At 47.3% G+C, this 57671-nt stretch carries 60 protein-coding genes (2 of these 60 cut by a window edge); 32 read left to right on the forward strand and 28 right to left on the reverse strand.

The annotated features are described in order from the left end of the window. The 8 genes from Y697_RS04235 to Y697_RS04270 all read left to right on the forward strand — a co-directional run. On the forward strand, window positions 1-1024 hold the 3' end of the coding sequence (locus Y697_RS04235) for an HD domain-containing phosphohydrolase (protein WP_121550444.1). The gene continues 1355 nt to the left of window position 1, outside the view; the window shows 1024 of its 2379 coding nt (coding positions 1356-2379); its start codon lies off the left edge, out of view; the stop codon is at window positions 1022-1024. A 60-nt stretch (window positions 1025-1084) separates the two neighbouring features. Next, the gene (locus tag Y697_RS04240; protein ID WP_183083705.1) at window positions 1085-2029 is read left to right on the forward strand and encodes a decaprenyl-phosphate phosphoribosyltransferase; all 945 of its coding nucleotides are present in this window, start codon (window positions 1085-1087) and stop codon (window positions 2027-2029) included. 13 nt (window positions 2030-2042) lie between these two features. Continuing rightward, window positions 2043-2414, forward strand: coding sequence for a multidrug efflux SMR transporter (locus Y697_RS04245; RefSeq protein WP_014730651.1), 372 nt, complete (start codon window positions 2043-2045; stop codon window positions 2412-2414). Window positions 2415-2427: 13 nt separating this feature from the next. Then, window positions 2428-3510: a DUF362 domain-containing protein gene (locus Y697_RS04250; protein WP_121550446.1), complete on the forward strand. Its 1083-nt coding sequence runs from the start codon at window positions 2428-2430 to the stop codon at window positions 3508-3510. Between the two features lie 42 nt (window positions 3511-3552). Continuing rightward, on the forward strand, window positions 3553-4866 hold the full coding sequence (locus tag Y697_RS04255; protein ID WP_121550447.1) for a hypothetical protein: 1314 nt from the start codon (window positions 3553-3555) through the stop codon (window positions 4864-4866). Continuing rightward, window positions 4863-5063 (forward strand): hypothetical protein, encoded by a 201-nt coding sequence (locus Y697_RS14570; RefSeq protein ID WP_121550448.1) that lies wholly within the window; start codon window positions 4863-4865, stop codon window positions 5061-5063. The genes Y697_RS04255 and Y697_RS14570 overlap by 4 nt, the downstream gene beginning before the upstream one ends. Then, on the forward strand, window positions 5021-6310 hold the full coding sequence (locus Y697_RS04265; RefSeq protein ID WP_121550449.1) for a hypothetical protein: 1290 nt from the start codon (window positions 5021-5023) through the stop codon (window positions 6308-6310). Before Y697_RS14570 ends, Y697_RS04265 begins: the two co-directional genes overlap by 43 nt. A gap of 155 nt (window positions 6311-6465) precedes the next feature. Beyond that, window positions 6466-7854 carry a hypothetical protein gene (locus Y697_RS04270; protein WP_121550450.1) on the forward strand — a complete coding sequence of 463 codons (1389 nt, stop codon included), beginning with the start codon at window positions 6466-6468 and terminating at the stop codon, window positions 7852-7854. An 18-nt stretch (window positions 7855-7872) separates the two neighbouring features. On the opposite strand, the gene surE is transcribed toward Y697_RS04270, so the two are convergent. The 15 genes from surE to Y697_RS04345 all read right to left on the reverse strand — a co-directional run bounded on the left by surE (window position 7873) and on the right by Y697_RS04345 (window position 24622). Beyond that, entirely contained in the window at window positions 7873-8691 is an 819-nt protein-coding gene (surE, locus tag Y697_RS04275; RefSeq protein WP_121550451.1) for a 5'/3'-nucleotidase SurE, read from the reverse strand. A gap of 67 nt (window positions 8692-8758) precedes the next feature. Next, window positions 8759-10792: an ABC transporter permease subunit gene (locus Y697_RS04280; RefSeq protein ID WP_121550452.1), complete on the reverse strand. Its 2034-nt coding sequence runs from the start codon at window positions 10790-10792 to the stop codon at window positions 8759-8761. 1 nt (window position 10793) lies between these two features. Beyond that, on the reverse strand, window positions 10794-11897 hold the full coding sequence (locus tag Y697_RS04285; RefSeq protein WP_121550453.1) for an extracellular solute-binding protein: 1104 nt from the start codon (window positions 11895-11897) through the stop codon (window positions 10794-10796). Window position 11898: 1 nt separating this feature from the next. Then, window positions 11899-14211, reverse strand: a complete 2313-nt coding sequence (locus Y697_RS04290; protein ID WP_121550454.1) for a xanthine dehydrogenase family protein molybdopterin-binding subunit — start codon at window positions 14209-14211, stop codon at window positions 11899-11901. Further along, window positions 14204-14677: a (2Fe-2S)-binding protein gene (locus Y697_RS04295; RefSeq protein ID WP_121550455.1), complete on the reverse strand. Its 474-nt coding sequence runs from the start codon at window positions 14675-14677 to the stop codon at window positions 14204-14206. The genes Y697_RS04290 and Y697_RS04295 overlap by 8 nt, the downstream gene beginning before the upstream one ends. Next, window positions 14674-15510: a xanthine dehydrogenase family protein subunit M gene (locus Y697_RS04300; RefSeq protein WP_121550456.1), complete on the reverse strand. Its 837-nt coding sequence runs from the start codon at window positions 15508-15510 to the stop codon at window positions 14674-14676. Before Y697_RS04300 ends, Y697_RS04295 begins: the two co-directional genes overlap by 4 nt. Then, window positions 15500-16336: a xanthine dehydrogenase family protein subunit M gene (locus Y697_RS04305; protein ID WP_121550457.1), complete on the reverse strand. Its 837-nt coding sequence runs from the start codon at window positions 16334-16336 to the stop codon at window positions 15500-15502. The genes Y697_RS04300 and Y697_RS04305 overlap by 11 nt, the downstream gene beginning before the upstream one ends. Before the next feature lie 32 nt (window positions 16337-16368). After that, complete coding sequence (locus Y697_RS04310; protein WP_121550458.1) at window positions 16369-16959, reverse strand: NTP transferase domain-containing protein; 591 nt, start codon at window positions 16957-16959, stop codon at window positions 16369-16371. Then, window positions 16952-17425, reverse strand: a complete 474-nt coding sequence (locus tag Y697_RS04315) for a (2Fe-2S)-binding protein (protein WP_121550459.1) — start codon at window positions 17423-17425, stop codon at window positions 16952-16954. The genes Y697_RS04310 and Y697_RS04315 overlap by 8 nt, the downstream gene beginning before the upstream one ends. Next, window positions 17422-18654 (reverse strand): threonine synthase, encoded by a 1233-nt coding sequence (thrC, locus tag Y697_RS04320; protein WP_121550460.1) that lies wholly within the window; start codon window positions 18652-18654, stop codon window positions 17422-17424. Before thrC ends, Y697_RS04315 begins: the two co-directional genes overlap by 4 nt. Continuing rightward, window positions 18651-19730: a 4Fe-4S binding protein gene (locus Y697_RS04325; RefSeq protein WP_121550461.1), complete on the reverse strand. Its 1080-nt coding sequence runs from the start codon at window positions 19728-19730 to the stop codon at window positions 18651-18653. The genes thrC and Y697_RS04325 overlap by 4 nt, the downstream gene beginning before the upstream one ends. Before the next feature lie 12 nt (window positions 19731-19742). Continuing rightward, window positions 19743-21041: an amidohydrolase family protein gene (locus Y697_RS04330; protein WP_121550462.1), complete on the reverse strand. Its 1299-nt coding sequence runs from the start codon at window positions 21039-21041 to the stop codon at window positions 19743-19745. Then, window positions 21032-22414 (reverse strand): dihydroorotase family protein, encoded by a 1383-nt coding sequence (locus Y697_RS04335; protein WP_121550463.1) that lies wholly within the window; start codon window positions 22412-22414, stop codon window positions 21032-21034. The genes Y697_RS04330 and Y697_RS04335 overlap by 10 nt, the downstream gene beginning before the upstream one ends. Continuing rightward, window positions 22411-23400, reverse strand: a complete 990-nt coding sequence (locus tag Y697_RS04340; protein WP_121550464.1) for an ornithine carbamoyltransferase — start codon at window positions 23398-23400, stop codon at window positions 22411-22413. Before Y697_RS04340 ends, Y697_RS04335 begins: the two co-directional genes overlap by 4 nt. A 16-nt stretch (window positions 23401-23416) precedes the next feature. Beyond that, window positions 23417-24622, reverse strand: coding sequence for a YgeY family selenium metabolism-linked hydrolase (locus tag Y697_RS04345; protein WP_183083706.1), 1206 nt, complete (start codon window positions 24620-24622; stop codon window positions 23417-23419). A 214-nt stretch (window positions 24623-24836) separates the two neighbouring features. Here Y697_RS04345 and Y697_RS04350 point away from each other — a divergent pair, with 214 nt between their 5' ends. Beyond that, window positions 24837-25760, forward strand: coding sequence for an ABC transporter ATP-binding protein (locus Y697_RS04350; RefSeq protein WP_121550466.1), 924 nt, complete (start codon window positions 24837-24839; stop codon window positions 25758-25760). Between the two features lie 127 nt (window positions 25761-25887). On the opposite strand, the gene Y697_RS04355 is transcribed toward Y697_RS04350, so the two are convergent. Further along, complete coding sequence (locus tag Y697_RS04355; protein ID WP_121550467.1) at window positions 25888-26814, reverse strand: glycerophosphodiester phosphodiesterase family protein; 927 nt, start codon at window positions 26812-26814, stop codon at window positions 25888-25890. Window positions 26815-26886: 72 nt separating this feature from the next. Between Y697_RS04355 and Y697_RS04360 the strand changes: the two genes are divergently transcribed. The 4 genes from Y697_RS04360 to Y697_RS04375 all read left to right on the forward strand — a co-directional run bounded on the left by Y697_RS04360 (window position 26887) and on the right by Y697_RS04375 (window position 31390). Further along, window positions 26887-28017: an MFS transporter gene (locus Y697_RS04360; protein WP_121550468.1), complete on the forward strand. Its 1131-nt coding sequence runs from the start codon at window positions 26887-26889 to the stop codon at window positions 28015-28017. A gap of 282 nt (window positions 28018-28299) precedes the next feature. Next, window positions 28300-29595, forward strand: a complete 1296-nt coding sequence (locus Y697_RS04365) for an ABC transporter substrate-binding protein (RefSeq protein WP_121550590.1) — start codon at window positions 28300-28302, stop codon at window positions 29593-29595. 141 nt (window positions 29596-29736) lie between these two features. Next, window positions 29737-30543 (forward strand): carbohydrate ABC transporter permease, encoded by an 807-nt coding sequence (locus Y697_RS04370; RefSeq protein WP_259462306.1) that lies wholly within the window; start codon window positions 29737-29739, stop codon window positions 30541-30543. Window positions 30544-30559: 16 nt separating this feature from the next. Beyond that, window positions 30560-31390, forward strand: coding sequence for a carbohydrate ABC transporter permease (locus tag Y697_RS04375; RefSeq protein WP_014730674.1), 831 nt, complete (start codon window positions 30560-30562; stop codon window positions 31388-31390). 18 nt (window positions 31391-31408) lie between these two features. On the opposite strand, the gene Y697_RS04380 is transcribed toward Y697_RS04375, so the two are convergent. Both Y697_RS04380 and Y697_RS04385 read right to left on the reverse strand, forming a co-directional pair. Next, entirely contained in the window at window positions 31409-31810 is a 402-nt protein-coding gene (locus tag Y697_RS04380) for an FMN-binding protein (protein WP_014730675.1), read from the reverse strand. Between the two features lie 57 nt (window positions 31811-31867). Next, on the reverse strand, window positions 31868-32341 hold the full coding sequence (locus tag Y697_RS04385; RefSeq protein ID WP_121550469.1) for a flavodoxin domain-containing protein: 474 nt from the start codon (window positions 32339-32341) through the stop codon (window positions 31868-31870). 232 nt (window positions 32342-32573) lie between these two features. On the opposite strand from Y697_RS04385, the gene rpsF reads away from it, so the two are divergent. The 10 genes from rpsF (at window position 32574) to trxB (ending at window position 38786) form a co-directional block, all read left to right on the forward strand. After that, window positions 32574-33047, forward strand: a complete 474-nt coding sequence (gene rpsF / locus Y697_RS04390) for a 30S ribosomal protein S6 (RefSeq protein WP_121550470.1) — start codon at window positions 32574-32576, stop codon at window positions 33045-33047. Between the two features lie 3 nt (window positions 33048-33050). Then, entirely contained in the window at window positions 33051-33512 is a 462-nt protein-coding gene (locus tag Y697_RS04395; protein WP_014730678.1) for a single-stranded DNA-binding protein, read from the forward strand. 15 nt (window positions 33513-33527) lie between these two features. After that, the gene (gene rpsR, locus Y697_RS04400) at window positions 33528-33761 is read left to right on the forward strand and encodes a 30S ribosomal protein S18 (RefSeq protein ID WP_014730679.1); all 234 of its coding nucleotides are present in this window, start codon (window positions 33528-33530) and stop codon (window positions 33759-33761) included. 50 nt (window positions 33762-33811) lie between these two features. Further along, window positions 33812-34267: a 50S ribosomal protein L9 gene (rplI, locus tag Y697_RS04405; protein WP_014730680.1), complete on the forward strand. Its 456-nt coding sequence runs from the start codon at window positions 33812-33814 to the stop codon at window positions 34265-34267. A 1-nt stretch (window position 34268) separates the two neighbouring features. After that, the gene (locus Y697_RS04410) at window positions 34269-35120 is read left to right on the forward strand and encodes an MBL fold metallo-hydrolase (protein ID WP_014730681.1); all 852 of its coding nucleotides are present in this window, start codon (window positions 34269-34271) and stop codon (window positions 35118-35120) included. Between the two features lie 33 nt (window positions 35121-35153). After that, a complete protein-coding gene (locus tag Y697_RS04415) occupies window positions 35154-35597 on the forward strand; it encodes an NfeD family protein (RefSeq protein ID WP_121550471.1) in 444 nt (147 codons plus the stop codon). Window positions 35598-35618: 21 nt separating this feature from the next. After that, complete coding sequence (locus tag Y697_RS04420; protein WP_014730683.1) at window positions 35619-36551, forward strand: SPFH domain-containing protein; 933 nt, start codon at window positions 35619-35621, stop codon at window positions 36549-36551. 59 nt (window positions 36552-36610) lie between these two features. Then, entirely contained in the window at window positions 36611-37108 is a 498-nt protein-coding gene (locus tag Y697_RS04425; RefSeq protein ID WP_259462307.1) for a hypothetical protein, read from the forward strand. Between the two features lie 62 nt (window positions 37109-37170). Beyond that, on the forward strand, window positions 37171-37815 hold the full coding sequence (pdo, locus tag Y697_RS04430; protein ID WP_121550473.1) for a protein disulfide oxidoreductase: 645 nt from the start codon (window positions 37171-37173) through the stop codon (window positions 37813-37815). 11 nt (window positions 37816-37826) lie between these two features. After that, complete coding sequence (trxB, locus tag Y697_RS04435) at window positions 37827-38786, forward strand: thioredoxin-disulfide reductase (RefSeq protein ID WP_121550474.1); 960 nt, start codon at window positions 37827-37829, stop codon at window positions 38784-38786. A 52-nt stretch (window positions 38787-38838) separates the two neighbouring features. On the opposite strand, the gene Y697_RS04440 is transcribed toward trxB, so the two are convergent. The 6 genes from Y697_RS04440 to Y697_RS04465 all read right to left on the reverse strand — a co-directional run bounded on the left by Y697_RS04440 (window position 38839) and on the right by Y697_RS04465 (window position 44320). Continuing rightward, window positions 38839-39783: an LD-carboxypeptidase gene (locus Y697_RS04440; protein WP_121550475.1), complete on the reverse strand. Its 945-nt coding sequence runs from the start codon at window positions 39781-39783 to the stop codon at window positions 38839-38841. A 106-nt stretch (window positions 39784-39889) separates the two neighbouring features. Further along, entirely contained in the window at window positions 39890-40081 is a 192-nt protein-coding gene (locus tag Y697_RS14575) for a hypothetical protein (RefSeq protein WP_183083707.1), read from the reverse strand. 1116 nt (window positions 40082-41197) lie between these two features. After that, window positions 41198-41944, reverse strand: a complete 747-nt coding sequence (locus Y697_RS04450; protein WP_121550477.1) for an amino acid ABC transporter ATP-binding protein — start codon at window positions 41942-41944, stop codon at window positions 41198-41200. Then, window positions 41941-42675, reverse strand: coding sequence for an amino acid ABC transporter permease (locus tag Y697_RS04455; RefSeq protein WP_121550478.1), 735 nt, complete (start codon window positions 42673-42675; stop codon window positions 41941-41943). Before Y697_RS04455 ends, Y697_RS04450 begins: the two co-directional genes overlap by 4 nt. An 11-nt stretch (window positions 42676-42686) precedes the next feature. Next, entirely contained in the window at window positions 42687-43454 is a 768-nt protein-coding gene (locus Y697_RS04460) for a transporter substrate-binding domain-containing protein (protein WP_014730690.1), read from the reverse strand. 260 nt (window positions 43455-43714) lie between these two features. Beyond that, entirely contained in the window at window positions 43715-44320 is a 606-nt protein-coding gene (locus Y697_RS04465) for a deoxynucleoside kinase (protein WP_121550479.1), read from the reverse strand. A 111-nt stretch (window positions 44321-44431) separates the two neighbouring features. Between Y697_RS04465 and Y697_RS04470 the strand changes: the two genes are divergently transcribed. The 5 genes from Y697_RS04470 (at window position 44432) to Y697_RS04490 (ending at window position 49035) form a co-directional block, all read left to right on the forward strand. Next, window positions 44432-45997, forward strand: coding sequence for a 4Fe-4S binding protein (locus Y697_RS04470; protein WP_121550480.1), 1566 nt, complete (start codon window positions 44432-44434; stop codon window positions 45995-45997). Window positions 45998-46087: 90 nt separating this feature from the next. Continuing rightward, window positions 46088-46546, forward strand: coding sequence for a hypothetical protein (locus Y697_RS04475; protein WP_121550481.1), 459 nt, complete (start codon window positions 46088-46090; stop codon window positions 46544-46546). Between the two features lie 41 nt (window positions 46547-46587). Then, entirely contained in the window at window positions 46588-47022 is a 435-nt protein-coding gene (locus Y697_RS04480) for a hypothetical protein (RefSeq protein WP_259462308.1), read from the forward strand. Between the two features lie 129 nt (window positions 47023-47151). After that, entirely contained in the window at window positions 47152-47520 is a 369-nt protein-coding gene (locus Y697_RS04485; RefSeq protein WP_121550483.1) for a hypothetical protein, read from the forward strand. 273 nt (window positions 47521-47793) lie between these two features. Beyond that, window positions 47794-49035, forward strand: a complete 1242-nt coding sequence (locus tag Y697_RS04490) for a glycerate kinase (RefSeq protein WP_121550484.1) — start codon at window positions 47794-47796, stop codon at window positions 49033-49035. A gap of 76 nt (window positions 49036-49111) precedes the next feature. Here Y697_RS04490 and Y697_RS04495 read toward each other — a convergent pair whose 3' ends face one another. The 4 genes from Y697_RS04495 to Y697_RS04510 all read right to left on the reverse strand — a co-directional run bounded on the left by Y697_RS04495 (window position 49112) and on the right by Y697_RS04510 (window position 52741). Then, window positions 49112-49945: a carbohydrate ABC transporter permease gene (locus Y697_RS04495; RefSeq protein ID WP_121550485.1), complete on the reverse strand. Its 834-nt coding sequence runs from the start codon at window positions 49943-49945 to the stop codon at window positions 49112-49114. Further along, window positions 49942-50826, reverse strand: a complete 885-nt coding sequence (locus tag Y697_RS04500; RefSeq protein ID WP_121550486.1) for a carbohydrate ABC transporter permease — start codon at window positions 50824-50826, stop codon at window positions 49942-49944. Before Y697_RS04500 ends, Y697_RS04495 begins: the two co-directional genes overlap by 4 nt. A 58-nt stretch (window positions 50827-50884) precedes the next feature. Further along, a complete protein-coding gene (locus tag Y697_RS04505; RefSeq protein ID WP_121550487.1) occupies window positions 50885-52048 on the reverse strand; it encodes an ABC transporter substrate-binding protein in 1164 nt (387 codons plus the stop codon). Window positions 52049-52537: 489 nt separating this feature from the next. Next, complete coding sequence (locus Y697_RS04510) at window positions 52538-52741, reverse strand: hypothetical protein (protein ID WP_121550488.1); 204 nt, start codon at window positions 52739-52741, stop codon at window positions 52538-52540. A 150-nt stretch (window positions 52742-52891) separates the two neighbouring features. On the opposite strand from Y697_RS04510, the gene Y697_RS04515 reads away from it, so the two are divergent. The 4 genes from Y697_RS04515 to Y697_RS04535 form a co-directional block, all read left to right on the forward strand. Next, entirely contained in the window at window positions 52892-54460 is a 1569-nt protein-coding gene (locus Y697_RS04515; protein ID WP_121550489.1) for a hypothetical protein, read from the forward strand. A 19-nt stretch (window positions 54461-54479) separates the two neighbouring features. Beyond that, on the forward strand, window positions 54480-55157 hold the full coding sequence (locus tag Y697_RS04520; RefSeq protein ID WP_121550490.1) for a DUF6062 family protein: 678 nt from the start codon (window positions 54480-54482) through the stop codon (window positions 55155-55157). An 820-nt stretch (window positions 55158-55977) separates the two neighbouring features. Next, entirely contained in the window at window positions 55978-57165 is a 1188-nt protein-coding gene (locus tag Y697_RS04530; protein WP_121550492.1) for a DUF438 domain-containing protein, read from the forward strand. A gap of 92 nt (window positions 57166-57257) precedes the next feature. Further along, window positions 57258-57671, forward strand: the 5' portion of a protein-coding gene (locus Y697_RS04535) for an aldo/keto reductase (protein ID WP_121550493.1). Its footprint extends 714 nt past the window's final position; only the first 414 of its 1128 coding nucleotides appear in the window; the start codon lies at window positions 57258-57260; the stop codon falls past the right edge of the window.

The following is a 57671-nucleotide window of genomic DNA, read 5'->3' on the forward strand; positions in this document are numbered from 1 at the left end:
TGCAGGGTTCGTAGGGGCTATCTTTCATTCGCACGCATTTCACAGTGCCGTTCCGATTCTCCCCAGTGACGGAGATCCAACCGTTATACTTGGGCTTTACCAGATTGGCTCGGGCGGGAACCCGGTACTTCTGTTTTCTTCGGCGCAGGAATCGGATTCTCATGTTTATGAGTCAGCGGAGACTTCCATATGGCACTATCCGGAAAATCGGCATATCATTGCCGTCCCGGTAATGTTGTTCGGGCGGCTCTTTGTGATTCTCGCCCATCCGGGGCCGGACTTTGGCATCGTTTATCCCATAAACAACTGGATCTTCATTCTCGCGATCGGACTGACCGTAACTCTGTCGCTTGCGATTCTGATTGGGTCACTGGGTAACCGAAGCTTCCATCTTGAAAGAGAAGTCGGAAAACGTACCGAAGAGCTAAGAGAGAGTCTGGAGATTGTTTCAAAGACGATGGAGGCATCGGTGAATGTACTCGCTTCGGCCGTAGATCTCAGGGATCCTTATACCTCCGGTCATCAAAGGAGAGTGGCAGAGCTTTCAGTTGCAATAGGAAGAAAGCTGGGATTCGAAGAGAACAGTCTTACGGGACTTAGACTTTCGGCGATGATTCATGATGTGGGAAAGATACAGGTGCCCGCGGAGATACTCAATACACCAAGAAGGCTGACCAATCTTGAGTTCGATTTGATCAAGCTCCACCCGACTGCGGGGCGAGAGCTTTTCAAAGATATCGAATTTCCCTGGCCAGTGGCCGACGCAATCTATCAGCATCACGAGAGACTTGACGGAAGCGGATACCCGGAAGGCATCTCCGGAGATCAAATAATACTGGAGGCCAGAATAATCGCAGTTGCCGATGTGGTTGAAGCGATCTCCTCCCACAGACCTTACAGACCTTCGTTTGGTCTTCAGTCGGCCCTCGATGAAATTCGAAGCGGTAAAGGGAAGCTCTTTGATCCCGAAGTTGTGGATGCATGTCTGGAGGTATTCGATGAGGGCTTCTCCTTCTCAGATTGATTCTTAACAAGAGCGGCGTTTTCGGTATCGTATCCCGTTATGTTAATATATGAGGGCTTGATGTTGTCTGCAGAGGATTCAACTGGAAAAGGAATCGCGGATTTCTTGTGGGAGATGTTGATGATCAATTTTGCTATGGTTTTGAGGCTCATAAGAATACGTCACTGGCTGAAGAATCTCTTTGTCTTCGCTCCGCTGATTTTTTCGTCTAACCTTACTGACTTAACCTCTCTTCTGAGAGCTTTTCTGATCTTCATAGCCTTCTGTCTCATTTCGAGCAGTGTCTATGTTTTTAACGACATTAGAGACCGCGAGAGCGATAGTCATCACTCAAGAAAGAAGAATCGACCTGTGGCTTCCGGTGAGATCAAGTTGAGAGATGCCTGGATACTCGCTGGCGTTCTGGCGACACTTGCCGTCCTGGTCGCTCTCTTCCTTCCATATCTGGCACTGGTTTTTCTGTTGCTGTATGTTGTCGAGAATCTCTTCTACACATTGAAAGGCAAGGACGTGGTCTTGATAGACGCCTTCTGCATTTCTGCCGGTTTTGTGATAAGAGTAATGGCCGGGGCGTATGCGATTGAGACAAGCCCGACGGGCTGGATAGTCGTTACGACGTTTTTCCTCTCTCTCTTCCTGGGTTTCGGAAAGAGGAGAAATGAACTGCTTACCCTGAAGGAAGAGAGCAACAACCATCGGAAAGTACTGACATTGTATGATGATAAGTATCTTGACTATCTCATGATCGCAACCGCATCTATCTCGATAATCTCATACACGCTTTACTGTCTCGATCCGCAGGTGATAGAGAAATTCAGCACTGATAAGCTGGTTTACACTGTGCCCTTTGTAACTTATGGAGTCTTCAGGTATCTTCTTCTCCTTTTCAGAAACGGCGAAGGCGATCCAACAGAAGTTGTGACCAGAGACAGAGGAATAGCGCTAACCGTCTTATTGTGGATTGTGTCTGTGATGCTTTTGATTTACTTTCCAATCTGGATGTGAAGAGGGAACAGTTGTGAATATAACCGAAGGTATAGTACTTCTAGTAGCAATAGTATTCAATGCCGGGGCAAACATCCTGCTGAAACACGGAATGCAGAACGCGCCTGACATCAACAGTGTCGGACTCAAAGGGATGCTAGTCAATTCAATCACAAACATCAGCGTTTGGCTGGGGCTTCTCTCATTCGGGGTAGCCTTTATCTTCTACAGCGTAGTTCTTACGAGGATGAAACTGGGAGTGGCATATCCCATAATGACGAGTGCCGGATTTGCAATAGTGACCGTGGTCGCAGTATTCCTCTTTGATGAAAGGCTCAGCGTGATGAAGATAGTGGGCATAGCCGTAATCGCCCTCGGCATATGGCTGGTAGCGATGGCCAAATAATGGAGGCACTAAAATGAAAAAAACGAAAGTCGCAGTTATAAAGACGAGTCCGGAAAGAGTTCTCGATGACTATATAAGGCTTGCAAAACTTGCCGGAATGAAAGAGGCCATGGACGGAAGCGCCACGACAATCTTGAAAGACAACATATCATGGCACCTTCCGATGCCCGGCGCAAACAGCACGCCCTGGCAGCTGGAAGGTGCCGTACTGGCTCTGAAAGAAGAAGGCTTCGGCGAAATAGTTGCTGTGGAGAACAAAACCGTGGTCACGAGACCAAAGTACGGAGAAAAGCAGAACAAGTATGATATCATCTACGAAAAGTACGGTATCACGATCCTTTACAACTTCGAACCGGAAAATATGTCATGGGTAGAATATACGCCCAAGAGCAAACTGAGAATACTTCCGAAGATATACCCTGAAGGACTGAGACTGCCCGACTACTTCTTCGGGAAAAATATCGTTCAGCTTCCGACGATGAAGTGCCACATCTATACGACGACCACAGGTGCGATGAAAAACGCATTCGGCGGTCTTCTCAATGTGAAGAGGCATTACACTCATTCATGGATACACGAAACTCTGGTTGACTTGCTGAAGATACAGAAGGAGATACACTCGGGTCTGTTCGCTTTCATGGACGGCACGACAGCAGGGAATGGGCCGGGACCGAGGACAGTGATTCCCGTGAAAACAGACTACATACTTGCCAGCGAAGATCAGGTCGCAATAGATGCCGTCGCAGCGAAAATGATGGGCTTCAATCCGATGGATCTGAAATACATAAGGCTAGCCGATGAAGAGGAGCTCGGAAATGGAAGGCCCGAGAACATAGAACTTGTCGGAGATGACATTTCCGGTGTCGACTTGAAATTCCATGTTGGAGACAACTTTGCGAGCAGAGTCGGAGATCTTCTCTGGTTCAGTCCCTTGAAGGTCTTTCAGAAACTCTTCTTCCACACTCCGCTTGTAAAAATCTTCGTGGCCGCTTCAGACACCTATCATGATAAATACTGGTGGAAGAAGCACGGCGTTCAGATTTTCGAGGAGTGGAAGAAAGAGAGCCCCTGGGGCCGTTTGTGGGAGAGCTATTGATAGAGAATTCACACGGGAATGAAAACTTGGGTGGGGGGAATCATGGCCGATCATCACTTGAAATTTGCGCTGAGTGCTAGGACAAGACGCGCCGCAGTGGTCTTTCTGTTTGTCTTTGTTCTGTCATACGTCTTCACCTCTGTCAGTGTCTGGACGACAGACAGCAGATTCATAACGGTGTCTAGATTCATTAGAGTTTACGGTCACGAGAATTTGATCAGAGGCACGGGATATGCCCCGGAGCAATATCGCTTCGGTGGATTCTACCTTGTTGAAAACTTCTTCAAGTACATTCCTTTGAAATGGTATGACGTATATAATACCACTCTCTCCGATCTGCTCATTAGCGAAGAGACCTGGACAGAAGAGATGCAGAAAACCGTTGACAAATTCTTCCCCCAGGACGACAGGGAAGAGATGATTGGTGAAGTTCAGAGGGTTATTGATAATACTTTAGAATCATTCTTCCCGGGCAACGCCCTTGTTCAGAATCTGCTGCGGGGTATGATTGACGGTCTGCAATGGCAGGGCTACTTGACGAATATCGAAGAGACCCTGCTTACTCTTGGAGAGATGATACCGGAAAATATCAGGAATCATCTGCTCGAGGACAGCGAAGAGACAAGACTCGTGAACGGATACTTCACATCGAGATTCTTCCTCTTCATGATTCTTCTGACGATTATCTACTTTCTGTGCAGAGAGTTCCTGAACACTGTGCAGTCGCTGTTTGGAGTTGTTCTCTTCGCCGCTCTAGTTCCATTCGCCCTTCAAGATTTCCTGCAGGCCGAGACAGTCCTTTCATTAGTGCTGTTTTCTTCAATGCTCTTGCTAACGAAGAGGGACGGAAGCAGACTTGTTTTATTGCTCGTGACGATTCTCTGCTGCACGGCAAGAACGGATCACGCTCTGTTTGGCGCGTTGATTTACGGTCTGATGCACGGAATCGAATCACTTAGGAGAAGGCAATGGTTTGGGGCGCTATTCTCTGCGCTGCTCTTGGTAATTCCTGTGGCCGCGACGGCTTTAATCAGTGTTTTTCTCTTTCCCGAAGCCGAGTACTATGTCGATCTCATTCAGTTAGAGTTCAATATTACTCATATATGGAGCTGGATCTTCCCCTCGATTCTTCTTCTGTTGCCGATTGTCTTTTTCTCCCAAATCAAGCATGTCGAATTCTACAGAAAGACTTGGCCGTGGATTCCTTTCTTCGTAGCGGCAAACTTTATCGTTGGAAAGACGGCCGAAGTGAGATTGTTCCTTCCCCTAGTCATTTACTCCATTCCTCTTGTCATAAGAGGCATGAACAGGTCTCTTGAAGGAGAGGAGGCTTTGACGGACAGTGGGGAGGTTTGAGGAACGAGTCGGTTTTCGGCCTAATATGTTTCACAAGCTTTGCAGCAGGCAACGAAGATGAAAGATCAAGACTCTATGATTTGAGAGATCCAATGGTATTATCTCTACAATCAGTAGCGAATGGCAGTCATCTGAAGAAATCCGGAGGTGAACCGTGGAAGAAAAGTACAGTATTGGGCGAGGGGTTCTTCTCCTAATCATTTTTGCTTTGCTTTCCTACATATTCACATCGATGACTGTGTGGACAACTGATGGAAAGTATCTCTTCGTATCAAGATATCTAAGAATCAATCAGCATAATCGTGTAATATCCGGAGAGAACTTCGCGCCCGATCAATACAGATTTGGCAGTTACTACCTTGTGGAGAATCTTTTCAAATTCCTTCCCATCGAGTGGCTCGATGAAAACAGCGAAGAGCTTTCGAGGATGTTGTTGTCAAGGGACTACTGGACAGAAGAGAAGAAGGGCATGATAGACTCATACTTCCCGGTGGCCGAAAGAGAGAAACTTGTTTCGGACGGTGAGAAGGTTATCGAAGAGCTTGTCGATTCCGTAACCGGCAAGAACATTCTTCTGAACAACGCGCTCAAGGCGTTTGCGAGCAGTCTAAACTGGCAGGTGTACTTGACGGACCCTGCAACGACCGCTCTCCTTATAGGCGAAAGGTTGCCCGAAGACATCAAAAGGGCCGTGGAACTATCGAGTGATGAGAACCGGATTCTGAACGGCCATATCACGGCAAGATTCTTCTTCAACATTCTGACGCTCATACTCCTGTACGGCTTTTGCAGAGTCTTCTCGTCGCCTTCCGAATCACTGCTGTCGACCGTGGCCTTTCAGGCCATAATGCCCCTTACGACCATGTATTTCGGTTGGGAGACTTTTCATGGTGCGGCTCTTTTTATCGGTGGGCTGCTGTTGATAGCCAAAAGGGGCAGATTCTATCTCCTTTGCCTGTTGATGGCACTTGGATCGCTTTTCAGACCGGACCATATGATATTTCTCTCTCTCATCTATCTACTGTTCAATTTGGAGAGCGGCCTGTCCTGGCAGAAAAGAGCGTTCATTCTGTCAAAGAGTCTAATTGCCGGCGCAATACCAGCGGTGCTGACTTTCGTCGTCAGTCGTTTTATATTCCCGGATGCGGAGTACTCGGTGGACTTGATTCAGTTAAGATACAATATGACCTATATCTGGTCATGGATTTACCCGATGATCTTTGCTTCGATTCCGCTGCTGTTTCTTAGAGAAGTGAAGCGCTGTGGCTTTTTCAGGAAGACATGGTTCTGGGTCATTCCGTTCATTGCCATGAATTTTCTCATCGCAAGGACTGCTGAAGTCAGATTGTTCACCCCGGTCATCGCTTTCTTGGCGCCGCTCATAGGGATCGGGCTGCAAAGGTTTTTTCCCGGCAGATCCATGGAGAACACGGCGATTGAATAATCTAGGGACTCCCTGTCGAGTCCGATTATCGCGGCGTATTCTATACGACTCATTTTAGGCGGAACTGCAAGTTTTGTTTCAATCGCCTTTCGATAGAGGAATTCGGGCCCACTTATGGGATAATCTCGTATAATCGATGGAGGAGGCTGCTCTATATGAAACGACTTCTACTGCTGTTCGTGATTGTTATTTCAGTTGCTTTGTGCGCAAAGACCGGGCTTTTTTTGAGCATTTATCCGGTTCTCTCCCTGAACAACTACACAGTTCACGATAGAGATTATCAACCTGGCTTCGATGACTTGCGCACTTACTTTTCTTATCCGGCATTTGCATCGGCCGGCGTGGAATTTTCCGGAAGCAGTTATCGGGCATTGTTCAGGCTCGACTTCAGGCAGGACATTACCTCTTTTCTTCGAGGCAGGAGCTGGTCGAACTTTCCGATAAGGCACAACGCTTATACTCTCTACATAGATACAGATCTTCCCAGGGTCGGTTTTGCCGAGTTTGAAAATGATTTCTTGAGGATTTCTGCCGGTAAGCGAAGACTTCACTTCGGTCCCGCTACATACAATTTCGTGCTATCGGAGACCGTGCCCTATTTTGAACATCTGTGGCTCGATCTTGGCGCGGAGGTTTTATCCGGTAAGTACTTCTACAGCTTTTTCGTCATATCTTCTGACCGATCAATCTTCGATAGCCCGAGAACTCTCATCGGCCACAGCATCGGTTATGAGGGCAGTTCCACAAGAGTTGGTTTCGTCGAGACGAATCTCATCAGCAATACGTTTCCCGACCTGAGAGACATGAGTCCCTTCATGGTCTTTCACAACAACTACGCAAAGAACTCCAACGTCAACGCCGGCCTGTTCGTCGAATCGAGGATAGGAATTCTGGAGCTGTACGGCATGCTTTATGCCGATGATATTTTGATCCCCGGTGATAGAACGGAAAACCCAACTTCGTTGGGATGGTATCTTGGAGGGGAAGCCGCTTTAATTGATGGAAATAGTTACGTGGGACCAGTATTGTGGGACGAACAGTTCGGTCTCGGGGAGAAGACTCTTTTCAAAGAATCGGGGGGTTTGAAGCTGAAGTACGAGCACTATCACAGCACCCCGTATCTCTATAATAGAGAGTTTGAGGAAGGAAAGTACATAAACCCGATCCGCTTCAACGCAGACGACATAGAGGGGGGGGCGTACCTTGTAATAAACGGCTTCTACGGGTTTCCGTACGGTCCCGATATCTCACTTGACCTTCTAGCCCTTTCTTATGAAACACGTAGGATTTTCACGGAATTGCGTATTGAATACATAAGGCAGGGTTCCTACAGGATAGAAGATTTCTACGGTGAACCGTTTGAATTTGACTGGTACAGACTCGCACAACCGATCACCGGAAAAGCGAGGCTCTCTCTGAACTTCCATTACAGCCCTGATGAAAAGCAGGAGGTCACCCTCTCTGCTTCTATGGCATTGGGCGGAAAATCGGAATTCAGTCTAAAAATAGGTTACGGGAGACTCTTCAACTTCCTGGAGTTCTGAGCCTCTTGCTTGTAAAGTCTATTTTTCGAACGAAGCCATCGAGAATTTCTCATTGCCTTTGTTTAACCAATGCGCTTCAAATATCTTCAGATCTTCTTCCAAAGATAACCTGAAACTCTCTTCGCATGATCCGAAGAAGTCGATCGGGCTCACAGAAATGAAGCCTTTGTTCACGTTCACGTAGTCGAGATCCTCCTCATGGGAATCGTGAAGGATCTCTTTCTGCATCCAGAACTCCTCTTCACCCCATTCGTTGACTTTCTTGTCGAACCAGCGCCTTTTTATGAGACCGCCCGGTCTCGTGCAACTGATTCCCCGGATCTTGTCTCTTGGTATCGCAGGCACGTTAACGTTAAGAACGGTATGTCTCGGGAGCTTGTTCCAGTTGTACTCCCTGACAAAGTTCTCAGAAAAGTCTACCGCTGCGATGAAGTCTGCATTCTCCTCACTTACTATAGAGATCGCCATCGCCGGGATACCCTGAGTTCTCGCTTCGAGCGCTGCAGAAAGCGTACCGGAATATCTTATGTCCACACCAAGATTCTGGCCGTGATTGATTCCGCTTACAACGAGGTCGAAGCTGTTGATACCCTTGATTGTAGTCGCTGCAATAACACAGTCGGCCGGTGTCCCGCTAGTACAGAACGAGGAAACATTCTCTATAGTATTTGTTTCCCGTATCCTCACTGGAGTCAACCAGGTTATCGAGTGACTTACCCCGCTTCGATTGCTCTCGGGCGCAAATATCGTTACTTCGTGAGACCTTGAGAGTCTCTTTGCTAGAGATCTTATTCCAGTCGCCTGGATTCCATCATCGTTAGTCAAAAGTATTTTCAAAAGAATTCACCACCATTCATATTGTAACGTAGATTTCGAATTCTTTCCCGGTCTCGGTTATGAAGATTCAATCGTACTCTATTCCCTGATCCCGGAGATTCGAGCTGTAGATAAGTTTTAATGAGCTTCTGAAGAATAGCAACAGCGGTAATATCCCGATTATTGAGGCGGCTCCAAAGAGATTCCAGGAGGTGTAGAAGCTTCTGACTTCTCCCACATAGCCGTAGATTTTCAGCGAGAAAGGCATAAGCTCCTGGCTGTTCAGCAGAATCAAAGGCATACTGAATGAGTTAAACGACGAAACGAGAACGTATGTAAGCAGGCCGCCAATTACGGGTAATGAAAGAGGAATCACAATTCTCAAGAAATAGCCTATTTCCGACAATCCTTCAATCAGAGAGACTTCCCGAAGCTCCTTTGGAATCGAGGAAAAAAACGAACCGAGAAGCAGTATTGTGAGAGGGAGCGACTGGATACAAACGACCATTCCTACACCAAAGAGACTGTCCGTAATTCCCAGTCTTTCGAAGACGAAATACATTGGAAGCAATGTATGCATTCCAGTGTACAGGCTTCCGAAAAGTATCACCGCGGCTATTCCGTTAACAAAGGGAGTTCTCTTTGTTGCGAGGAGGTATGAAAAGGGAATTCCCGCCAGAAGCACCATGACAAAAGCCCAGAAAGAGACTCCGATCGTATTGAAGATATTTGACAGAAGTCCGTCCGAGAGGACTCTCGAATAGTTCGAGAGGGTCGGCATGGTTAAAGAAGGCAGTATACTGGAGTCGGAAGCAAAAGAGAGAAAGAGGATATACAGTACCACAACGGCTGTGGGAAGCAGACAGACCGTTACTAGAACTCTCTTCAGCCATTCGGGCACCGAAAAATCAAATTGCGGGAGTCTGTATCTCAAAGAGAAAAGGATCAACGGCACGCTCAGCAGCGACGCAGGGATGATTCCGCTTATACCGCTCTGTGCCACACTGAAGATACTCAACATAACTTCGTACATCAGGAGAATGCCTACAAGTCTCCGGAAGCTCTTCTTGAAGCGGGGTATTATCAGAGGGAGAATCGCGTAGCCTGTAACTATGGGAATTATGTACCAGTTCCAGCCGGTCAGAAGCCCGAGAAAGACATGGGCGGCGCTGCTAAGAAAGAGAACCTGCCTGTGCCTCCTGGGAACCTCGCTTCTCGAGAAGAGAGCGCCAAGGATCCAGATGATCGCAAAGATGCCCACGAACACTGCGTAGGCAGAGAGAAGTCCGTAATCCTTTGCAGTGTTGAACTTTCTGAACAGCACTATTCCCAGAAAGGTTGTTGAACCGGTAAGAGTCTGCGGTGTGAACCCTTCGGGTAGCAGAGGACCGTTTCCCGTCATAAGGAAGACCGAAGTGAATTCCTTCATCGATCTCGCCAGCTGGAACAGGAAATAGGGAATCAGCAGATACCGTATCTCTCCAAAGAGTATGTTTGAAGTAGCTACGTCTCCCGTTCCATCGATCTTCATTACATCGTCCAGTTCTCTGGAGACTCTTCCAAGCATGCCCAGAATGACCATTGTCGAAAGCGGTATCGAAAGCCACACGCTCACCAGAAGGGAGGAAGCGAATGCATGGAAGGCATTCAGTGTCACGTCTATCTCCGTTCCCAAAAGAGTGTTCAATAAAGAATATCCACCGTATCCCTGGACGAAGGCCCTCCACCCGGAAACGGTTATGAAGGAAGGTATGAACCAGCCGACCCCCAGCAGAAGAAGAGCCGCCTTACTACGTCTTGTCTCCTTTCTCAGTCTGAGAGCGATGAAGAAGGATATCGAGATCTCCAGTGTCGTCTTGAGAGTTGACCACAAAGCCGTCAGTCTTAAGGAAAGCTTGAAGCCTGAATCTCGAATCACTGCTTCGTAGTTCTTCAGACCGACCAAAACCGGAGCCGTTTGGAAGACTCCATATTCTGTGAAGGAGACATAGAGAGCCCACGCTATCGGCGCAACGGTAGCAATTGACAGAATAAAAGCTACCGGAAGCGCCATGGGCCACTTTCTTCTCAAGATGAAGGGAAGCAGGCCCAGGGCAAAGAAAATCGGTATTACAACCGACATATCACCAAACAGATTCAATATACGACTGCGCGCCTTTTAGGGCTTGATCGACTGTCATAGCGCCACTATATATAGCCTGCAAAGCTGGTTCCAGGGCTTCAAACAAAAGGGATTGGTACCCGGGACGATTGGGCATAAATCTTCCTTCGTCTATGATCTCTTCCAGTTCGGGAAGCCAGTCGGAACGGAATAGGGGATATTTGTCGCACTGAACGAAAAACTCCCTGCTGTGCTCGTTGAGGAAGTTTATGAAACTGAGACACTGGTCGCGGGTTTCTCCGTTGAAAAGAGCAAAGCCCTTCGAGTCTATTACACCTTTGATCTCTACGCCCTCGAGATCGGGAAAAGGCACCATTGCGAATTTCGGCCCCTTCTCTCTGAATTTCTCGGCCATATAGCTTCCCTGGAGCATTATCCCGATTTTTCCCTGTCTGAAGAGACCATTCATTGCAGCTCTCTCTAGCCTCGAGATAGTCCCTTCGTCAAAGTATTTCATAACCTTCGATACAGCTTCTATGCTTCCTTGAGATCCCACAAGAAGATTTTCCGTCTCTTCCTCGGATTGCAGGGCCGAAACGTATGGAAACATTACGTAAGGGGATGTGAAATCGAATGCTATCGGGTAATCGACAACGCCGGCGAGCCTTTCTTCTATCAGTTCGAATTGAGAAAAGTCAAGTCCTTCTTCGAGATTCAATCCAGCTTGCTCAAACGCGTCGATATTGACAAAGGCAACCTGACTGTCCGCATAGTAGGGAACTGCTCCGACAACACCGTTCCAGATATATGGACTGAGATATCTTTCCGGGTAGTCTTTAAGCGCATCTTCCGAAATAGGGAGGCTCTTGTCTGAAGAGGCTACATCCCCTATATATGTATCTTTTATCAAAGCGGCATCGGGCAGATCACCTGTCTTCAGACTGATATTCAGCTTTTCCTCGATCTTGGGGAAGTAAACGATCTCTACAGGTATGCCTGTCTGGTTATAGAAATCGTCCGCAGCCTGTCTGTAGAAGGCCTCGCCTTCCCAGCTCACCCAGAAAGTTATGCTTAAGGCTGCCGAACAGAGCAATACAGCAAGTGCAGATGCAAGTAACTTCTTCATTTCATACCTCCATACTCAGTATCTCGAAAAGAACCCGTTCACTCTTGAAAGGAGCGTGTCGCAGGCGGATGCCGGTAGCGTCGAAAATCGCGTTGGCTATTGCAGGAATCGGCGTGTCTATTCCGATTTCGCCAATGCTCTTCGCCCCAAAGGGGCCCGTCGGTTCGTAACTGTCTACGAGTCCGCAGGTAAGCTTTCCGTAATCCATCCTCGAAGGAACTTTATAGGTGAAGAAATCATTTGTCAGCATTCTTCCGTTCTTTGCGTATATTATGTCTTCGTATAATGCCCACCCAATACCCTGCATCGAGGCTCCTTCGAGCTGACCCATCGCCTGAATTGGATTCAACGCAAGACCGCAATCGGCGTAGGAAACGTAATTGATCAGGGTGATCTTGCCGGTGTCTGTGTCGACTTCAACCTCTGCGAAACTTGCCGCGAATGGCGGGGGAGACTCTTCGCCGACATAGGATGCCGACTCGGAAATCTGCTGCTGGTTGAACGTGTACATGTGCATAGTACAGAGTTCCGATAGCGATACGGAAGAACCGTCTTTTCCTCTGATCACTCCGGATTCGAGCGTAAGTTCCGATCGATCCCTTTCCAGATACTCGGCCGCAAGATCAAGTACCTTTTCCTTTACCTTCTCTGCGGCGAGCCTGACGGCGTTTCCAGAGACATATGTGGTGCTGGAGGCGTATGCACCGACGTCAAAAGGAGTAAGGTCCGTATCCGAGGAATATACGACGATCTTATCGAGAGGAACGGTTAACACCTCGGCGGCTATCTGACCGAGAATAGTGTCGCTTCCAGTGCCGAGGTCCGTAGCTCCCACGAGAAGATTGAATGAACCGTCTTCATTCATTTTGATGGTCGCCGCCCCCATATCGATCTTCGGGATTCCCGAGCCCTGCATTGCAAGCGCACATCCCACGCCACGAACCTTCGTTCCGTTTTTCGTCTTCTTTCCCCGTTTGCTATCCCAGTCGATTGCCTTTTTTCCGAGATCGATGCACTCCTGAAGCTTACAGCTCCTCATGATCTGCGGAACCCCTTCTCTTCCTTCTCCCATGATTTCGAATATTGGAGAGGTCTCGCCCTCTCTTATGGAGTTCATCTCTTTGAGCTTCAGCGGATCCATTTTCATCTCGTGGGCCAGTTCGTCGATCGCGCAATCAAGCGGGAAAAGTCCCTGGGGCGCTCCATACCCTCTATATGCCCCCGCGGGAGGAAGGTTTGTGTAGACTATGTCGCCTCCGAAATGAACGGCGTCCACCTTGTTGTAAAGAGGCAGTGTCTTTGAACCGGCGACCATGAACGTAGTGAGACAGTGTTCTCCATATGCACCCGTGTTCGATATGCCTTGCAGCGATATGGCTCTGATTTTTCCATCTTTCGTTGCGCCGACGGCGACATCGAAACTCATTTCGTGGCGAATATTGGTTCCCATTGAGACTTCTTCCCTGCCGCAAACGATTCTTGCGGGCATTCCTGTCTTGATAGTTACGAGAGCCGCATAAGGTTCAACGATAATAGACTGCTTGCCTCCAAAACCTCCGCCGATTCTCGGTTTTATCACACGAATATCCGCAATTGGCTTTTTCAATATGCGGGAAAGGATTCTCCTGCAATGGAACGGCACCTGAGTTGAAGAAACGACGATAAGTCTTCCAACAGAGTCAAAATAAGTCAGAGCGTTGTGTGGCTCCAGCGCGGCATGAAGCTGTGTATCTACGTGATAGGTCTTCCTCAAGACAAAATCGCAGCTTTCCAGAGTCTTCTCCACATCGCCAATATCCATCACAAAGTGAGCGGCTATGTTTCTTGATTTATCGAAGACGCCTGAGCAATCTTCTTCGTCATGAATTACTGGAGCTCCCTCATTCGACGCCTCTCTCATATCGAAGACCGGATCGAGAATTTCATATTCGACCTTGATGTTCTTCACGGCCTCTCTTGCGGCCTTTTCGCTTTTTGCAGCCACAACAGCCACCACGTCTCCAACGTACCTTACCTTGCTATCCAGAAGATAAGTATCGTAGGGAGAAGGCTCCGGATATCCCTGACCGGCCCTTGTGAAAGGTATTCTATCGATATCTTTGAATGTGAAGACGCCGACTACATCGTGAATCGCCTCGGCCTGTCCGGTATCAATGCTCTTGATTTGAGCGTGGGCATGTGGCGAGCGCAAAAGCTTCACCACAAGAGCGTCAGGCGCATCGTAGTCGGGAGTGTACACCGGTTTTCCCCTAACGAGTGCCAGGCCGTCGACTTTCTTTTCTGGCCTTCCTACCGTTTTGAAGTGTTCACTCATCGGTTTCACCTCTCCTTACTTCGGCCGCCTTCTTTATCGCTCTATTCTGAGGCTCATATCCCGTGCATCTGCATAAGTTACCGTTCAAAGCGAGCCGGATATCTTCATCGGTCGGATCGGGATTTTCTCTCAGCAGAGCTTCACCGGTCATAACAACCCCGGGAATACAGTATCCGCACTGGGCGGCACCCTCCTCGAGAATCGCTTCTTGAATTGGATGGAGCTTATCGCCATCTGCCATCCCTTCTACCGTCTCTATGTTTTGCCCGTCTATCGAAGCGGCGAAAGTAGAACAAGATAGTATCGGTTTTCCGTTCAGCAGAACCGTGCAGGTGCCGCAGCTCGCTGAACCGCAGCTCCTTCTCACGCTCTTGTAGCCGATTCTTCTGAGAACTTCGAGAAGATATTCCCCGGGCTCGATGTCGAGTTCATGAAGCCTTCCGTTAACGGTTAATGCTATTCTCATCGAATCATCCCCTTCAGCTTTTCGGCTGCTCTCTGAGCAAGGACCGACGCGAGGTGCTTTCTGTATTCGAAGGAAGCGGTCATATTCGATCCTCCGACAAAACTCTCGTAAAGCAGGCTCCTTACGATCGAAGGCATGACATCATTTATCTCCAAATCAGCCATGGCGCTCTCGACGCTTTCAAACCTCGCCGGATACTGCGGCCTCGATCCGCATACAACTCGGGCGGCCTTTATTCTTCCCTGTTCCGGCCTGATTGAAAGACCGACATTGACGGTCGCAATGTCGAAAGTAGTTTTAGAGAATTTTTCAAAGGCCGAGTACCAGCCGTCTCTCTTCAGCATTATGTGTGTTATCAAAGGTTTTTCGCCTGCAGGGAGGGAAAAGTAATCGGATATCAGCATTCTCTGATAACCGTCTACTCCGTAGACCATAAGGCTGGAGCCCGTGACCAGGAGGCAGGTGCTTACGTCGGACCATCCTAGTTTCGGCGCTATAGAGCCTCCGATAGTCGCCATATTCCTAATTTGCCATGAACCGACGAGAGAGAAGGCCTCATAGAAGAACTCTCCGAACTCCTTTCTTATCAGCTGGTCCTTCCTGAAGGACTCAACGGTTGTCGTCGCGCCAACGACAATTTCGTCTTCGGTCACAGAGACCGTGTCAAGTCTGAGCGATTTCAGATCGATGACTTTTTCGATGCGCGATGACTCCATCAAAGCCACGATAGTTCCTCCGGAAAGGAATATTGAATGTTCTTTGTCGCTCTGCATAAGTTCGTATGCCTCTTCAACTGTCTGCGGTCTGAAGTACTCACTTACGTTAGTCAGCATCATATCCCCTCTTTCTCCAGACTTTTAAGGTTCTCGAAATGAGATTCTTTATCACGGTACTTCTATACCACGAGCTTGCACGAACATCATCGATCGGTGTGACGGATTTCATTGCGAGCTCGATGAACCTGGCTTCGTCAAAGGACTCTCCAGATCTTGAATAGTACTCGCAGGCTTCGACTGGAACGACAACCACGGGAGCGACCGATCCGAAGGCCATCCTGATCTCCGATTCTGAGATTAGAGATCCTACGGAAGCCACTGCAATGGCCATTGCGTTCCTCTGGCCAACTTTGTGGAACTGAGGAAAGAAATCTCCAGTCTTTTCGAACGTTATGGACTTGACGAATTCCCCACTCGCAAGAGAGGTCGATCCAGGTCCCTTTATGAAGTCGGCGATTCTTTCGACTCTCTCTCCTGTCGGCCCACCTATAGACAGCCTTGCATTGGAAAGCAACATAGGGACTATCGAATCGCCCGCGGGAGAAGCGTTGACGACATTTCCAACCAGTGTGGCCCGGTTTCTGATCTGTGGACTTCCAATCTCTCTTAAAGCCATCTCCAGTATTTTGCTGTGCTTGATAATTGCATCGCTGTTCAGAAGTTTGGACATTGTGACCTTACAGCCTACTCTAAGCGAATCGCCCAGGTCTTCTATGGTATCAAACCCCTCGAGATGCCTCAGGCTTATCACCTTGTCTGGGAGTACTCTCTTCAATCGTATCTTCACCAGCAGGTCGGTGCCGCCGGCAAGAATACAGCTTCTCTCAGAAAGGAGTGTTTGGAGCTCCTCCTCACTGGTCGGCATAAAAACCCTAAACGACATCTCACTTCACCTCCAAAATCCTCTCTCGCTATTTAAAAAGAATAATCGTGGTCAGAATGAACTATCTTGCCCGGGACATCGATGTCAAAGACATTGTGTCTTCCGCCTTCAATTTCGCGAATCGATGCCAAGTTTCTTTTCACCAGTTGAAAGGCGCCCTTGTCACCGGAAATTCTGGAGAGTTCGGGGAACAGCTTCTTCGATATGAATGTCGGAAAGCCTTTTTTACCCCGAAAAACGAAGGAGACCATTTCATCATCTGGCCTTACGGAATCGAGAAGAGATTTTACGTCTTCTCCTGTAATCAAAGGCATATCTGCGAGCGACAAGACGATTCCTTCACAGCTTTTGGGGCACTCTTCCATCCCCCTGACTATGCTTGTCGATATACCGTCTGAATAGTTCTCGTTGACAACCGTTCTGAACGTACCGGTCCTGAATTTTCTGATTTCGAAATCCGGCTTCAGTACCAGAATCTTCTTTAGAGCAACGACGCTTTCAAGATTATCGAGCGACCATTGAAGAAGAGGTTTCCCCCTGAAATCCGTAAGAAGCTTCTCGCCGCGAAAACGACTGGATTCTCCGGCCGCGAGAAGTATCAGTGCAACCGATTCACTATTCATTTGCTTTCCTTAGGTTCTCAGCTGCCGTTCGTATTGCCTGTAGTATCTTGTAGTAGCCGGTACATCTGCAGAGGTTGCCCTCTATCGCTTCCATTATCTCTTCATCGCTTGGATTGACCTTCCGGTCGAGGAGCGCCTTCGTTGACATAATCATTCCCGGCGTGCAGAATCCGCACTGAACTGCTCCTTCGTCAATGAAGGCCTTCTGAATGGGGTCAAGCTCTCCATTTCTAGAGAGCCCTTCGATCGTTGTGATCTCTGAGCCGTCTATTTCAGGAAGAAGGACGAGACAGGAATTGACCGCTTTGCCGTCGATTATTACGGTGCAGGCTCCGCACTCTCCTTCGCCACAACCTTCCTTTGTCCCGGTGAGTCCCAGTTCGCCACGTAAGAAATCCAGCAACCTGATATCTTCCTTAACATCCATTGTTAAAGTCTCATCGTTAAGTGTGAAGGTGATCTTCATCTAAGTGCCTCCTCAATAACATCTTTCTCCGGCGGGAGGGTCTTTACTTCGGGAAGAACAGTCGATACATTCTTGAGATCCTTCAAGCCATTGCCCGTAACGACGACCAGAATCCTGCTACTTTCGTCGACAATCCCGATTTCTCTCGCCTTTCTGAACCCGGCAAATGCTGTCGCTCCGGCCGGCTCAGCGAATACGCCTGTCTCCCTTGCAAGTTCAATTATACCCCGAAGAATTCGGCTGTCTGAAACAGATAAAAAGAGACCTTCATGTGCTTTGGTGTAGCGACAGGCCTTAACGACATCTCTCGGTTTTCCAACGCAGATACTGTCGGCAACCGTCGATGCCTCGAAATCGATCGGGTCGAAGGGGAAACCCCTTTCATAGGTTCTCATAATCGCGGCGGAGCCCTCTGCCTGCACTCCTACCATGGTCGGCATTTTGTTTATGATCCCTAGTTTGATGAGATCATCAAATCCCTTGTAGAAACTTGAAAGCACAGTTCCGTCTCCTGCCGAAACAAAAACGAAATCCGGGAGATTATCCCGCATCTCAAAGGCAAGTTCAAGCGCGCAAGTCTTTTTCCCTTCGAGAAGATATGGATTTATTGCGCTGTTTCTACAATACCAGCCCATTGACATTCCAATCTCCATCGAGAGATCGAATACCCTGTCGTAACTCGCATCAATTGCCAGAATCTTCGAGCCATAAACCTGGAGCTGAGTAATCTTTGCTGTCGGGGCCGTTGCAGGCACAAATATCACGCTCTTCATACCTGCCACGGCAGAAAGCCCGGACAGAGAACTCGCCGCGTTTCCGGTTGAGGCACAGAAGATCGTGTTGAATCCCTTCGCTTTGGCCTTTGCCACTGCGATTGCGCTAGCTCTGTCTTTAAAGGAGGCCGTCGGGTTTCTTCCGTCGTCCTTCACAAATACCTCTGCCACCCCATACTTTCTTGCAAGAGAATCGCTTCTATACAGCGGCGTGTTTCCAACCAGAAGCTCCGGAGGATCGACCTCTTCTTCAAAGGGCAGCAGAAAGTCGAAAGCCCAGATTCCCTTTCTGTGAAGCGGTAATGAACTGCATCTATATTGCTTTCTCACCTGCTCGAAATCATAAACGACTTCCAGTGTTCCCCTTCTCTCACCGCAATCGGGGCAGAAGTAATCTACTTCATCTTCTGTAAATTCCTTGCCGCAACTGATGCACTTTAGAAAGTATTTTCTCAAGTCAGGACACCGCCGATCGCGCCAACTGGGCAACGTGATTCGCACAGCCCGCAACCGAAGCACTCAGCCGTGTCCACTTCCACCTTTTCATCCAGACTCAGCGCAAAGTAAGGGCAAACCGCAACACACAATCCGCATCTCGTACATTTATCGTGATCGATTACCGGATTCCTCACCTCAAAGGACTCTTTCTGTCTTTCGGCAGAGTCGATCGCATCTTTCACACTCTCAAATCCTCTCTTTTCGAGAGCCGACGGAAGAGAGTCTACTATCCTTTTGAAAAGTTCTTTACCGTTTATCAGGGCTCCAGAAAGCATCTGCACCGCCGACGCGCCGCAAGAGAGAAAGTCAATAACATCATCTGCGCTTGAAACGCCACCGACTCCAATTATCGGCAGAGAACAGCCCTCGCGAATTCTCCTTACGGATGAGAGGGAAAGCTTCTTGATCACTGGACCGCTTATCCAGCCGAAGCCATCCCCGCTCCCCATCAAAGAACGATTGGCCTTCCGATCGAAGGGATAGACTGGACCGAGTGAGTTTATGGCAACGATCCCGTCGCCACCGGATTCCTGGACCGCTCCGGCCATCTCGGCGGGATCTGGAACCGAAGGGTCGAACTTCAGGAAGACCGGCTTGTCAGTTCCTTCTTTGACTGCCGAGATCAATTCCTTCATGAGAGAGGGATCATCTGCAACGTAATGAGTCGACAACTCAAAACCATCTGCAAATTCAGAGAATAATGGAACGAGCTTTCTCAGATCTTCAGGGGAGTAGCCGAGACTAATTATCAGTGGAAGACCGGAATACTTCTTATACTCGGGGAGGAACTCCTCAAGCCATCTGTCGGGAGAGAACTCGCTCCATAGTTCCGTGTTCACTACGAAATCTCTTTCTGCGATTATGCAGGGTCTCGGGACCTTCGCGGCTATGGTGGATATGGTTTTCGTTACCATTGCCCCGACCCCCATCGTCTCGATGGCGCGCATCTTTCTGTGATCTCCTGTGAGCGGACCGGAAGCAGGCATCAACGGATTCTTCAGATAAATTCCGGCCACTTCTGTCGAAAGATTCATCCAAGCACCTCCTTAGAACCTCTTCTCAAAAGCTTTGAATAGTCTTCGCGCCTCTTTGTATATAACATCTTCATCGATTCTTGCTGGTCTTCCCTCCGCGAGTATTCTCTCTCCGGCGACGAATGCGTCGCTTACCGAAATGTTGTCGCAGATTCCAAAGAAGAAGTGATCCATAAAGTTTTCTGCTGTGATCTCCGTTGGGCTGCGGTAGTTCAGGATTATGAAGTCCGCAGAGCTTCCTTCCCTGATCGTCCCGAGATTCACACCGAATGCGCTCGTTGCGAGATCGTAATTAGAGCCAAAAAGCGAACGAGTGAGATCGCCCGAATAGCTCGCTGCCGGATCACGATGAACATAGTGGGGGCAGAGAATCATGAATCTAGCGTCATGGCAGAGATTGAAGCCATAACCGTCGTTTCCCATAAGCAAGTTAGTGCCCTCATCGTTGAACTTCTTCCATTCCGGGAAGCCAACACCGTTGTTGATATTCGATTGACAGTTGACCACAATATAGCCTTTCGTGTCCTTTATGAGAGCTCTTTCAGATGCTGTCGTGTGAATGCAATGCGCATACAGCGAGTTCTGAATCATGAGCCCAGCTCTGTGAAACCGCTCCAGTATTCTTTGATCGTAAAGGCTAAATGTATGTTCCTGATCCTCGGGGCCCTCGGCGACATGAACGTGTATCGGAAGCCTTCCGGCTATCTCCTTCGAGGCCAAAGAGAGAGTTTCCTTCGAGAGAGTGAAAGAAGCGTGAAAGCCGAAGATCCCTTTCTTATAGGCTGTGTTCACTTTGGCGAAATCCAGGTTCTCGCGAATTCCCCTGTCCCGTCGTTCGAGTCCGTCTCGATCTGAGACTTCATAGGCTCCGCAATATCTGAGGCCTACAGTATTTACTGAAGAAGCTATCTTGTCAAGAGAACCCTCAATTGCATTCGGAGAGGAATTGTGGTCAAAGAGCGTCGTGACTCCTCCCTTCAGAGACTCTATAGCGGCGACATACGCAGAAAGTTCCAGGTCTTCATGAGTCAACGCTCTGTCCAGTCGCCACCACAAGTCCTCCAGCAGCTTGGTGAACGACGAGGGATTGAAGGGTGACACTCTCAGGCCCCTCGAGAAAGTCGAGTAGATATGAGTATGCGCATTTACCAGTGACGGCATAAGCAGTCTGCCCTCGAAATAGAGATTCTCTCCGTCATACTTGCAATCGCCGGCAGAGACTTTCACGATCTCTCCATTTTCAACTCTCACGTACCCTCTTTCGATGAACTCTCCGTCATTTGTAAAGATCGAAACACCGTTTATCTGCATGAACCTTCCCCCCAGCGTACTCGTCCACGTTGGATAAAGCATCCTGAAGCCTTTGGAAGCAGCACATCGCCATCCCTGAAGGCGATCTTTCCTCTGTGGATTACCGTTTCAACGGAGCCCTTGAGCCTCATTCCCTCATACAGCGAATGGTCTGACCTGGTGAAAGGCGATTTCGACGCGGTAATCTCCGCATCTCTGTCAACCACTGCAATATTGGCCACGCTACCGGGAGCCAGGAGCCCTCTTTTTGGAAAGAGACCGAATATCCTGGCGGGATTAGCTGAAAGAAGGGCAGAGACTTTCACAAGATTCCCACTGAGCAGGGTATTTAAAGTGGCAAATGAAAGCCCCAGCGATCCCGAGCCGTTCGGCATCTTCGAATATTCGGCTCGATTCTCAGATTTTTCCTGGCTTAGGAAGGGACAGTGGTCCGTTCCGATTGAGGATATCTCGCCCCTTTGCACAGCAGAAACTAATAATAGACGCTCATTCTCGCTCCTGGGCGGGGGGCAGTAAGTGTTGAGGTACCCTTCTTCTCCTTGAAGCGGTTCTTTGTTCAGAAGAAGATATTGTGGACAGGTCTCGAGTTTTGTGAAATCTCTCCAGTCGCCACCCATTGAAGAGAGAGTTCTTGTGGTCTCTCCGCTCGAAACATGAACCACATAAAGCTGACCATTTCTCTCGAGCGAAATCAGTGCGAGCTTGGCGACTTCGGACAGCTCACTAATGGTGGGCCTGAGAGACGAGAGCTCTCTGAAGGTCGAACTTTTGTAATCCGAAGCGATTTCGTTGATTATCTCATCGTTTTCCGAATGGGCCAGCAGCACGAATCCCAGTTTTCTTGAAAGCGAAAGCAATCTGTAAATCATCCCGTCGCCCGTTCTGCGATTGGAGGAACTATAAGTTGTGAAGATCTTTATTGATGGCATTCTGGCCTCTATCGCCGCCTCTGCGATCTCTTTGGCAGAGAATTCGGGACTCCCGGCAAGCGTGACGTGAAAAGCATAATCTACTCTGCTGTCTGCAGCCGTCTGCATCCGACTCTTCTTCGCTTTCTCAAAGTCTGAAAGAGTGGAGACGGGATCGAGAAAATCTATCAGAGTGGTCACTCCTCCGCTTAGAGCAAGAGCCGATCCCGAATCGAAATCATCGACGGAAGTGTATCTTCCCAGATTGAGACTGAGATGCACATGGGGATCGATAAACCCTGGAAGCAAAAACAACCCCGAACAGTCCAGGGTCTCCCTTGCAGGGAACTTTTCTCTAATTGAAGATATTACTGCGACTTCCTCGCCCGTCACGTAGACATTTGCAGGAAAAAGCCTGTCACCTGTACAGACAGTTCCATTTTCAAGGGCGAGGTCGTAACTCACGGTCTTCCACCCATTGTGAGAGCCATGACCGCCTTGGAGGTGTGAAGTCTGTTTTCGGCCTCGTCTATTACGATCGATTGCGGACCGTCGATCACTTCATCCACGACTTCGCGTCCTCGATCTGCTGGAAGTGCGTGCATGTAGACAGCTCTCTTGTTTGCAACCTTCATTCTCTCGGGGGTGCAAATCCAGTCTTTGTTCTTCCTGACCTCCGTCATGATCTCCTGGGGATCTTCCGATACATAAAATCCTCCCCATGACTTCGGAATAACAATATCTGCATCTTTGAATGCCTCATCCATATCGTGGAGTATATCGAACCTGGCCCCGCTCTCTTCTGCGTTAAGCCTTGCCTGATCAACTATGTCGGGCATCAAATCGAAGCCTTTCGGATATGCTAACTTCACGTCCATACCGTATCTAGTGAAGAGAAGAATCTGGGACTGCGGAACGGAAAGTGGCTTAAGATGGCTCTCGGCGTAGGCCCAGGTTATTGCGACTTTAAGTCCGCTCAAGTTTGTCCCGAATCTCTCTCGAATTGTCATCATATCTGCCATAACCTGCATAGGATGATAGACGTCATCCTGGAGATTGAGAATTGGAACATCTGCATGTTCGGCAAGAGATCTCAGGTAAGGATTCCCCGCCTTGAACTTGCAGTGCCTGACGGCAATGGCGTGGCCGTATCTCGATAAAATCATGGCCGTATCACGCGGAACCTCTCCATGAGCCGTTTGCATCGTTGAAGGATCTAAATAGTGAGCATGACCGCCAAGCTGGGTTATTCCCGCTTCCATCGAATTTCGCGTTCTGGTGGACTGATCGAAGAACATCAAGAATACCGTCTGATATGGAAGCAAAGGTGTGGGATCATTCGTTGCGAATCTTCTCTTCAGATCAGAAGATAGATCGAGCATAAGGTCAATTTCCGTTCTTCTGAAATCCTGTGTAGTAATGAAGTCTTTGCCTCTCAAAATACTACTCATCTTGTTACCTCCTAATCTATTGTGAAAGCCTTAACGGAAGAAGGGCATACATAGCCGCCGCCCTTACCAGATGATCGACAGGGCATTGATCGTCGGGACTGTGTGCGAAGATCTCATTTGCAGGGCCAAATCCAATTGTTGGGATCGAGAAAACACCGGCGGTTGCGATTCCGTTGGTTGAGAATGTCCATTTGTCAACGAAAGGCTCCTCTCCGAAAACTTCTCTGTAGGTGTTTACCGTCTTCCGCACTATTTCGCTGTCCTCTTCCATTACCCATGTCGGGAAATACTTCTCGACTGGATAAATGGTTCCCGTATAGGAAGGTCTTTCATAGAAGAGTTCGACAATTTCAGCCTCTTCTCCGGCCATTTGAACGGCCTCTTGCAGCTCTCTGATAACCGTCTCTTTTGTCTCCCCGGCTGTCAGCCTCCTGTCGATCTGAATAGTGCACTCGTCGGCAACGGCGTTCTGCGAAGGGGATTTGAAGAATATCTGTGTCACGACTATCGTTCCCTTGCCCAGGAAGGGATCGTCCGTGAGCCTTTCATTCAGTCTCTCGATTTCTGAAATGATTCGGCTCATCTTGTATATTGCGTTAATTCCTCGCTCGGGAGCGCTCGCGTGACAGGAGAGTCCCGAGGTTCTCACTTGAAGTTCCATTCTTCCTCTGTGTCCCCTGTAGATGTTTAAGTTCGTCGGTTCTGTAATGACGACATAATCCGGTATTATACCGTCTTCCTTGATTATGTATCTCCAGCACAGACCGTCGCAATCCTCTTCCATTACCGTCCCTGTAACGTAAAGGGTGAAGTCTCCCAGAAGACCCTCTTCTTTCATTATCCTGGCTCCATAGACCATTGCTGCCATTCCGGCCTTCTGATCTGAAGCTCCCCTTCCGTAGATTACTCCGTCAGAGACCACTCCGCCGAAGGGATCTACTTTCCAGAGTTTCTCGTTTCCAACTTCGACGGTATCTATGTGGGCGTCCATTGCAATCACATTCTTGCCGGATCCTATTCTGCCAAGAATATTCCCCAGTCCATCTATCCTGACTTCATCGAATCCAACTTTCTCCATCTCTTTTTGAATTCTCTGGACCACTTCTCTTTCGCCGGCGGAGAAGCTCTTGATACTAACAAGATCTCTAAGAAATTCGGTAAGTTCCTCGCGGTATGATTCAGCCTTGGTAAGAAGATCTCTCGACACTTTTGTCACTCCCATGCATTAGTATTTTCTTCATTATAACTTCTTGCATATTGTAAAGAAAAGCAACATAAGAACCGGCTAACGCTCTAGTAATAGTATAGCTCGACTGACGGTGGTTCTCAAACAGATCATTTCGATGGAATTGGGCAGACTCTTGAGAGGGGAGTTCATGGGTGGCGAACTTTGCCACATACAATAGATATAATTATCATTAGAGGGAGGTGATTAGATGAAAACTCTCGAAGTGAGAGATCTCAGTAGCAGAATCGGAAATTTCGATCTCGGCCCTATCGACCTCTCTGTGGAAAAAGGAGAGATTGTTGGTCTAATAGGACCTTCCGGCTGCGGCAAAACGCTATTGTTAAGGACTATTGCCGGACTCCAAGAGCCGCTCTCTGGAAGTGTAACAATTAATGAGGAAGATGTGACCTTTCTGGAACCGCATCTAAGGGGACTCGCATTTGTGTTTCAGGATAACGCCTTGTTTCCTCATATGGATACTCACGATAACATTGCATTTCCTCTCTCGGTGATGAAGGACAGGGAGGCCGATGCCAAGGTCAGTAAAAGGGCAGGAGAGCTTGATGGCCTGTCTGACTACCTTGACCGCTGGCCTAAGGAACTTCCGGCAGGAATGAAGAAGCTCACAGCATTTGCGAGAGAAACGGTGAAGAAATTCAATTTAATAATGCTGGATGAACCATTCGAGAGACTCGACAAGAAGATCAGAATAGAGATGAGATCGATGATCAAGAGAATGCTGATGGCGCTTGGGGAGTCCGTTCTCATAGTGCTGAACGACCCGGAAGATGCAATGGCCATAGCAGATAGAGTCTTTATTATGGATAGCGGAGTCGTATTGAGACAAGGTTCTCCGACTGAGATCTATGATGAACCGAATTCTCTCTTTGTCATGGAGCTCTTCTCTACTATGGGAATAAACAGAGTTGGTGGGAGAGCATTCAGACCTCAGGACGTCGAACTTGACGACCAGGGCGAGGAGTTCAATCCAGAGCATTGCGGACCCTACGATTCGAAGCGAATCATCTGCAACGGGAAGTTAGGAGGAGAAGACGTCACGTTAATGCTGCCAATTGAGTGCAGGGACATGGACTCGATCTTCATTAGAATCACCAGGTTTTTCGATCTGTAATCTACCGTCGCGTCTTTGCCTTTGTTAAGTGAGGTTTGAGCTAATTATCGGCAAAATGATGTATAATTAGTAATGGTGATGTGTAAAACGTTTTTATGAGAGGCCTTTCTCAACGAGAAAGGCTTTTCTATCGGTTCGAAACCAGCTCAATAAGCCTATCAGGATAGTCGGTAATGATTCCGTCAACGCCGAGATCTATCAATCTTTCCATCTCCTGGAGATCATTGACGGTCCACGGAATAATCTTCAAACCGGATTGATGAGCGCTCTCCACCCAGCCGTCGGTCATCAACGAGTAACTGGGTGAAATTACGCTGCAACCTATACTGGCCAGCATTCTTCCGATGTCGAATCCAAAGTTCCTCAATCTAAGCCCTGCAGTCCAGATTGACTTGTCCAGATTGGTTTTCGACACAAGAGCGGCAGTTTGAACTGAGGGTTCAAGTTCCTTCGAAATCTTGAGTGCCTCCCAGTTGAAGGACTGTATTGTCGCTAGCTCCTCAAAGCCTTCTCCCAAAAGTATTTCCAGGACTTTGTGAACATGTTCTTTCAGGTCGATTGTGTCTGAAGGCCTATCGGGAAAATGTTTGATCTCAATGTTTACCCTAACGGATTCTCCGTGTGAATCGTTATATTCATCGACCAGGGAAAGCACTTCTTTCAGTGATGGAACGCGCTGGCCGTCCAGCTGGGTCTGCTCGGGCCAGTCTTCCGGTTCGCTAAGCCTTCCAATGTCGAACTCTCTAAGCTCTTCGTAAGTGAGGTCCTTTATGAGTATTTTTTCTCGTATGAATTGCCCGTCTTTTCTTGTCCGCTGTGGATTGAGATAGGCTTCATGATTGATCACGACGACACCGTCCTTGGTGACTACCGTGTCAAGCTCTATGGTGTCAACACCCAGTTCTAGAGCGTGCGTGAAGGCGGCGATAGTATTCTCGGGCATGAGACCCCTGCAGCCGCGGTGCCCCTGCACATCAAACTCTGCCGTCGCTGAAAGTGCCGTTGAAATAGAAAGAAGAACGATAATTGCCGTGAATTTCAAGATAACTCTCATAATCACACTCCATTCAGTCTTTTTGAATTGCAGGTTGTATAATTTCCACTAGTTGCGCGGAGGTAGATAGCGTTGAATCTGAGTATTCTCTTCTTTGAAGCTCTAATTTATGCGAGCCTGGCGACTAAGAATCTGCTTAGTCAGTATTTCGATATCTCGGGTTTTTCCTCGACAGAAATCGGGATACTGATGGCGGTCCTACCGGTCGTCTCGCTAGTTTCCAGTCCTCTGTGGTTCAAAATCAGCTCTGGACTGGGTCAGAACAAAATCTATTATATCGTATCTCTCTCTTCAGCCGTATGCATCTGGCCGATCTTTGCAGCCAGTGATTTCCTGACGTCCCTGCTCTTCATGATCCTCTTCTCTCTTTTCTTTTCGGCAGTCGTTCCACTCGGTGATTCGATAATAATGACGAGTATCAAGAAGACCGGAGGCCGTTTTGATCGCGTGAGGCTTTTCGGCACGATAGGGTTTGCAGCTACATCTCTGTTGCTGAGCACTGTCGTCGGAATCAGTTTCTTCTGGTTATTTGCGGCCACATCCGTGGTTCTGGCCTTCTCACCGATATTTCTCAAGAAAAAGTCGGACGCATCGAGAACAGAAGCCACTGAAAGCTCTGCCGGTGCAGGTTCCCTTCTTCAGTTTTCTATGATGACTATCGGAATGTTCTTTGGTATTACGTTGAACTCCTTCCATAATTCCTTCATTGCGGTCTTCACAAGGCAGAACGGGATGGACCCTTCGGTCGTTGGAATTGTCTTCGCAATTACCGCTCTTTCTGAGATTCCCTTCCTGCTGGTCGCCGACAGGATAATCGAAAGAATTGGCAGTATGAAGATCCTGCTATTCGGTATGGCGGTAATTGGAGTCAGGATGATCCTCGTCTCCTTCGCGACGAACGTTTACGCGCTCTATTTGGTGGAGTCGTTGCACGGTTTAACGTATATTCTAATGTATTACTCGCTTTTTCACTTCATCCATTACGGGCTTTCTGGCAGGCAGCAAATTTTCGCTCAAAGTGTCTTCTGGATTGTAAGGTCGGGACTGACCTTCATCGTAGGATCAATAGGAGGGGGAATAATTATCGACGCATTCTCAGTCTTCTTTGCCTTCAGGTTCTTTGGATATGTCGGGCTCTTATCAGCAATCATTATGACGATCGTTTACTTATCGTTTCGAAGATCACGATCTAATTCTGGATGAAGCTTCTGGGTCCGGGTATTTTGGACTTTCTCTCAGAACAGCGATTCATTGCTTCTAATGACAGATGGAAGCAATCTCAAGATTGAATAACGGGTCAGTCTTTCGAAGGAATTCGTGAGTGATCCTATCTTTTCAAAGAACGAGAAAGAAGCGATATCCTGGGTCTGGCGAGCGATATCCGATTCTGTTGGCTTCTCAGGGAGCTTCTTGAGCGGGAGCACTCGGTGTTATAATTACTGCGGTATTCTGCCGTTTTCAATTTCTGAAAAGGGAGGGTTCTGTATGAAAAAGCTTCTTGTACTGGTTCTTCTGTGTTTGTCTGTCTTTGCTTTTGGAAAGACCACTATCAATTTCTGGCACGCTATGAGCGGTAGCAGGTTGGGTGCAGTCGATGCGATTATCGAAGGTTTCAATGCCGAAAATCCCGGCATTGAGGTAATTGCTCAGTTCACTGGCTCGTATGCCGAGACTCTTACCAAGGCTATAGCTTCATATCGAGCGGGAGATCAGCCTCACATCGTTCAGGTTTACGAGGTCGGTCTTCAGACCATGTTGGACAGTAACGCTATCAAACCGGTCTTTGAGCTTTCCGGTCCCGATTTTGATTGGGGAGACGTGATTGGCCCTATCCTCGATTATTACACAGTAGGCGACCAGCTCTATTCAATGCCTTTCAACTCTTCAAGCGCAATTCTCTATTACAACAAGGATATCTTCAGAGCAGCCGGACTCGATCCCAACAAGCCCCCTTCGACTTTTGATGAACTCTACGAAATGGGAAGAACAATCGTAGAATCGGGAGCCGCACAGGGCGGAATTTCCTTTGGTTGGCCGGCTTGGGTCTTTGAGCAGACACATTCGGTTCATGGCCAGTTCTACGCGAACAATGAAAACGGCAGAGTCGGCAAGGCAACGGAGGTTTATTTCAACGATGCTTTTGGTGTCAAGGTCCTTGCGGAATGGATAAAGTGGGCTCAGGCGAAAGTCTTCATGTACGGTGGCAGGGAGTACGATGCCAACCAGGCCTTCCTGACCAAGCAGGTTGCCATGTTGATTCAGTCGACATCGTCGGTAAGTTCTATCGAGTCGAAGGCCGATTTCGAAATGGGAACAACCTTCCTGCCGGTTATGCCAGGCTATCCAAAGGGAAACTCTGTCATTGGCGGAGCGACCCTGTGGGTAATGAAGGACCATACAGACGAAGAGTATGAGGCGATCTGGAAATTCTTCCAGTACCTTATGAAGACTGAAGTTACTGCCGAGTGGCATAAGTCGACGGGCTACTTCCCAGCAACCAATAGCGCAGTCAAGAAACTCATGGATGAAGGTTGGTTTGCCGAAAATCCAAATCACCTTACGGCCTTCCTGCAGATTCTTTCGGGAACGAGAATTCCCGAAGCACAGGGAGTAAGGCTAGGGAATTTCGTTGCAATAAGGGATATTGTCGACGGTGCTATCGAAAACGCAATTCAGTACACGGGAAGTGATTACGAGGGAGAGGCAAAGAGAATCCTCGATGACGCGGCAGAAAAAACGAACACTACTCTTGAAGAATACACATTGATCTACGGCAAGTAATTTTCTTCTGGATCCCCTGACAGAGATGTCAGGGGATCTTTAGTATTTTTCGGACGGTGATAAAGCATGCATAGTCGTTTTCCAAACAGGTTCTTACCCTACTTGCTACTTCTACCTTCGGTGGTCGTGGTCATCATCTTTTTGATTGTTCCAACTATTCAGTCGCTGTATTTGAGTTTCTTCAGGGTATCTCCTTTTGGTGACAGGCTGATATTCGTGGGCTGGTATAATTTCTCCAAGCTCTTCAAATCTTCAGATTACATTGACAGCCTCGTAATCACGCTTGTTTTTGCGGTTTTCGTCGTACTGATCGGTCTGACTCTGGGAATGTTGCTTTCAGTACTTCTCAATCAAAAGCTGAAGGGGCTGCAAGTATATCGAACTCTTTTCATCTGGACTTATGCGATTTCACCGGCCGTTGCGGGTACGATCTGGGCACTGATGTTCAGCCCTTCGAGCGGGCCGATCACGTTTTTGCTGAAGGCGATCTTCGGAGCAAACGTTAACTGGATGATGGATGGGAAAGTTGCCCTCGTTGCGGTAATCATTGCAGCTTCGTGGAAAATGCTCGGTTACAATATTATCTTTTTCCTGTCAGGACTCCAAACAATTCCTCAAGAATTGATGGAGGCTTCTGCAATAGATGGCGCATCGAGCCTTCGCAGATTCTTCAAGATCACTATTCCGTTGTTGTCGCCGACCACTTTCTTTCTGCTGATTATGAACACGCTGTACGCCTTTTTTCAGGTCTTCGGACTGATCGACATAATGACGAAGGGCGGCCCTGGCGACGCAACGCAAGTGCTGGTTTACAAGTTGTACAGAGACGGATTTATAAACCTCGATACCGGTTTCGCATCAGCGCAGTCAATAGTACTCTTCATTTTTGTTGCCATCTTGACGGTTGTGCAGTTCAGGTTTGCCGAGCAAAAGGTCTTCTATGGATGACGGTGGGGTGAGCTAGATGAAGCAGAGGAAATCATCGATCTTTCTGAGCTATCTCTTTCTGACAATAGCGCTCGTAGTAATAATGTTTCCGATTTACTACGCCTTCACCATGAGCACATTCGACGAAAAGGAAGCCTACTCATTCCCTCCCAAGTTCATTCCAAGCATCCACGCTGTCGATAACTTTGCAACGGCCTGGAAGACCGTGAATATGGGAAGATTGATCTTCAACAGCGCATTCATTTCAATTACCGTGGCACTTGCAAAGATATTTCTTTCGATGCTCGCTGCCTTTGCTTTCACCTATTTCGGCAATTTCAAAGGAAAGTACTTCTTTTTTGCAGTTATACTGATAACCCACATGCTGCCGCTTCCGATCAGAATCGTGCCGACTTATGAACTGATGAGAACATTCGGCTGGGTCAACACTTATCGAGCGCTTACAATTCCCTTTTTTGCCAGCGCAACAGGCACGCTTCTCTTCCGGCAACTGTTCATGACCGTTCCCTCTTCTCTTTCAGATGCGGCGAGGATCGACGGGGCGGGACCGATGAGGTTCTTGTTCAATGTTCTCATACCTCTTTCGAAGACTAATGTCGGAGCACTATTTCTGATTGAATTCACATATATGTGGAACGAGTACCTGTGGCCGATGATTGTTACCAACAGCAACAACATGAGGGTTGTTCAGATAGGAATAAAAATGCTTCTGGCCAGTGAGGCTCAGGCAGCGGAGTGGAACATTATTATGGCGGGAGCAATAATCGCTATGGTCCCTCCGTTGATTATGCTGTTATTGTTCCAGAAAACCTTTATGGAAGGATTCAGCCTGAAAGAAGAGAAGTAGATCTACACCGACCTTCTCCTATCTGTTCAGGGCATTTTCGATCGCCTTTAGAATTACCTTACTGCTGTAGGTCGCCCCGGAGATTACATCCACCTCGACAGACTGGTTTTCGATAACCGATGCTGTGATCGCTTCCGCGGGCTTTCCTCTGCCGTTATTGTGCTTGACGATCTCAATTGATTTGATTTCATGCCCAGATACTGCTACTCTTACAGTTGCACTCACTATTCCGGCCCCGAAGCTGCCCTCGTAATACCCGTCATCCAGCTCAGAGAGATTGAGCGGTGCAAATTCGAGTGTGTCCAGTTCTTTCAGTCCGGCTTCGAGTTTTGGAACGACAAATGCAAACATAATTATTAACAGGGCTGCTATGAGAATTCCAACCGTGACAAGTACTTTTATAAGGGTCCTTCCCTTCATTTTCTTTCCTCCTGAAATGTAGTCGTTACTGGATGTCTCCAAAAACAGATGAGCCGACTAATCCTCAAAGTCTTTGACAAATCTGTCAATATTACCCGGGATGATATGGGGCTGTGGCTTACCCTTTGAGGCGGCTTTCAACATCATTTTTGAAAGGAATCCCAGTCTCTCTAGATTAAACTCACCTCCAAAGAAACCTTTAGCTTTGCATTTGTCGAGAAATTCCTTCGGGAAGTTTTGGGACAAGTACTCGTTGAAGTTCTCTTCTCCAGCACCCATACAAAGGAACACACCCAGGCGCTTTGCCTTAAGCGTTTCGAGGTTTTTCTGTACGAACTCGGAAATCTCTTTCTGTACTTTTCCGATTCTGATGGAAGCTCCAACGATAACTGAATCATATCCAGATAGATCTGGCGAAGAGACCTTCTTGATGTTGACGACGGTACTTTCGCCGGAGAGCATTTCAGAGATTTTTGCCGAGCACTTTTCGGCTGTTCCACTTCTCGTTGCGTAGATGATTGCGGTTTTCATGCTGCACCTCCTTTTATCACCCATCACGATGATATAGCTTTTTCAGTTTACATTATATGAGATATTGGTGATTGTGGTTATGTAAATGAAAACTGTGTTCCGTATTCTCTTTGAGAAAGCATTTTTCAGGCGGCCGCTCTTGAAGAATTCTGGCATTGTGTTATAATTCTATGCGTTGAAATCCCGCTTTGCCACATAAGGCAAAGCCACAGTCCAAGGGAGGAGGAAGTTAATGAAGAGGATTTACGAAACGATGTTCATAGTCTCGCCAAAGCTAGATGAAGAAGAGCGTAATGCGATGGCTGAAAAGGTAAGAGACTACATTGTTGAACGAGTCGGAGGAACCATCGAAAAGTTCGACAGATGGGGTATTAGAAAGCTCGCTTACAGAGTTGCAAAGGGCTTCAGTGAAGGTGACTACACGGTAGTTCAGTTCAGGGCCGAACCCGAAACTCTAGACATTCTTGAGAGATTCTTCGGTATTACACCCGATGTTTTCAGGTGGCAGACCTTCAGGAGAGAGGATCTTGAGAAGGCGGAAAAGAAGGCCTCGCTGAAACCGGCTGAAACAGTTGAAGAACCGGAGACTGTTGAGGTAGTGGAGAGTGTTGAAGCAGCGGCCGAGACCGTTGTAGAAGATAGCTCTGATGAAGCGGCCGGTGTGGAAACCGAGACGGTTGAAGAAGTAAAGCAGACGGAGGAGTAAAAAATGTCTATTAGCTACAATCATGTTGTCCTGATAGGTAGGCTTACTCGCGATCCTGAGATCAAGTTTGCCGCAAGCGGTACCCAGATAACCACATTCACTCTTGCGGTAGATAGGAATATTCCATCGTCTAACAATGACAACACTGATTTCATTAGGATTGTAACTTTTGGCAAGACGGCTGAGTTTGTTGGAAACTACATAACCAAAGGCAGACTGATACTTGTTGAGGGTTCTTTGAGAATCAACAAGTGGAAGACCCAGGATGGGGAACCAAGATCGAACGCGGAAGTCGCGGCTTCCAATATTCGGTTCATGGAAACCAAAGCCCAGGCCCAACAGTCTTCCGGAGGTTTTGACAGACCGTCGCAGGATACCGGTGTGATTGAAGCCACTGGAAACGATGACATTACTTTCTTTGGAAGTGAGACAGAAGACTCCGGGAGCGACGATATCCCATTTTAATGTAGGAGGAAGATTATGGTAAGAGATAACAGAAGAAGAGGAAGAAGCAGAAGAAAGTGCAGACTCTGCGGTACAAAGACGACATACATTGATTATAAGAATATCTCTTTGCTCCGTGATTATGTGACAGAGAAGGGCAAGATAATTCCAAAGCGTATTACCGGAAACTGCGCCAAACACCAGAGGATGGTGAAGGAAGCGATTCAGAGGGCGAGATTCATGGCGCTGCTTCCTTACACTAAAGAGTAATAATCAATTCGGGAGGCGAAGAGCCTCCCTTTTTTTAAAGGAGGTTTTCTATGAAGGTGATTCTTCTCAAAGACTTAAGTAACGTTGGAAAAGCCGGTGAAGTGAAGAATGTGTCGGACGGTTACGGTAGAAACTTCCTGATTCCTAAGGGTTTTGCGGTTGAAGCCAATGCCAAAGAGATGGCGAAACTTAAGCAGACGCAGAAACAGAAGGAAGAAAAGGAAGAAAGGATAAGGAAGGCGAGCGAGGAGCTGCTTCATGAGCTTCAAAAGCATCACTTCACAATAAAAGCAAAATCAGGCGTGAGCGGCAAGCTATTTGGAGCCGTGACCTCGGGAGATATTTCCAACCATATAAGGTCCGTAATAGGCGTTGATATCGATAAGAGAGAAATTGATCTAGAGGATCACATCAAACAGACTGGTGAATACAAAGTGGATGTCAAGCTTCCAGGCAATGTAAAGGGAAAGATCGCTTTGAAAGTCGAAGGCCTGGAGGAAGAATAATTTGGAGTTTCAGATATTCTCGAAGGCGCTCTATTCTACATGGATTCTATATAGACCCGAAAGGGTCCTCTTCGATGTGGGAGAGGGTATATCGACTGTTCTTGGAAACAGCGTATATGCTATAAAAGACATCTTTCTTACTCACGGGCACGTCGATCATATTTCGGGCCTTTGGGGTCTTATCAATACAAGAAACACGGCTATGGGAGACCGCAATAAGCAGTTGAGGATTAATTTCCCTTCGGGCAATCGAGCCATAGAAGCTTATTTGGATTTCATTATTGGAATGAATCCCAGGCTTAGATACAACATGATACTGAACCCGCTGAACGTTGGGGATGAAGTATATCTAAGAACGGCGGGCAGTTTCAGAAGGCACGTCACCCCCTTCAAAGTGAAGCACACGATTGGCGAAATCAGTTATGGTTATCACGTCTATGAAGAAAGAAGGAAGTTGAAAGATATCTACGGCGGTCTTCCTTCAAAAGAAATCGCCAGTGTCGTAAAAGAGAAAGGCAGAGAAGCTATTACTGATACCTATCTTCAAAAAATCGTGACTATTAGTGGCGACACATTCGCTCTCCCGCCGGAAGTCATTAGTAACTCAGAGACTCTCCTTCATGAGTGCACATTTCTCGTCGGAAAAGACAGAAGAAATCAGAACCATTCCAGTATAGACGAAGTCATCTGTACAGTGAGGCAGAGCAGCGGGATTAAGAGACTGATATTGTATCATATATCGGGGCGATACACCTCGAAGATAAAAAAATGGCATAATATTATCAAGAAGGAGTTGGAAGGTACCGGAACTGAGGTTTTTCTTGTTCACCCGGAACATGTTTTCGAATTGTAAGGCTGTTCTGTGTACTCCGGGAGGAGGTAAAGAATGGGTTACATAGGCTGGATGATTTTTGGTGTTGTCTTACTCGTGGCAGAGATACTTACTCCTACGTTCTTCTTTCTGTGGTTTTCGATCGGTTCCTTTCTCGCAGGTCTTGCGGCAATGTTTTCTTTTAGCCTTGGCTGGCAGGTACTTGTATTTGCATTAAGCAGCACTTTGCTTGTTCTTCTCACAAGACCAATTGCCAGGAAACTTTCCAAAGGCGATTCGCCAAAAAAGATGTACATAGACGGTCTCGTAGGCTCAAGAGGACGCGTAACTGTGGAGATAAATCCTCAGCTGGAAAAGGGATTGGTCAGGATAGAAGGAGAGGACTGGAGAGCGGCCTCGTTAAATGGCGAAACAATACCGGTTGACTCTTTGGTCAGGGTGACGAGACTTGAAGGCACTCTGATCTACGTCGAGAGAATAGCCGACGAAAGTAAATAACGATAGAAAGGGGGATTAACAATGGTTTTTTGGTTGATACTTGCAGCAGTAATCTTCATCATTGCAGCTTCAGGAATAAAGATCATTCGTCCTTTCGAAAAGGGACTTGTCGAGAGACTTGGAAAGTACAGAAGAGATGCTAATCCGGGTCTTCAGTTCATTATTCCCTTTATCGAAAGAATGGTAAAGGTAGATCTGAGAGAGACCGTAATAGATGTTCCTCCTCAGGAGGTTATAACCAAGGACAATGTCGTGGTAACTGTCGACGCGATTATCTACTATCAGATAACCGACGCATTTAGAGTTGTGTATAACGTCTCGAACTTCGAGATTGCCGCAATCAAACTGGCTCAGACAAACCTCAGGAACGTAATCGGAGAAATGGAACTTGACCAGACGCTTACTTCCAGAGAAAGGATCAACGTTACTCTGAGAGAGGTCCTGGACGAAGCTACGGACAAATGGGGCGTCAAGGTTACCAGGGTCGAGATCAAGAAGATCGATCCGCCTCAAGATATTATGGATGCCATGTCCAAGCAGATGAAAGCCGAAAGAACCAAGAGAGCAGTCATTCTTGAAGCAGAGGGTTACAAACAGTCAGAGATAACCAAGGCCGAAGGTGACAAGATGTCGGCGATTCTTCAGGCCGAAGGCCAGAGTGAATCGATAAAGAGAGTGGCGGAAGCCAACAAGTTCAAACTGATAGCTGAGGCCGAGGGTCAGGCAAATGCAACGATCAATGTCTTCAAGGCAATTCATGAGGGAGATCCCACAAAGGACGTAATTGCCATCAGGTATCTTGACGCCTTGAAGCAGATTGCCGACGGCAAAGCAAACAAGGTCTTCTTACCATTCGAGAGCAGTGCAATGCTTAGCTCATTAGGTTCTATGGCGGAAATCTTCAAGGATGGGAAAGATAGTTCAAGTGTTAATGAGAAGGAAAGCAAGAAGTGATCTGATTGCTGATTAGTGAGACTCTTCACGTCCTTTTCAGCGTCATAATTATTACTCTGTTGGCCACCGTCTTGTCGGTGGCCTCGGTTTTTGCATTTCAGCGTCAAATAAGGAAACCGACCTTCTTTCTGCTGTTCATGAATGTTGCCTTCGCCAGTGGTGTAATATTCTTGGCCAATATTGTCTTTGCGCGCAACGACAGACTCCTGAACGTTGCCATCTTCTTCATTGCGTATCTTTACGTGTATGGATCACTGGGAAAACATACTTCCAGATATGATGACACTTTCAGGATGCTTTTTCTCTCCATGGGATATACTCGGCAGGAATTCTTCAAGAACTATCTCCTATTGCAGGGGAAATGGAAGTTGGTCGACTGCGTCTTTACATTTTCAGCTATCGCTACCGCTATAAAACTCATGTCTGTTCATTTCAAGTACTTCTATCCAGGTGAATGGTTGAAGATTATGCTGCTTTTTATGGTCATCTGCATGGTTGTGGGAATCAGCAGATGGTTCGGAGACAATTCTGTAAACAAGTTGTCAAAGGAAGAGTAATATACAGGTGTTATGATACCCCTATAGGGTATACAATTATTGAGTCCTAAGGAGGGATAGTCATGGCGAAGCTATTGCCAGATAACATAACCAAGCAAGTGAAGGAGATTTTCAGCAACATGGAAGGTTCTGTGAAAGCCCTGCTCTTCAAGAGTGAGAAAAACTGCGATTACTGCTCGACTGCCGAGCAGATGCTACAGGAGCTCTCGGAACTCGAAGCAAAGATCAGCTATGAGGTTCATGAGTTGGATTCTGAAATGGCAGAGAAATACAGTGTTGAATTGGCTCCCAGCATAATTCTTCTCACTCCCGACGGAGACGACAAGGGCGTAAGGTTCTTGGGCATACCTGCGGGTCACGAATTTGGCTCGCTTTTGCAGAATATCGTCTCGTTTTCCAAGGGAGCCATTCCCGAGTTGTCTGAAGAGTCCATAAAAAAGATTGAAACGATTAGCTCTCCAGTAGATATAAAGGTCTTTGTAACCACCACATGCCCTTACTGCCCGAAAGCAGTTCTTACGGCGCATAATATCGCGATGGTCAATGAGAATGTGACGGCCTACATGGTCGAGGCAAACGAGTTCCAGGAACTATCAAAGAAGTACGGTGTCTCATCCGTTCCGCAGATCGTTATCAACGATAAGGTGACGTTTGTCGGAGCTTATCCCGAAGGGCAGTTTGTTGATCAAGTAATGAAGGCCGTTTAAGGAGGCGTAAAATGTCGTTCTTCGAACTCGGAAGCGCGAAGAAAGCCGATTTGAAAGAGTATTACGATGTCACGATTATTGGAGGCGGTCCGGGGGGAATTACTGCAGGAATATACGCCGTCCAGGCCGGTCTGAAACCAATAATTGTAGAGAAAGCGCTCGACGGCGGTCAAATGAACAACACACAGACTGTAGAGAACTGGACCGGGTTCACAACCATCAGCGGAATGGAACTGAGCGAAAAGATGGCCGACCATGCGAGAGCCTTCGATGTTCCCTTCGTATATGCGGAGGTTGTAGATATCGAAACCAATGGACTCGAGAAGGCAGTGGTCCTTGACAACGGAAAGAGAATAAAGTCCAGGGTAATAATAGTGGCTACAGGATCAAATCCCAGAAAGCTCGGCGTGAAAGGCGAAGAGGAGTTCAAGGGCAGAGGGATCAGCTACTGTGCGACTTGTGACGGTCACTTTTTCTCCGACAAGCACATTGCGGTCATTGGCGGCGGAAACAGCGCTCTTGACGAATCACTCTACTTGAGCAAAATGGTGAGCAAAATAACCGTGATTCAAAATCTCCCGAAGCTAACGGCCGACAGACTTCTGCAGACGAAACTGAACGATACTGGGAAGGTCGAGTACATATACAGTTCTGTTGTGGATTCGGTTGAAGGTGATTCACAAGTCAGAAAGGTAAACATCAAGGATGTCAACAGCAGTGAGACAACTTCGTTGGGGGTCGATGGAATCTTCGTGTTCATAGGTTTGATTCCAAACACCCAGTTCCTCAAGGGAAAGCTCGAAATGAATGAGTTTGGATACATAAAGGCCGATGATTTTATGGAGACAAGAACGAAAGGCGTCTATGCAATAGGAGATGTAAGAGAGAAGGAAGTTCGGCAGATCGTTACCGCGGCCGCCGATGGAGCAATAGCGATTTATCACGCGGCAAGAAACTATTTCAATGACTGAATAGACTTAGATTCCATTGTATAAAAGAAAAGAGCGCCTGGCGCTCTTTTCTTTATTTTATCTTCGCTTCGGGAACCGATACTATCTCTATTGTTCCCTTTTCCATGTCAATCTCTACCCAGCGGCCCACCGGAAGAACGACTTTAGGAAAGTCACCATGATAACTTGGTAAGCCAATCCAGACGGGTATTTCCTTATCGAGAAAATAGTCGTGAATCATTCTCTTGATATCATCCAGGTCGCCGTTCTTTATCTCCGTGAATCCCGCAAAAACGACCCCCCTAAGAGATGAGAAGTCATCGAGATGTGCAATATTCCAGATCATCCTTTCAAGAGACTCTTTTGTCTCACTCACATCTTCAAGCACGAGGATCGCGTCCTTAAGAGAACCGAGATACTCTGTTCCCTGAAGCGCCTGGAACAATGAAAGATTGGCTGGAATTAATCTGCCGATCATCTTTCCTTCGATTACCGGGATAGACTGATAGTTGAAGCGAATCGTACTTTCACCGTTGAAGATAGCGGCGATGTTCTGGACGGACCTGGTATCCGATCCAAGCTCAACGGCAACCATTGGACCGTGAAATGTCGTTTGACCGGTCTTGAAATAGATGGAGAGGAGCAAGGCCGTGATATCGCTGTAACCTACCAGAGGCTTTGGATTAGAAGCAATTACCTCCCAATCGAGCCAATCGAGGAGGTTGTACGAACCATATCCTCCTCTCGCCGCAATAATTGCATCGTACTCCGGATTCGCAAAAGCGTCGTTCAGCTCATTTGCCTTTTCTCTAGAAGAAAGAGAGACTTCGCAGCTTCTGCCTACTATGACTCTGTATCCCACATTTCTCAAGGCGCTTACGCCGGCCTCGAGCTTCGATCTTTCGGGAAAGCTTGCCGGTGCTGTAACGAAAATCGTTCTTATCTCTTTAGAAATCAATACGGACGAAGTCAAAAACATGCCAACACACAACATAAGTATCAACCATACCCTTCTCATGAGTTCCTCCAACTTGGTTTACTAAGTATAGTTTGCCATTCATGAGGGCTAAAATCAATACGCAACAGGCAATTCCCGAAAAAAACATGCCGTTAACAATTGAGATCTAAATAAGACTAGAAAAACCATTGTCGAGAAGTTCGCTGAGAACACGAGAAAGCGAGAAAAGCCAGTCTGCTGACGCAGGCCAGTCAGGCTTCGCCTGGCCAGTCTCGCCTACGGCGAGGCCAGTTCCGACTTCGTCGGGCAAACAAAGACCATTGAGAAAAAGCATTGCGGAGAGGTTCGCTGCGCTCACGAGAGAAGAGAGAGAGAGAAGAAACCAGTAAGATTGGCGATGAAACTTACCCCGTCACATGCATATCTTTGATCTCACTTTGACTAACCAAGAAAAGACCCTTCCTCTGGAATTTTTTCCTCATTGACGTCTGCTCTTCTCGGAGAACGGTGGACCGCCGACGGACAACGTTGTCTTCACAGCGATCAGCAGGTTTTCTCTAGGGTTGAGCGGATCTTTTTGTGTGAATAGACGGGGACCTCAGGCGCTCGTCCGTCCCCAATTCCGTTCCCTTATCAGTGCTCTTTCGGGCGAACAGCCGTTCGCCCCTACAAACAGCCGACAAATTCTTCTGAACTTGATTCAGCATCCTGTTCTTCAAAACCCGATTCTCATAACCCGCTTTTATCAACCCGATCTTGCTAACCCGAATTTCATAACCCGGGTCTAGTAACCCGATCCTCGTAACCCGCTCCTAGACTCTGCTCTTTCCCCGCGAAGCGGGCATTGCGTCCTGGCATGTTCTTCGCCAGTCTTGCGTCCACTGATGCTCCTCAGTGCATTGCGACCGCCGATGCTTCTCGACGCATTGCGGCTTCTCCTATGGTCCCTTTTTTCGAGTAAAAGGCAGAGATTCCAACCAAGACCTCTTTCGGGCGAACAGCCGTTCGCCCCTACAAAAGATCGCATAATCGTCTGATATTGTAATCCCGTAGCTTTTCGAATAGTGGGCTGACGAGCTCCTGACGTCTGTCTACGTCTATTCACAATAGGAACCAGTCAGGCTTTGCCTGGCCAGTCTCGCCTTCGGCGAGGCCAGTTCCGACTTCGTCGGGCCTAAGAATCTCACACAGATTAGAGGACTGTCAGATAACGAAAACAAGAAGAGACTGTCATCCCGTGATGCTTTTGCACGGGATCTCATTCTAAGAACCGCTGAACGCTCAAGAACGAAAACCCGCTGACCTGACAGGCTTCCTGCGAAACAGCATCACTTCCTCGCGCAGCGAGCCTCACTTCCCCGGATGTTACTCCGGGCATCACTTCCTGGGATGTTCTTCCCAGCATCACTTCTGCTCTTTCCAGGCCCGGTTCTAACTGAGAGATCACTAGAGAAACCGTCATCGCAAGGAAGTGCTACACAATTGCCGAGAGGTCCGTCAAAAACTCGGCTATTTCCTCCGACATTGAGTCGAAGAACTGGGCTGGACTGCAATCCGCTGAGATTTCACCGTTCTTGAAGAAGATCACACGATTGGCAATGTGCTTTGCAAATTCAACTTCGTGCGTGACGATAATCATGGTTCTACCTTCCGAAGAAAGCCGCCTGATTACCCTCATGACCTCACCGACGAGCGACGGATCGAGAGCGGAAGTAGGTTCGTCCAGGAGCACGATATCGGGATTCATGACTAGTGCTCTGGCTATGCCCACTCTCTGCTGCTGGCCTCCTGAAAGCTGAGACGGGTGATTGTTCAACTTGTCGGCGAGGCCGACTTGACTTAGCTGAACTTCGGCCGCCTTTCTGGCATCAACCCAAGTCATGTTTTTTACTTTTACGAGAGGAAGCGCAACATTGTCGATGATTTTGAGGTGACTTATCAAGTTGAATCTCTGAAATACGAATCCAACTCTTGACCTGAAGGCCCTTATTGAATGCTTCGTTCGCTGCACCTGACTACCTTTGAAAAATACCTCGCCCCTGTCGGGAGTGATTAAATTGTTGATACAGCGGAGGAGAGTTGTCTTTCCTGCCCCGGAAGCGCCGAGAACGGCAATCACGTCACCCTCCTTGACTTCAAAGGAGACATCCTTAAGAACCACCTGGCCGTCAAATGACTTGGTCAGGTTCAAGAGTTTGAGTATTACTTTTTCATCCTTCATGGAATAGCGAGCCTCCTTTCAAGTATCCTTCCCACTAGAGATACAAGGGAGGTCATTACGAGATAGCAGGCGGCCAGTACTATATAAGCTTCAAAGACCGCCAGAGTTTGAGTTCCGACCTGTCTCGCTTTCATTGTGAGATCGCCCAGTGCGATGACTGATACGAGAGAGCTGTCCTTTATCAGAGTGACCAGCTGACCTATAAGAGGCGGGATTGAGATCCTGAATGCCTGAGGAAATACGATCGAAAACATTATCTGGCTCCTATACAGGCCCATCGCTTCTCCGGCCTCCTTCTCCCCAGAAGGAACGGCGTCAATGCCGGCTCGAAAGATCTCACCAACGTAGGCTCCCTCAAACAACGAGAGGGAGATCACGCCTGCCCAGAATCTATCAACATTGACCGCCGATCCAAAGCCGTAGTAAACAAGAAGGATGACGACCAGTAATGGCATGTTCCTGAAAAACCAGACATACAGTGTACCGGCATCACGCAAAAGGTTGACCTTTGAATCTCTTGCGAGAGCTACGGCTATTCCGACAATCACTGCAAGAGCAAGAGCGATGACACTTAGCTGAAGAGTAGTCACTATGCCGTCTAGAAAAAGTTTGTAATACTTCGTCAGGGTGCTCCAGTTAAAGGGGTAAACGGCCGATACAGATGAGTAGGAGAACCAGAGTAGACCGGCGACAATAATCCCCAGAGTAATCTTCGACATCGCTCTTGACATAAAAACCGTCCTTAGAACTCGGGCTCGTATTCTACGAACCAGTAGTCTTGGAGTTCTTGGAGTGTACCCGTTGTCTTTATCCACTGAATGAAAGTGTTCATCCACTGGAGCGTCTCGAAATCACCCTTTGGGATAGCCACGCCGAAGTCCTCTCTGGTGAGGAGGTCTTCAGTCACTTCAAGCTGGTCGTATTTCTTGGCCATGAATCTCGCGTAGATCGAGTCGAAGATCATTGCGTCGGCCCGCCCCGAAGCCACCTGGAAGGCCGCCTCGTCGATTGTCTCAAACATGAAGATCTGAGCTTCTGAGAGAAGCCTGTTCGCAGCCTCCGCACCTGTCGATCCAAGTTGTACGGCGATCTTGACATCTGGATCGTTCAAATCTTCTTCAGTGGGTGGGAGTTCATACTTGTTCGTGTTGTAGAGAATTATCTGACCCACAGTTAGATACGGATCAGTAAAGTTGACTCTCAATGCCCTTTCCGGAGTAATAGTCATCGCAGACCAGATGATGTCGAACTTGTTTGAAACGAGAGCGGGAATTATTCCGTCCCAGTTTACAACAACAAATTCCAGCTTCACATCTAGTATCTCGGCCATCTTCTTCAGAATATCGACTTCCAGCCCTATGCGGTCGCCGTCGGGATTCGTTCCGTAAAGGGGCATGTAGCCTGCGTCCTGTCCGACTCGCAGTACACCTCTCTGCTTGACGTCATCGATGAGACTTCCAAATGCCAGGGTCATACAGAGTAAAACCAAAACCAGCAGTAACTTCTTCATAGTACACCTCCATTAAAATAAAAAGACCGGGCTATAAGCCCGGTCTGTTGAATTCTGAGAGAGCACGACTAAAGAGTGCCGCCTCCCGGAACCGGGCGCCGCAGTCTGTGATGATGAAGCTTGTTTGTTCTGATCGATGAACTGAAACTAATTCTCACAGGGATCACCTTCGTCGTGTTTTGATAAACGATAGTATCAGCACTGGATATCAAATGTCAAGTAACGTTTCGCGCAAAGGTGTTAAGAGAAGGTTTGGGGCCCTATAGAATTCTCATAATCTCTTTCGTGATCTGCTGAGCCTTCTCCGGATTGATCACAATATCGACGGATCTCGCATCTATCTTGTAAATCGGCGAAAGATCGTAATCTCTTATCCAGCTGGAGTAAAGTCTGTCGAGTTGTTCCCAGTAGGCAATAGGGACCGCAGTTTCCATTTGTCTTCCCCTGCGTCTTATTCTCGCCAGAATGGTGTCAACATCGGCATCTATATAGACCAGGAGATCAGGCTTCTTGAGATACTTGATCATTGAGTCGAACATTGTCACATACGCATTGAATTCCCTGTCGGACATCTTTCCGGTCTCGAAAAGGTTTCGAGCGAAAATCTCTTTGTCTTCGTATATTGAACGATCAAATACCGTATTTTCACTCTCCTCGGCACTCTTTAGGGAGCAGTATCTGTGGTATAGAAAGTAAGTCTGGAGATGATACGACCAACGCTTCTGATCGTAGTAGAAGTCTTCAAGGAAAGGATTATCGGATACCGACTCGAAGTGAATCTTATAACCCAGTCCTTCTGCTATTGCGTCTGCAATCGTAGATTTGCCGGCACCGACATTGCCGGCGAGGACTATTATCTTGCCCAATGCGCATCACTCCTGTAAATCTACTTATGGGACAATTCTAGCATTAGTTCTAAGGGAACTCTAAGGTTTCTCAAGTCAAATAGTATATTATCTATTTGAGGAAGTGAGACCGTGAAAAACCGCTACCAGAAAACACGATTGGCAGTCCAGATAGTCTTCTTTGTTCTTATACTGTATATCAGCGTTGGTCATTATCTTGCAGAAAAACATATAGCTGAACTGCCCGGGGTTGCAAGCCTTCATGCGGTCTGTCCATTCGGCGGTGTTGTGACAATATATAATCTAGTTACCGATGGCAGCTACATTCAAAAAATTCATCCTTCGAACCTCTATGTTATGGGAGGATTGTTGGCTTCGCTTATTATAGCAGGTGCCTTCTTCTGCGGCTGGATCTGTCCTCTGGGGAGCGTCCAAGAGTGGTTTGGAAAGCTGGGAAAGAGGGTACTAAGATCTCATTACAATAAGGTCCCCGTTCTTCTCGACAAGATACTGAGATCTGGTAAGTACTTGATGCTTCTATTTGTGATAATTCAGACGGCTAGAACGGCAACTCTGCTTTTCAGCAACTTTGATCCCTATTATAATCTGTTCAACATTTGGACTGACGAAATCGCTATTACTGGTTACATTGCAGTCTTCCTCACGATTGGGGCTTCCTTCTTCGTTGAGAGACCCTTTTGTCGTTATGCATGTCCATTGGGAGCGATTACCGTCTTATTCAACTCATTCAGCCTAATTAACATTCGAAGAAGAGCTTCCACCTGTATTGACTGTGAGCTGTGTGATATCGCCTGCCCAGTCGGCATAGACGTTTCGAAAGTGACCGTTGTGAGGAGTCCAGCGTGCAACAGATGTCTGAAGTGTGTTGCCGTCTGCCCAACGAACGAAAATGGAACGCTTGCAACAAGGGCATTTTTCAGTAGAAAATCCGATACCCGAAGAAAGGAGATTCCAGCAAGGATTTATATTCTCGTTGCAGCCCTCGCCTTTCTTCTGCCGATAATGATTTCTGTCTTTGTCGGCGCTTTCGAGACGGAAAAGACCAGAGTCTACGTTGTTCCGGAAGATATCAAGGGTTCAACATCTTTTGCCGAGATAATCGACAACTATTCACTTTCAAAAGAACAGCTCTTCAATAGTCTGGGAATTCCCGAATCGGCTTCAGTAGAATTGAAAATCAAAGATCTAACTGGGATTCTGGGTTTTGTTGGTGAAGAAGAGGTCATTTCTAGAGAGCACATCGCACTCTTAGTCGACAAATACAATGATCCAATCACTTCAATGGCCGACCGCGCCAAAGCAGATTTCACCGAGATTCTCTCACTCGTAGAATCGGCCGGTCTCAATGGATCGGATTCGGTCTCTGAGGTTATGAAGGAAGGACCCCGCGGGTTGTTCGCATATCTCTTCAGCGGAAGATGGCCATCTGAATCGTCCGCAGTTGATACACTTGTCATTGAAGCGCCTTTAGAAGACCACGGCAAATCGACTTCAATTGACATCAAGGGTTCAACAAGCCTTTCCGATATCAGCTCGTCTGTTGAGGATTTCGAAGCTTTTCTCGAGCATTTCGGAATACCAAAGGATGAGCCCGTGACATCGCAATTGAAAGATTTGAAAACAAAATACGGCATCGAAGTATCCGATATAAAGGAATATCTCTCTGAAGAGAGATGATCATAGAGAAGTCTATTTGTTGCGCCTTCTCCTGTTGTATAATCGGGTAGAACTCCGGTTGAGTTCATGCATTTAAGAGGAGGGATAGATGTGAAGAAATTCTTGTTGATTGCAGTTGTCCTAGGTCTGGCCGTTGCGCTTTTCTCTGAGCCGCTGATCGTCTGGCCAGATAAGTCTCATGGAAAACCACTTGTAGCCGGTCTGCACGCTCCCGTTTACGGTGAAGCAAAACTAGACGTCTTTGGAAATATTACCGGTTGGACCGGTCCGAATCTAGGGCTTGGATGGACTTGGAAGACATACTTTAGTCCGTTAGAACTTCAGAAGATCAACTTTTACTACGAAATCGGAACAAATATCGTGATACTGCCTTATATCGGGGCCGGTTTCGATTACGCTCTAGTTCTTCAGAATAACCAGACGCTTCTCGTTGGAGCGGGTGTATCGGCTTCTCCATTAACCGTTCTCGGCTTTTTCTTCAAGTCGCCTTCTGCGATTCTATCGTCCGTCTTGAGTTCTGTAAGACTGAATGTCGCGGTAGTTTTTTGATCGACGGCTATGTATAATTGACCCCGAAAGGGGTCATTGTTTTGAGTGAACTGGAGAACAGTGGGAGAGAAAGAGATCAGGCGGAGAAGAAAGTGGACAGTGAAGTCAAATCTGTCCTTACCAAATACACGTTTGTTGCAGTCTTAGTGCTTGCAGTGGTTCTGATGCTTCTCTCTTCAAGAGGCAGGGTTGAGGAGTTCGATCCGGAGAGTGTGTTTCCAACTATTGAGGAGACGTCTCTTCTCTTCATAAATGAAAGCCTTCTTCCGGAAGGCGAGGAGATTGAACTTCTGGAGATAGTCTCCATCGACTACAGTGAAATCGAGTGGGGATTATACTCGTATGAGACTATTGTGAAATACTACTTATCTGGAGCTGTCAGAAGCCTCCACACTGTCTGGGAATACAGAGTTCGAGATGACAGCGTCGATCTTTCCCAATACTCGTTAGATGGAAAAGAGTGGCTTGAACCTTAACTGTTATCAGCCACACTGTATGCCAAAAATTGCGTTTGGAGAATGAAAACACGTTGACTTGATGCGGGTAATAAGTGTAAAATCATTAGGTAGGGATAAGCTCAACATTACTTAAAAGGGGGTAATTTAATGAAAAAAGTCTTAATTCTTGTGGCAGTACTTCTGGTTGCGTCGGTTTTCGTTGCAGCTCCGAAGAACTTCATTCTCGGCCAGGGTCTCTATGGAGATGTAGTTTATGATCTAGCAGGAAACATAACCGGTTACGAAGGAATGGACTTCTACCTTTTCCAGGCCAGCACATACTATGAAAAGGCACTGACGCCAAATGAATTGAACGCATACACTTTTGACGGCAAATTCCTTTTCTTCATCCCGGTGTTCGGCAGAGGATGGGAATTCGTTCTGAGACCAGTCGATAGCATAGTTTTGACTGCGGGACTCAGTTTACTTTATAACTTCCTTCCTGGACCATATCTAAATCTGACAATACTTCTATAATTGTTTTGGTAATGAGACGAAGACGGTGTTCATACACCGTCTTTTTCTTATTCTAGAGATGAGATACCCACTGTCTCAAAGGTTGTATTTAGGACTGGTTTCCAATCGAGTCTGGTGATGATTAAGTCGCTTTCTTCAGTTAGTGCTTTTGAGTTGCCGGTTCCTTCATTAAGTCGGCGCAGCCCTGAAATAGCCAATTTGACAAGTAAGAATGTGACAGTGTTTTCGCTAACGATTATTCAAAACCGACTCGCTACCGCAAGGAGGATCGATATGAGAGAAATCAGAGAAGACGCCAGGTACATAATAGAAAAGTCTGTTGAAGCAGTTCAGCCAGAGAGCTCAGTGAAGAAGGCTCTCGAGAAGGCAGGACTTACCGGTCCGATCTTTCTACTGGCAATTGGGAAAGCGGCTTGGAGAATGGCAAGTGCAGCGAAGGAGAAGCTTGGCCAGGAAATCGAAAGCGGAATAGTCATCACCAAGTATGGCTACAGTCAAGGAGAAATAGAAGGTATAGAGGTTTTCGAGGCTGGCCATCCGATTCTCGATATAAAGACGGTTGAGGCCACCGAGCATGCACTGAAAGTCATAGAGTCCAGAAAGCCCGAAAAACTTCTCTTTCTTATTTCAGGCGGTGGATCGGCGCTTTTTGAGAAACCTGTTGAAGGGGTCACTTTCGAGGATCTCGTTCAGATTAACAATAAGCTATTCCGGTCCGGAGCAAGCATTGTTGAAGTCAATACAGTCCGGAAGCATCTCTCGTCAGTTAAGGGAGGTCGCTTTGCCAGGCTTGTCGCTCCATCGCAGATATTCACGCTGGTGCTTTCCGATGTGCTGGGAGATCGACTCGATTCAATAGCGTCCGGTCCCGCATATCCTGATAGCAGCACAAGCGAGGAGGCCCTGGCCGTTATTGAGAAGTATGGACTAAAACCAAGACCGGAGGTACTTGAAGCTCTAAAGGTTGAGACCCCTGATCGACTCCACAACGTTCAGACGGAGGTTATAGGGAGTATTACAAGGGCCTGCGAATCTGCGGTCACATTCGCAAGAGAGCTCGGATACAACACCTCTATCCTCACAACTTCCCTCGACTGCGAGGCAAGAGATGCGGGTTTATTTCTTGCCGCAATCGCGAGGGAAGAGCTTTTCGACAGGCCTTTGAAGAGACCGGCGGCGCTGATCGTTGGTGGTGAGACCGTTGTACACGTTAGAGGCGAAGGCCTCGGAGGTAGATGTCAGGAACTCGCTCTTGCCTTCTCAATCGCGGCCAACGGTATGGAGAACGTTTCACTTGCCTGTATCGGAACGGACGGCACCGATGGTCCGACCGACGCCGCAGGTGCCATAGTTGGAGGCCGCTCGATGCAGAGAATGATCGACGCAGGGATTGATCCTCATCGCTTCCTGCTGGATAACGATTCGTACCATGCTCTGGAGAAATCCGGGGACCTCGTGAAGACCGGTCCTACAGGCACAAATGTGAATGATTTGATCGTCCTCCTCTGCGAATGATTCAGCGATAGTGATCTGACTTAACTTAAGGGATTGTTCACAGCTTCAACCCCTTCTTCCCTGGGAGTTGGAATCCCTATTTAATCGTCCAACCTACCATTCCCTTTACGTAATACCTCTGCAACAGGATATAAATTAGAATTGGAACGATCATAACCATCAAAGATGCTGCGGAAAGCAATCCCCAGTCTACGTGGTAGACGCCGCGCATCAAAGGAATTCTTTGAGTCGCAAGCAATTTTCCGGGAGAATAGACAAGGATGAGTGCTAGGAAGAAATCGCTCCAAACCCAGGTAAACTGAAGAGCTGAAGCCGAAGCGATGGCTGGAAATGCATTTGGGAGCACAACGCGAAAGAAGATCCCAAAATCTCCAGCTCCATCGATTCTCGCTGCCTCTTCCATGTCGGCAGGAAGAGTTTTGAAGTAGTTCCGCATGAAGAAGGTTATCCATGGTACTCCCCATGCAGTGTGAACCAGAATCAAGCCAAAATAAGTATCCACAAGTCCCAGCCCGCTCATGATTCTAAAAATCGGTATGGCTATCATCTGTTGTGGAAGGGCCAGAGTAAGCACAACCGTTAGGATAAAAGTTTTCCTCAAAGGGAAGCCATATCTGGAGACACCATATCCCGCCAGTGTGGCAAGCAACAACGGAGCAATTGTTGCAGGAATTGCGATAATCAAGGAGTTTATCATTCCCCTATACAAAGGTGCAGTTTGGTGGTTCAGCGCCCCGAAAAAATTGGAGAGAGTTGCATTAAATGGTTCGAATTTCCACCAGCCATTTATTACTTCACTGAAGGGCCGTATAGCTGTCATTACAACACCCATCAGCGGGAGAATCCAGACAAGGGCGATAGTCCATGCGACGATTGTCTTCACCAGAGTGTTTTTCTGCAATCTCTTCATTCTGCCTCATCTCCTGCGGACTTCATCATGGGAATTGCTGCAAGCAGGGTGGAAGCAGTAATTAGCACGGCAACAACTGCCGACTTTCCAAAATCCCACTCTCGAAAACCGTATAGATACATTTGAAGTGCAAGAACGTTCGATGAACCACCAGGACCTCCCATCGTTGCTATATAGACGATATCGAAGACCTTCAATTCCCACAGAAGAGTCATGGTAAGAACAACTACGGTTATGGGTTTCAGCAAAGGAATCGTGATCTTGAACAGCATCTTTGCTTTCGAGGCACCATCTATTTGAGCGGCCTCGTAATACGTGTTCGGTATGGTCTCAAGTCCGGCAGAATAAAGAATCATTGAGAAACCTGTCCACAACCATACTGAACCGAAGATCAGTGCAAGCAGTGCAGTCTCTGGATATGCAGTCCAGGTCTTCGCCTCCAGTCCAAACGTTTGGAGAACCAGGTTAACAACTCCCACATTCTCCTCAAACATGAACCTGATCATTATTCCACCGACAATCATCGGCATTACCATTCCGAGGAATATTATGGATTTGACGATTCCACCTCCCTTAACACCTCGCAGTAGAACTGCAAGAGACAATCCGACTATTGTCGTGAGGGGAAGGTGGATTGCGATCCACATAATATTGTGAATTAGGGAACCAAAGGGGAAGCCTCTTTCGAAGCCGCGGGTATCTAGAATATCTCTGCTGGAGAAAACCTCTCTATAATTTGAAAGAGAGAGGCTTCCTTCTTCATCCGCGAAACTCAAGAATATTGTGTTTAGAGTGGGGTATAAAACAAAAACGACCAGAAGAAACAGGGCCGGCAGGATAAAGTAGGAGAAATGCTTTAACTTAGCCTTTCTTAAAGCCAACTATCTCACCCCCGAAGAAAGAAGTGGGACCCTTTTGGGTCCCACAAGAGGAGATCTGCTATTCGGGCATCTTTTGCTCAAGATCCATTAGAACGTCATCAAGTCTCTCAGGTCTCACCCACAGCAGCTTCAGCTGATCCCAGAAGGCGGTCTGCCAGAGGCCTCCAATTGAATCGTCGAGGTCGTTTACTGTCTCGACGCCCTCTGTTAGCTTCGCGATTTCCTTATCTACCGGTGGGTAGTTGGACACATCGACTTCAACCGTTGCTATATGGCCGCCCTGTGAAACCTGGATACTCTGTCCCTTTTCTCCCGAAAGGAATTTCACCAGTTCTAGAGCTTCTGTCTTGTTGGCTGCGAATTCGGGGACAAAAGCGTAGTCGATACTGAAGACCATTCCACGGCTACCCGGCAGGCTGAAAACAGCCAAATCATCTGAATCATCTACCATACCGGTAATCCACTGTCCCATGAAATAGAGTCCATATTCTCCATTCCACCACTGTTCAAGAATGGTCGTCCATTCAGTTGGTTCACTGAAATATCCTCTTTCAATTAGATAAACCAGTTTGCCTATTGCGTTACGAACAGCGTAGCTGGTCCAGGATGTGTTGCCTTCAATAAGATCCTTTTGAAGCTCGGGTCCACCAAAGGCAATCAGGAAATGTTCGGTTACGTCAGAAAGTGGCCATCCAACTCCGTTTCCACTTGCTATAACGTTTTTGATGCCTGGTGTTGCTTTGATCTTTTCGAGCAATGCCACAAATTCGTCCCAGCTGCTAGGGGCCGTTAACCCATGGGCCTCAAAGAAGGATTTTCTGTACCAGAATCCCGGTTTAACCTTTGCGGTGTATGCAATTCCGTATACCGCGCCATCTGCAGCAGTGACATTATCCAGTGCGCCTGGAATGTACGCATCTGTATCGATCACTTCGGTCAATTCCACAATGCTTTTTGTGTTGCTGGTAATGAAACTTGACCACATGAATATGACGTCTGCAGGAGATTTCTTAGCGGAAAACTGGGCGGGCAAAACATTGGCCAGATCCTCTGCTCTGTATGTCTGGTAGGTGTAGTCAATTCCTGTTTCTGCTTTGAATGCCTCAAGAACAGGAATAAAAGCATCCATTTCAACACCCGACCAAGGACCGATTACCGAAACTGTACCGGCGAAAAGCGCTGCAGAGATGAGAATTAGAACCGCTACCAAAAGCTTTTTCATCGAAAATACCCCCTTTTCAATGCATGATTTGTTTTCAGTAGACAATTCCCTCAAGACCGCAAGAGGAGCTCAAATTCTGGGCGCGCCAAAGAGTCGAATTCAGTGTGCAGATAAGCATTCTTTCAATTTGACTTTCATCAGTAGAGGTTTGTTCAACATGTATCAACATGTTAGTAAATAAGCAGGCTCGTACAAACCTCTTTGCCAGAGAAGAGCAATCGGAATCGTTGTGCATTCTTAGGACGTCTTGTCGGGAGCATCGAGCTTCTCTTTGGGCGGTTCGAAAACCGTGAACATGAATAAAATGGCTTATCGAAAACGAATGAAAGACGTTATATCGAGGAATCGCTAAGCTTTCAGTGGTGCTTCCTTTCATTATTTCACGACTCAATTCCAAGAGAAAGGGAGCGAGTCAATCCGAATACAATGCGAAGCCTTAGAGAAAGCTTCTTATGGTATCGTTAATAGTGTACCTACGGGGTCAGGCAATCATCTGCTCAATCTCTCTTCAACACTGCCGTCGGGAAGAACGAAATCAGGAGAGTTGCCGATTATCTCGTCTAGTTGAAATCTTGCGCATTCTTTCCAGTTACCTTCACAATACATTCTTATCCATTCTCCATCGATCTTGCCATGTTCGTAAGCTTTCACGACGGGGCATTCATGATAGTTGATGCAACTTTCTCCTTCCACCATATCACCACCTTGTTCTAGTCGATATTTATGTTATCACAAAGGGCGGAAATTGCAATAGCCATTATTTGTAAGCGGCAGCTTTTGTAATATTTTGTGCATCCGTTATACAATACTTAGTATGAAGGAATAATTTTCGGGGGTGATCTAATGCAAAAGAGATGGATGCTGATCCTTGTCACGTCTTTGGTCCTTGTGCTTGCCCTTTCCGGGTGCATTTTCCGGCGGTTCTCAGTCACGGTGACCTGTACTCCTCTGATCGAGAAGATTGAAGTGGGGACCAGAGAGAGAGACCTTCCTTACAGTTTCTCAGTCAGAAAGGGACAAACTGTGAATGTCAAGGCTCCGCTAGTTCCCGGCTATGATTTTGAGGGCTGGCTGGTAAACAATGAATTGAGAGAGACTGCTGAAATCGCCGTTACGATTGAAGACAATACTACAATCAAGGCAATATACAGACCCAGACTTGTTAATGAAATGACTTATGGTGGTTCGGGAGAAGAGCTTGGAAAAGGACTGGTAGTAGAAAGCTCTTCCGAGATAGTCATTGGAATTACTTCAAGCTCAACAGATAGCTCCCTAATTCTTGAAAACAAGGGGGGCAGCGATTTCTGGGCGCCTTACCTTCAGTATGCGTCTGGCAACTATACTGTTGAACCCCAGCTGTCCTTTGGAGGCAGCAAAGACGAGAATCTTCTCGATACTGTGAGCATAACGGGCGGTTACGTCTCCGTCGGCTGGACAGTTTCCGGAGATATAGTCTATTCTGGAGGCGGTTATCCGTATCACGGCGGCACGGATGGATATGTAGTCATGACCAGCAACGACGGCTCGCTCAAATGGCAGACTTATTTAGGAGGCAGTGGAGACGATAAGGTATTTTCAGTGAATACGACTGTTGGCGAGAAACTTGTCTTGACGGGAATGACGACTTCTTCGGATTCCAATTTCGTTGACAGCGGTTACCATGGATCGAAAGACGGCTGGACGGCGATAATGAGTTCCAATGGTACTCTGATTACCGGGCTTATAAGAGCTTACGGTGGGTCTGAAGACGATGAATTGCTTTACGGAATGCAGACCAAAGAGGGTGGTTATATAGTCTGTGGGTATTCGAAGTCGTCTGACGGTGACCTGAACACCCTCGGCAGGTCGACGGGAGAGGATCTGTGGATAATGAAACTCGATCCGCAACTGAACATACTCTGGCAAGATCTTCTTGGCGGTCAGAATAATGAAAGAGCGAACGTAGCAAAAGAAGTGAGTGACGGGTACATAGCGGCTGGCTTCACAGAATCCACTGGAGGCGACGTCAATGAAAACAAGGGAGGCAAAGATCTTTGGGTACTCAAATTTTCATTTGATGGTGGACTCGAATGGAGCAGAACATATGGCGGGAGCGAGGATGATGAAGGATTCGATATCATTGAGACCGCAGATGGAGGATACGCAGTCTGTGGTTACACAGAGTCTTCAGACGGAGACATCTCTCATGAGAACAGAGGTATGCGAGATCTCTGGATTGTGAAGCTGGGGCCTGACGGTTACCTTGAGTGGGAATCGACTCTTGGCGGATCGAAAAATGAGACGGCGGCAAGAGTTAGAGAAACCGAGAAGCGCGAGCTGATTGTTATAGGAACGACAGCTTCCTCAGATCGCGACATCAAACGTAAGATACAGGGGCCCTCCGACGCATGGTTGCTAAGGCTTGGAAGATAAGCGCCGAATGGGTGATTGATTGAAAGCCGAAAACATTGTTGAGAGCGAAGTAATTGCGCTTCTCAAAGAGGGTAATGATTGTCCTGTTTGCCGCTCTATGGAGAAATCCGTAGATGGATGGGTGATAGGCGCCTTCTCGAATCTTCTTCACAACGAGAACGCACGTCTCGAGATGAAAAGAGATGGGTTCTGCGCAGACCATTTGAGAAGAATAACTGAACTTGCCAGAGAGAAATCAGATGTCGGATCACTGGCCGTATCGATAGTCTTTCGAGAGCTCTTAATCGAGCAGCTTGCCTGGCTGAGAGTCAGAAAGGAACCAATCTTTCGGACGAAAGCGAAGCAGGGAGCTGGAAGCTGCGTTCTCTGTTCGATTGCCAATCAGACCGAAAGGATCTATCTATCGGCCTTCAGCAGATTTCTCCAGAGCCTTGAAGTAAGGAAGAAGTATGAAGAATCGGGGTCGATCTTCTGTATCAATCATTCAAGATATCTTCTGAAAAAGGTTGGCCAATCAACGCAAGAATGGTTAACTGTCATTCAGAAAAGGAAATATGGACAACTGACGGAGGAAATAGAGGAGTTCGTTTCAAAGCACGACTATCGTAATAAGGTTCCGATTGGCGAAGAAAGAACTGCCTGGCTGAGAGCCTCAAGAGTAATCGGTGAGAGAGAATCTGGAAATGACGTGGGATGAGATTACGTACATCATATGCAGAGACAGATCTCACAGAATGGAAGTCTCTTCCGAAGGTTCGCTCGAGCACTAGTTAGATAATTTGATTCGGGAGAGCAAGAACTCAGATAAGATTGAAGTTCCTATTCTCTTATATCGTCCTCGGACTGCGCTCAATACAAGTTTTGTAATTCTGGAGACAAGGTATAAAGAAGGCCCCTTTCGGGGCCGTCGCAGGAAAGTGCTTCCATTGGAAGCTTCCGGGGTGACTTCTATGCAACCAGGTGCATTTCTTCACTTTCTGAGAGCCTTCAAGAAAACAGTGCTTCAGTTGCTTCTGAGACTAATTCTTTTCAGGGGTTTCGTACATGACACGGCTCATATGACTAGAGCTGCGGCAAAGGTCGAAACTTCTGTTCTCGAGTTTTATCTACAAACCCAGTGTTACTCTGTACAATCTTGTGCAACTCTCTTCAAACAACTTTCTTTTTTCAGCTTTCTTTTCAATGTTTTCTTTAGTATTCAACGAATAAACCCGCCTTTTCAAACATCAACTTGTTTATATTTATAATATACTAAATAATATTCAAGATGTCAAGTCACAAATTCAATATATGTCTTTACAATTTTCAGTATTTCCAGGTATTGTATTAAAAAAAGACTGTCGGTACGCATTAAGGAGTGTGTTAACTCATCTCTTTCCAGTAAGGTTCTTCTCTCTTGAGTTTTTCAACCTTTCCGCTCTTCACGATACGCTGGAAAATGGCACCGCGTAACATTTGTTACTGAAGGAATTCTGACGAAGAGATACGATTCATTTAGAAGATATGGAGGTGAAGAAATGAGTGAGCTATTCAATAAAGAAGAGTTCTTGAAACGGTTAATAAAGAGGCTTCACGAAGAACCCGATAGCATCGAGAGCATAAGGGAAGATTTCATGAAGGTGGTAAGAGAGCTTACACCGGTAGAGATCGCTCAGGTTGAGCAGAAGCTTGTGGAAGAAGGCATGCCGGCAGAGAGCATACAGCTCATGTGTAATATCCATCTAGACGTATTCAAGGAAGCGTTGGACGAGGACGATATTAACGTTGAACCCTGGCATCCCTTACATATACTGATTGAAGAGCATCGAGACATGCTGAACAAATCCAAGAAATTGAGGGATCTGGCCGGAAGGATCGGCAGCAATAGCGACATTGAAGAAGCCGCTGAACGGCTTTCCTCTCTCCTGGATTACCTGGATCTTGTAGATCTGTATTTCTCGAAAGAGGAAAACGTGCTCTTTCCTTACCTCGAGAGACATGGTCTGGTTCAGCCTCCTGCGATAATGTGGAAGGAACACGACGACGTAAGAGAGTTGAGAAAGGCTCTTAAGAAGGAGTCTACGAGTGTTGGAGGCGATTTCAAGAGAATAAACGAGCTTGCAATAGCGATAGGCGAGATCTTCTCAAATCACATCTACAAGGAGCACAAGATCCTGTTCCCTTCATCACTTAAACTGCTTTCACATGAGGAGTGGGAGGAAATAAGAACGCAGTTCGACGAAATCGGATATTTCGCGTTTGAACCGATGCCCTTCTCTTCTTCGGCAAGTGAACCTGAAGCCGAGACTTCAAGAGACGTTTTGAATCTCGGAAGCGGTTTCCTCAAACTAGAACAGCTTAAGCTACTTATGAACAACCTGCCTTTCGACATCACCTTCGTTGATGAAAACGACGTCGTCCGTTATTTCAGCGAGGGAAAGGAAAGAGCCTTCGTCAGAACGAGAGCCATAATCGGCAGGAAAGTGCAGAACTGTCATCCTCAGAAGAGCGCTCACGTAGTTGAAAAGATTCTCTCCGACTTCAAGGAAGCAAAGAGAGACGTTGCAGAATTCTGGCTCAGTTTGGGGCCGAAGATGGTTCACATAAGGTATTTCGCTCTCAGAGATGAAGAAGGAAAGTACGCCGGTACGCTAGAGGTCACTCAAGAGATTTCGAAGATCAGGGCTCTGGAGGGAGAAAAGAGGATTTACGACCCTCTGGACTAGCGAGAGACCTGTCAAATTCAAAACCAGGAGCAGATATTGTAGAATAGAGTGTACTCACTTTAGTCTTCAAATAACCTTTCGGAGGTATCGCGATGATTCGCAGAGACATGGGAAAGACCAAAGAGAAAGTATCTGCACTGGGTTTTGGTTGCATGAGGCTGCCCACACTCGACGATCAGTCAATAGATGTTGACGAAGCTAAGAAGATGCTGAGATTTGCAGTGGATAATGGCGTCGATTACGTAGACACTGCTTGGGGATACCATAATGGCCAGAGCGAACCATTCGTTGGTCTTGCTCTTCAGGAAGGCTATAGAGATAAAGTAAAACTTGCTACTAAGCTTCCTAGCTGGCTAATCAAGAGTCGCGAAGATATGGATTATTATCTGAATGAGCAGCTGAAGAGATTGAGAACCGACGTGATCGACTTCTATCTGATCCATTCTCTGAACCGAAGATTCTGGAAGAATCTAAAGGAACACGATATCTTCGACTTCATGGATTCT

Source organism: Mesotoga sp. BH458_6_3_2_1 (assembly GCF_003664995.1).
Taxonomy (GTDB): Bacteria; Thermotogota; Thermotogae; order Petrotogales; family Kosmotogaceae; genus Mesotoga.

Excerpts from the sequence above, each read along its gene's own strand:
- Y697_RS04530 (WP_121550492.1), top strand. The coding sequence starts at position 55,978 with ATGAGTGAGCTATTCAATAAAGAAGAGTTCTTGAAACGGTTAATAAAG.
- Y697_RS04455 (WP_121550478.1), bottom strand. The coding sequence starts at position 42,675 with ATGTCAAGAGCGATGTCGAAGATTACTCTGGGGATTATTGTCGCCGGT.
- Y697_RS04355 (WP_121550467.1), bottom strand. The coding sequence starts at position 26,814 with ATGAGAGTTATCTTGAAATTCACGGCAATTATCGTTCTTCTTTCTATT.
- Y697_RS04350 (WP_121550466.1), top strand. The coding sequence starts at position 24,837 with ATGAAAACTCTCGAAGTGAGAGATCTCAGTAGCAGAATCGGAAATTTC.
- Y697_RS04440 (WP_121550475.1), bottom strand. The coding sequence starts at position 39,783 with ATGAGAAGGGTATGGTTGATACTTATGTTGTGTGTTGGCATGTTTTTG.
- Y697_RS04240 (WP_183083705.1), top strand. The coding sequence starts at position 1,085 with ATGTTGTCTGCAGAGGATTCAACTGGAAAAGGAATCGCGGATTTCTTG.
- trxB (WP_121550474.1), top strand. The coding sequence starts at position 37,827 with ATGTCGTTCTTCGAACTCGGAAGCGCGAAGAAAGCCGATTTGAAAGAG.
- Y697_RS04450 (WP_121550477.1), bottom strand. The coding sequence starts at position 41,944 with ATGAAGGATGAAAAAGTAATACTCAAACTCTTGAACCTGACCAAGTCA.
- Y697_RS04280 (WP_121550452.1), bottom strand. The coding sequence starts at position 10,792 with ATGTCGGTTGTAATACCGATTTTCTTTGCCCTGGGCCTGCTTCCCTTC.
- Y697_RS04300 (WP_121550456.1), bottom strand. The coding sequence starts at position 15,510 with ATGCTGACTAACGTAAGTGAGTACTTCAGACCGCAGACAGTTGAAGAG.
- rpsR (WP_014730679.1), top strand. The coding sequence starts at position 33,528 with ATGGTAAGAGATAACAGAAGAAGAGGAAGAAGCAGAAGAAAGTGCAGA.
- pdo (WP_121550473.1), top strand. The coding sequence starts at position 37,171 with ATGGCGAAGCTATTGCCAGATAACATAACCAAGCAAGTGAAGGAGATT.
- Y697_RS04380 (WP_014730675.1), bottom strand. The coding sequence starts at position 31,810 with ATGAAGGGAAGGACCCTTATAAAAGTACTTGTCACGGTTGGAATTCTC.
- Y697_RS04330 (WP_121550462.1), bottom strand. The coding sequence starts at position 21,041 with ATGCAGATAAACGGTGTTTCGATCTTTACAAATGACGGAGAGTTCATC.
- Y697_RS04495 (WP_121550485.1), bottom strand. The coding sequence starts at position 49,945 with ATGAAGAGATTGCAGAAAAACACTCTGGTGAAGACAATCGTCGCATGG.
- Y697_RS04270 (WP_121550450.1), top strand. The coding sequence starts at position 6,466 with ATGAAACGACTTCTACTGCTGTTCGTGATTGTTATTTCAGTTGCTTTG.
- Y697_RS04295 (WP_121550455.1), bottom strand. The coding sequence starts at position 14,677 with ATGAGAATAGCATTAACCGTTAACGGAAGGCTTCATGAACTCGACATC.
- Y697_RS04505 (WP_121550487.1), bottom strand. The coding sequence starts at position 52,048 with ATGAAAAAGCTTTTGGTAGCGGTTCTAATTCTCATCTCTGCAGCGCTT.
- Y697_RS04485 (WP_121550483.1), top strand. The coding sequence starts at position 47,152 with ATGAAAAAAGTCTTAATTCTTGTGGCAGTACTTCTGGTTGCGTCGGTT.
- Y697_RS04515 (WP_121550489.1), top strand. The coding sequence starts at position 52,892 with ATGCAAAAGAGATGGATGCTGATCCTTGTCACGTCTTTGGTCCTTGTG.
- Y697_RS04290 (WP_121550454.1), bottom strand. The coding sequence starts at position 14,211 with ATGAGTGAACACTTCAAAACGGTAGGAAGGCCAGAAAAGAAAGTCGAC.
- Y697_RS04420 (WP_014730683.1), top strand. The coding sequence starts at position 35,619 with ATGGTTTTTTGGTTGATACTTGCAGCAGTAATCTTCATCATTGCAGCT.
- Y697_RS04345 (WP_183083706.1), bottom strand. The coding sequence starts at position 24,622 with ATGGGAGTGACAAAAGTGTCGAGAGATCTTCTTACCAAGGCTGAATCA.
- Y697_RS04365 (WP_121550590.1), top strand. The coding sequence starts at position 28,300 with ATGAAAAAGCTTCTTGTACTGGTTCTTCTGTGTTTGTCTGTCTTTGCT.
- Y697_RS04395 (WP_014730678.1), top strand. The coding sequence starts at position 33,051 with ATGTCTATTAGCTACAATCATGTTGTCCTGATAGGTAGGCTTACTCGC.
- rplI (WP_014730680.1), top strand. The coding sequence starts at position 33,812 with ATGAAGGTGATTCTTCTCAAAGACTTAAGTAACGTTGGAAAAGCCGGT.
- Y697_RS04285 (WP_121550453.1), bottom strand. The coding sequence starts at position 11,897 with ATGAAGAAGTTACTTGCATCTGCACTTGCTGTATTGCTCTGTTCGGCA.
- Y697_RS04460 (WP_014730690.1), bottom strand. The coding sequence starts at position 43,454 with ATGAAGAAGTTACTGCTGGTTTTGGTTTTACTCTGTATGACCCTGGCA.
- Y697_RS04490 (WP_121550484.1), top strand. The coding sequence starts at position 47,794 with ATGAGAGAAATCAGAGAAGACGCCAGGTACATAATAGAAAAGTCTGTT.
- Y697_RS04250 (WP_121550446.1), top strand. The coding sequence starts at position 2,428 with ATGAAAAAAACGAAAGTCGCAGTTATAAAGACGAGTCCGGAAAGAGTT.
- Y697_RS04310 (WP_121550458.1), bottom strand. The coding sequence starts at position 16,959 with ATGAATAGTGAATCGGTTGCACTGATACTTCTCGCGGCCGGAGAATCC.
- Y697_RS04340 (WP_121550464.1), bottom strand. The coding sequence starts at position 23,400 with ATGAGTAGTATTTTGAGAGGCAAAGACTTCATTACTACACAGGATTTC.
- Y697_RS04315 (WP_121550459.1), bottom strand. The coding sequence starts at position 17,425 with ATGAAGATCACCTTCACACTTAACGATGAGACTTTAACAATGGATGTT.
- Y697_RS04375 (WP_014730674.1), top strand. The coding sequence starts at position 30,560 with ATGAAGCAGAGGAAATCATCGATCTTTCTGAGCTATCTCTTTCTGACA.
- Y697_RS04385 (WP_121550469.1), bottom strand. The coding sequence starts at position 32,341 with ATGAAAACCGCAATCATCTACGCAACGAGAAGTGGAACAGCCGAAAAG.
- Y697_RS04325 (WP_121550461.1), bottom strand. The coding sequence starts at position 19,730 with ATGAATCTTTCGACAGAAGTGGCCGGAATTTATCTGAAGAATCCGTTG.
- Y697_RS04305 (WP_121550457.1), bottom strand. The coding sequence starts at position 16,336 with ATGTCGTTTAGGGTTTTTATGCCGACCAGTGAGGAGGAGCTCCAAACA.
- Y697_RS04415 (WP_121550471.1), top strand. The coding sequence starts at position 35,154 with ATGGGTTACATAGGCTGGATGATTTTTGGTGTTGTCTTACTCGTGGCA.
- rpsF (WP_121550470.1), top strand. The coding sequence starts at position 32,574 with ATGAAGAGGATTTACGAAACGATGTTCATAGTCTCGCCAAAGCTAGAT.
- Y697_RS04255 (WP_121550447.1), top strand. The coding sequence starts at position 3,553 with ATGGCCGATCATCACTTGAAATTTGCGCTGAGTGCTAGGACAAGACGC.